Annotated in this window: 40 protein-coding genes; 26 read left to right on the forward strand and 14 right to left on the reverse strand. The window is 74.9% G+C overall.

Translation table 11 applies throughout. The features are described 5' to 3' along the window. Nucleotides 1–108: 108 nt before the first annotated feature. A complete protein-coding gene (locus tag ACK8HX_RS10485; RefSeq protein ID WP_411940637.1) occupies nucleotides 109–1,128 on the reverse strand; it encodes a glycosyltransferase in 1,020 nt (339 codons plus the stop codon). A 61-nt stretch (nucleotides 1,129–1,189) separates the two neighbouring features. After that, nucleotides 1,190–3,256: a DUF6541 family protein gene (locus ACK8HX_RS10490; RefSeq protein WP_411940638.1), complete on the reverse strand. Its 2,067-nt coding sequence runs from the start codon at nucleotides 3,254–3,256 to the stop codon at nucleotides 1,190–1,192. A gap of 99 nt (nucleotides 3,257–3,355) precedes the next feature. Here ACK8HX_RS10490 and ACK8HX_RS10495 point away from each other — a divergent pair, with 99 nt between their 5' ends. Genes ACK8HX_RS10495 through ACK8HX_RS10505 form a run of 3 tightly spaced genes read left to right on the forward strand, consistent with a single transcriptional unit; the run spans nucleotide 3,356 to nucleotide 7,523 of the window. Then, on the forward strand, nucleotides 3,356–5,953 hold the full coding sequence (locus tag ACK8HX_RS10495) for a CDP-glycerol glycerophosphotransferase family protein (protein ID WP_411940639.1): 2,598 nt from the start codon (nucleotides 3,356–3,358) through the stop codon (nucleotides 5,951–5,953). Next, on the forward strand, nucleotides 5,950–6,753 hold the full coding sequence (locus ACK8HX_RS10500) for an ABC transporter permease (RefSeq protein ID WP_411940640.1): 804 nt from the start codon (nucleotides 5,950–5,952) through the stop codon (nucleotides 6,751–6,753). The genes ACK8HX_RS10495 and ACK8HX_RS10500 overlap by 4 nt, the downstream gene beginning before the upstream one ends. Further along, nucleotides 6,753–7,523: an ABC transporter ATP-binding protein gene (locus ACK8HX_RS10505; protein ID WP_411940641.1), complete on the forward strand. Its 771-nt coding sequence runs from the start codon at nucleotides 6,753–6,755 to the stop codon at nucleotides 7,521–7,523. Before ACK8HX_RS10500 ends, ACK8HX_RS10505 begins: the two co-directional genes overlap by 1 nt. A gap of 25 nt (nucleotides 7,524–7,548) precedes the next feature. Here the strand turns inward: ACK8HX_RS10505 and ACK8HX_RS10510 are convergent, their stop codons facing one another. Then, nucleotides 7,549–7,932 carry a DUF2304 domain-containing protein gene (locus tag ACK8HX_RS10510; RefSeq protein WP_411940642.1) on the reverse strand — a complete coding sequence of 128 codons (384 nt, stop codon included), beginning with the start codon at nucleotides 7,930–7,932 and terminating at the stop codon, nucleotides 7,549–7,551. 25 nt (nucleotides 7,933–7,957) lie between these two features. Continuing rightward, nucleotides 7,958–8,644 (reverse strand): glycosyltransferase family 2 protein, encoded by a 687-nt coding sequence (locus ACK8HX_RS10515; protein ID WP_411940643.1) that lies wholly within the window; start codon nucleotides 8,642–8,644, stop codon nucleotides 7,958–7,960. Between the two features lie 155 nt (nucleotides 8,645–8,799). On the opposite strand from ACK8HX_RS10515, the gene ACK8HX_RS10520 reads away from it, so the two are divergent. Beyond that, a complete protein-coding gene (locus ACK8HX_RS10520; RefSeq protein ID WP_411940644.1) occupies nucleotides 8,800–11,121 on the forward strand; it encodes a SpoIID/LytB domain-containing protein in 2,322 nt (773 codons plus the stop codon). Nucleotides 11,122–11,391: 270 nt separating this feature from the next. Further along, the gene (locus ACK8HX_RS10525; RefSeq protein ID WP_411940645.1) at nucleotides 11,392–13,746 is read left to right on the forward strand and encodes a cell wall-binding repeat-containing protein; all 2,355 of its coding nucleotides are present in this window, start codon (nucleotides 11,392–11,394) and stop codon (nucleotides 13,744–13,746) included. Nucleotides 13,747–13,854: 108 nt separating this feature from the next. Here ACK8HX_RS10525 and ACK8HX_RS10530 read toward each other — a convergent pair whose 3' ends face one another. Together ACK8HX_RS10530 and ACK8HX_RS10535 are read right to left on the reverse strand one after the other, a co-directional pair. Further along, nucleotides 13,855–14,493, reverse strand: coding sequence for a CoA transferase subunit B (locus ACK8HX_RS10530; protein WP_411940646.1), 639 nt, complete (start codon nucleotides 14,491–14,493; stop codon nucleotides 13,855–13,857). A gap of 3 nt (nucleotides 14,494–14,496) precedes the next feature. Next, nucleotides 14,497–15,288, reverse strand: coding sequence for a CoA transferase subunit A (locus ACK8HX_RS10535; RefSeq protein ID WP_411940647.1), 792 nt, complete (start codon nucleotides 15,286–15,288; stop codon nucleotides 14,497–14,499). Nucleotides 15,289–15,650: 362 nt separating this feature from the next. On the opposite strand from ACK8HX_RS10535, the gene ACK8HX_RS10540 reads away from it, so the two are divergent. Next, nucleotides 15,651–17,504: a peptidoglycan-binding domain-containing protein gene (locus ACK8HX_RS10540; protein ID WP_411940648.1), complete on the forward strand. Its 1,854-nt coding sequence runs from the start codon at nucleotides 15,651–15,653 to the stop codon at nucleotides 17,502–17,504. A 147-nt stretch (nucleotides 17,505–17,651) separates the two neighbouring features. Here ACK8HX_RS10540 and ACK8HX_RS10545 read toward each other — a convergent pair whose 3' ends face one another. After that, the gene (locus ACK8HX_RS10545) at nucleotides 17,652–18,389 is read right to left on the reverse strand and encodes a TIGR03089 family protein (RefSeq protein ID WP_411940649.1); all 738 of its coding nucleotides are present in this window, start codon (nucleotides 18,387–18,389) and stop codon (nucleotides 17,652–17,654) included. Between the two features lie 145 nt (nucleotides 18,390–18,534). Between ACK8HX_RS10545 and ACK8HX_RS10550 the strand changes: the two genes are divergently transcribed. From ACK8HX_RS10550 to ACK8HX_RS10565, 4 genes are read left to right on the forward strand one after another with little or no spacing between them, the layout of a single operon-like run. Further along, a complete protein-coding gene (locus tag ACK8HX_RS10550) occupies nucleotides 18,535–21,333 on the forward strand; it encodes a bifunctional glycosyltransferase/CDP-glycerol:glycerophosphate glycerophosphotransferase (protein ID WP_411940650.1) in 2,799 nt (932 codons plus the stop codon). Further along, nucleotides 21,330–22,490, forward strand: a complete 1,161-nt coding sequence (locus ACK8HX_RS10555) for a glycosyltransferase (RefSeq protein WP_411940651.1) — start codon at nucleotides 21,330–21,332, stop codon at nucleotides 22,488–22,490. Before ACK8HX_RS10550 ends, ACK8HX_RS10555 begins: the two co-directional genes overlap by 4 nt. Nucleotides 22,491–22,517: 27 nt before the next feature. Then, the gene (locus tag ACK8HX_RS10560) at nucleotides 22,518–22,922 is read left to right on the forward strand and encodes an adenylyltransferase/cytidyltransferase family protein (protein WP_411940652.1); all 405 of its coding nucleotides are present in this window, start codon (nucleotides 22,518–22,520) and stop codon (nucleotides 22,920–22,922) included. Further along, nucleotides 22,919–25,006 (forward strand): hypothetical protein, encoded by a 2,088-nt coding sequence (locus tag ACK8HX_RS10565; RefSeq protein WP_411940653.1) that lies wholly within the window; start codon nucleotides 22,919–22,921, stop codon nucleotides 25,004–25,006. The genes ACK8HX_RS10560 and ACK8HX_RS10565 overlap by 4 nt, the downstream gene beginning before the upstream one ends. 29 nt (nucleotides 25,007–25,035) lie before the next feature. Here the strand turns inward: ACK8HX_RS10565 and ACK8HX_RS10570 are convergent, their stop codons facing one another. Both ACK8HX_RS10570 and ACK8HX_RS10575 read right to left on the reverse strand, forming a co-directional pair. Further along, nucleotides 25,036–25,833, reverse strand: coding sequence for an inositol monophosphatase family protein (locus ACK8HX_RS10570; RefSeq protein WP_411940654.1), 798 nt, complete (start codon nucleotides 25,831–25,833; stop codon nucleotides 25,036–25,038). A gap of 161 nt (nucleotides 25,834–25,994) precedes the next feature. After that, the gene (locus ACK8HX_RS10575) at nucleotides 25,995–26,480 is read right to left on the reverse strand and encodes a winged helix-turn-helix transcriptional regulator (RefSeq protein WP_411940655.1); all 486 of its coding nucleotides are present in this window, start codon (nucleotides 26,478–26,480) and stop codon (nucleotides 25,995–25,997) included. 55 nt (nucleotides 26,481–26,535) lie between these two features. Here ACK8HX_RS10575 and ACK8HX_RS10580 point away from each other — a divergent pair, with 55 nt between their 5' ends. The 8 genes from ACK8HX_RS10580 (at nucleotide 26,536) to ACK8HX_RS10615 (ending at nucleotide 35,416) form a co-directional block, all read left to right on the forward strand. Beyond that, nucleotides 26,536–27,057, forward strand: coding sequence for a PaaI family thioesterase (locus tag ACK8HX_RS10580; protein WP_411940656.1), 522 nt, complete (start codon nucleotides 26,536–26,538; stop codon nucleotides 27,055–27,057). A gap of 189 nt (nucleotides 27,058–27,246) precedes the next feature. After that, a complete protein-coding gene (locus tag ACK8HX_RS10585; RefSeq protein WP_411940657.1) occupies nucleotides 27,247–28,254 on the forward strand; it encodes a DNA topoisomerase IB in 1,008 nt (335 codons plus the stop codon). A 52-nt stretch (nucleotides 28,255–28,306) separates the two neighbouring features. Continuing rightward, nucleotides 28,307–29,530, forward strand: a complete 1,224-nt coding sequence (locus tag ACK8HX_RS10590; protein ID WP_411940658.1) for a glycosyltransferase family 2 protein — start codon at nucleotides 28,307–28,309, stop codon at nucleotides 29,528–29,530. After that, a complete protein-coding gene (locus tag ACK8HX_RS10595; protein ID WP_411940659.1) occupies nucleotides 29,523–31,442 on the forward strand; it encodes a glycosyltransferase in 1,920 nt (639 codons plus the stop codon). The genes ACK8HX_RS10590 and ACK8HX_RS10595 overlap by 8 nt, the downstream gene beginning before the upstream one ends. Before the next feature lie 2 nt (nucleotides 31,443–31,444). Further along, nucleotides 31,445–32,380, forward strand: a complete 936-nt coding sequence (locus ACK8HX_RS10600) for a lysylphosphatidylglycerol synthase domain-containing protein (protein WP_411940660.1) — start codon at nucleotides 31,445–31,447, stop codon at nucleotides 32,378–32,380. After that, nucleotides 32,377–33,246, forward strand: coding sequence for a class I SAM-dependent methyltransferase (locus ACK8HX_RS10605; RefSeq protein WP_411940661.1), 870 nt, complete (start codon nucleotides 32,377–32,379; stop codon nucleotides 33,244–33,246). The genes ACK8HX_RS10600 and ACK8HX_RS10605 overlap by 4 nt, the downstream gene beginning before the upstream one ends. Before the next feature lie 7 nt (nucleotides 33,247–33,253). Beyond that, on the forward strand, nucleotides 33,254–34,201 hold the full coding sequence (locus ACK8HX_RS10610; RefSeq protein ID WP_411940662.1) for a DNA-3-methyladenine glycosylase family protein: 948 nt from the start codon (nucleotides 33,254–33,256) through the stop codon (nucleotides 34,199–34,201). A 183-nt stretch (nucleotides 34,202–34,384) separates the two neighbouring features. Next, on the forward strand, nucleotides 34,385–35,416 hold the full coding sequence (locus ACK8HX_RS10615) for a hypothetical protein (protein WP_411940663.1): 1,032 nt from the start codon (nucleotides 34,385–34,387) through the stop codon (nucleotides 35,414–35,416). A 65-nt stretch (nucleotides 35,417–35,481) separates the two neighbouring features. Here ACK8HX_RS10615 and ACK8HX_RS10620 read toward each other — a convergent pair whose 3' ends face one another. After that, nucleotides 35,482–36,576 (reverse strand): coenzyme F420-0:L-glutamate ligase, encoded by a 1,095-nt coding sequence (locus ACK8HX_RS10620; protein WP_411940664.1) that lies wholly within the window; start codon nucleotides 36,574–36,576, stop codon nucleotides 35,482–35,484. Next, nucleotides 36,573–37,550 (reverse strand): 2-phospho-L-lactate transferase, encoded by a 978-nt coding sequence (gene cofD, locus ACK8HX_RS10625; protein WP_411940665.1) that lies wholly within the window; start codon nucleotides 37,548–37,550, stop codon nucleotides 36,573–36,575. The genes ACK8HX_RS10620 and cofD overlap by 4 nt, the downstream gene beginning before the upstream one ends. A gap of 246 nt (nucleotides 37,551–37,796) precedes the next feature. Here cofD and ACK8HX_RS10630 point away from each other — a divergent pair, with 246 nt between their 5' ends. From ACK8HX_RS10630 to ACK8HX_RS10640, 3 genes are read left to right on the forward strand one after another with little or no spacing between them, the layout of a single operon-like run. Next, on the forward strand, nucleotides 37,797–38,048 hold the full coding sequence (locus tag ACK8HX_RS10630) for a WhiB family transcriptional regulator (protein ID WP_411940683.1): 252 nt from the start codon (nucleotides 37,797–37,799) through the stop codon (nucleotides 38,046–38,048). Between the two features lie 34 nt (nucleotides 38,049–38,082). Then, complete coding sequence (locus tag ACK8HX_RS10635) at nucleotides 38,083–41,259, forward strand: hypothetical protein (protein WP_411940666.1); 3,177 nt, start codon at nucleotides 38,083–38,085, stop codon at nucleotides 41,257–41,259. Continuing rightward, nucleotides 41,256–42,758, forward strand: coding sequence for a DUF5719 family protein (locus tag ACK8HX_RS10640; protein ID WP_411940667.1), 1,503 nt, complete (start codon nucleotides 41,256–41,258; stop codon nucleotides 42,756–42,758). The genes ACK8HX_RS10635 and ACK8HX_RS10640 overlap by 4 nt, the downstream gene beginning before the upstream one ends. Before the next feature lie 26 nt (nucleotides 42,759–42,784). On the opposite strand, the gene ACK8HX_RS10645 is transcribed toward ACK8HX_RS10640, so the two are convergent. After that, on the reverse strand, nucleotides 42,785–43,204 hold the full coding sequence (locus ACK8HX_RS10645; RefSeq protein ID WP_411940668.1) for a metallopeptidase family protein: 420 nt from the start codon (nucleotides 43,202–43,204) through the stop codon (nucleotides 42,785–42,787). A gap of 128 nt (nucleotides 43,205–43,332) precedes the next feature. Between ACK8HX_RS10645 and ACK8HX_RS10650 the strand changes: the two genes are divergently transcribed. The 4 genes from ACK8HX_RS10650 (at nucleotide 43,333) to ACK8HX_RS10665 (ending at nucleotide 46,699) form a co-directional block, all read left to right on the forward strand. Beyond that, nucleotides 43,333–43,704, forward strand: coding sequence for a DUF3499 domain-containing protein (locus tag ACK8HX_RS10650; RefSeq protein ID WP_411940669.1), 372 nt, complete (start codon nucleotides 43,333–43,335; stop codon nucleotides 43,702–43,704). A 27-nt stretch (nucleotides 43,705–43,731) separates the two neighbouring features. Further along, the gene (locus ACK8HX_RS10655; RefSeq protein ID WP_411940670.1) at nucleotides 43,732–45,171 is read left to right on the forward strand and encodes a phosphomannomutase/phosphoglucomutase; all 1,440 of its coding nucleotides are present in this window, start codon (nucleotides 43,732–43,734) and stop codon (nucleotides 45,169–45,171) included. 113 nt (nucleotides 45,172–45,284) lie between these two features. Continuing rightward, nucleotides 45,285–45,488, forward strand: coding sequence for a Trm112 family protein (locus ACK8HX_RS10660; RefSeq protein ID WP_411940671.1), 204 nt, complete (start codon nucleotides 45,285–45,287; stop codon nucleotides 45,486–45,488). Between the two features lie 50 nt (nucleotides 45,489–45,538). Continuing rightward, entirely contained in the window at nucleotides 45,539–46,699 is a 1,161-nt protein-coding gene (locus tag ACK8HX_RS10665) for an SIS domain-containing protein (protein WP_411940672.1), read from the forward strand. A gap of 84 nt (nucleotides 46,700–46,783) precedes the next feature. Here ACK8HX_RS10665 and ACK8HX_RS10670 read toward each other — a convergent pair whose 3' ends face one another. Continuing rightward, entirely contained in the window at nucleotides 46,784–47,317 is a 534-nt protein-coding gene (locus ACK8HX_RS10670) for a YbaK/EbsC family protein (protein WP_411940673.1), read from the reverse strand. 46 nt (nucleotides 47,318–47,363) lie between these two features. Further along, nucleotides 47,364–47,675 (reverse strand): hypothetical protein, encoded by a 312-nt coding sequence (locus ACK8HX_RS10675; RefSeq protein WP_411940674.1) that lies wholly within the window; start codon nucleotides 47,673–47,675, stop codon nucleotides 47,364–47,366. Nucleotides 47,676–48,142: 467 nt separating this feature from the next. On the opposite strand from ACK8HX_RS10675, the gene ahcY reads away from it, so the two are divergent. Then, the gene (ahcY, locus tag ACK8HX_RS10680; RefSeq protein WP_411940675.1) at nucleotides 48,143–49,591 is read left to right on the forward strand and encodes an adenosylhomocysteinase; all 1,449 of its coding nucleotides are present in this window, start codon (nucleotides 48,143–48,145) and stop codon (nucleotides 49,589–49,591) included. Nucleotides 49,592–50,007 lie beyond the last annotated feature (416 nt).

A 50,007-nucleotide genomic window follows, 5' to 3' on the forward strand; every position in this document is an offset into this window, starting at 1 on the left:
GGCGGCTGCCCAGGTGAGTGTCGCGTGAACGAGGGCCCCGCCCGCCTCGCCTGCCTCCACCCGCCTACCTCCACCCCCCTGCCTCCACCCGCGAGCGCAGGTGACCGGCTACCGGCGGCGCAGGCGCGAGCTGTCGACGGTCGTCCCGGCCCCGCCGACGACGCCCTTGACGAACCCCACGCCCCACGTCGTCTGGATGACGGTGAGCACGGCGGCGTCCCGCAGCCGGTCGCGCGGGCTCTCGGCCCCCATCGACCGGGCCGCGTGGCCGAGGAAGGCCGCGTAGGCGGCGGGCGCGAGGTGGGCGAGGGCGAAGGGCAGCGGGCGGCGCCGGTCGAGCCCGGTGACCGCGACGGCCGCGCTCGCGGCGAGTCCCGCGACGAGGGCCGGTGCCGCGAGGTAGCGCCCGGCCGTGCGGCCCTGCCGGCGCACGAGCTCGCCGCGCCACACGCCTGTCGCGTACATCTGCCGGGCGAGCGGCGCCCAGCCCTCGCGCGGCCAGTAGGTGACGTCGACGTGGGGGAGGAGCCAGACGGCGTGCCCCGCGGCCAGGAGGCGCTGGTTCAGCTCGTAGTCCTCGCCACGCTTGAGCGTCTCGTCCCAGGCCCCGACCTCGAGGAGCGGTCCGCGCCGGAACGCCCCGAGGTAGGCCGTCTCGGCCGGCCCCTCGACGGTGCCCGCGTGGTGCGGCCCGCCGCCGAGGCCCAGCCCGCTGTTGTACGCGCGGGCCACGGAGCGCTGGAAGGGGGTGCGCCCGCGGGCCTTCATGACGCCGCCGACGTTGGCCGCGCCGGACCGCTCGAGCGCGGCGACGACCTCGGCCGTGTACCCGGCCGGCAGCTCGGTGTGGGAGTCGACGCGGATGACGACCTCGCCGCTCGAGGCCGCCAGGGCGACGTTGAGCCCCACCGGGATGTCGGTGTGCGGGTTCTCGACGACGCGCACGCGGGGGTCGCGGGCCGCGAGCCGGGCGGCGGCGTCGGCGGTGCCGTCGGTGGACGGGGCGACCGCGATGACGACCTCCTGCGGCCCGTCGTACTCCTGCGCGAGGATCGCGCCGACGGCGGCGGGCAGGCGAACGGCCTCGTTGAGGACGGGCACGAGGTACGACACGGAGGGCAGCGGCACGGGTCACCTGGGGGGTCGTGGACGGGGCCGGGTCAGGCTACCGGGGTCGCGCCCCCGGACGTCAGGACGCGCAGGCCACGCGCCGGTAGAGCGTGTACGGCTCGGCGGCCGCGACCTGCTCCCAGGCGGGGGAGGACCCCACGTCGTTGACGCCCGCGTAGAACTCGCGCGAGCGGCCGGCGCCCCACAGAAAGGGCAGCCCACCGGTGATGGCGTACTCGATCCGGTTCTCGGTGGCGACCCGGCACACCTCGGGGTCGGTGCCGACCTCGTCCAGCGAGAAGCCGACGAGGCGGGTCTCCGGGGTCGTGTTCGTCTTCTCCGTGGGGAAGTACATCTTCCGGCCGCTCACGACGTAGAGGTAGGACCCACCGCGCCACGGGTCGGCCGCGGTGACCGCGTCCGCCGGAATGTGGGTCGACAGCTCGCGCAGCGCCCTCAGCTCGCCGGGGCTGGCCCACGAACGCGCCTCTCCTGGACGGAAGTACGGCCGCAACCAGTCGACGTCGCGGTCCTTCCACGCCGCCGGCGGCACGACGACGAGCCCGAGGAGGACGCCCGCGGCGAGCAGGTCCAGCCAGGGCCGCCGGGTGCGCACGGCCACGGCGCGCCCGAGCCCGGCGAAGAGCGCGGTCGCGACGACGACCGCGGGCAGGACACCCACCGCGGCGATCCGGATCGCGTTGTTGTACCAGGGCCACGACAGGTGCCGCAGGGTCGCGTCGTCGATGGCGACGGTCTGGAAGTACAGCGCCGCGAACGACACCGTGGCGACGACCGCCCACAGGGCCCGCCGCCGCCAGACGCACACCGCGAGCACGCCGGCGATGACGAGGTACCCGAGGAGGGGCACGGGTTCGGCGATGCGCGGGGCGAATCCCAGCACGTCGGTCCACGCCTCCGCGTGCGTCATCTCGGCACCCGGTTCCCCGACCTCGATCATCGAGGTCGGGCTCAGGTAGAGCGAGGCCACGGTCGCGGCGGCGATGGCCGCGGTGACCGTGAGGACCGGAGCCCAGCGCCACCGCGTGCCGCGGGCCTGCGCCAGCCCGCGGCGCAGCGTCGCGAACCACAGGGCGAGCCCGGCGAGGAGGACGAGGACGATGACGGCGCTCTGGTGCCCGAGAGCGAGCCCGGGCACAGCGGCCAGGGTGGCGACCGCGAGCGTCCACGTCGCGCGGGGCGACCGCTCGCGGCCGCCGATGACGTCGGTCAGCGCGACGGCGGCGGCGAGCACACCGGCAACCATCGCCTGCCCGAAGAGGTTGGGCCACAGGACCCCGAAGCCCATGAGCATGAACGGGAACGGGATGAACACCACGCTGAGCACCGCCGCCACCGGGCCTGCCGACGCGGAGGGCGCGAGGGCCGTGCGGGCGAGCACCGCCATCCCGAGCGGCCACACGAGGCCGGCCACGACGACGACGAGCGCGGAGATCGCGACGACCGCCGAGACCCCGCTCAGCAGGCTGACCGTGGCGGCGACGGCGTGGAACCCGACGGGATAGGCGACGTTCAGCGGGCGGTCGCTGAACGTCGTGCCGTGCTGGAACGACACGTCGCGCTCGGTCGCCATCCACTGGGTCACACCGAGGTGGAAGATCGTGTCCGGGTGCTGGGGGAACAGCTCGGGCGTCGAGGCGCTCGCGGTGAGGACCCGGGCGACGACCGCCGCGGCGAGGAGGACGCCGCCACCGGTCGCCAGGGCCAGCAGCCACCCGCGCACCGGCACGGCATCGGACGGCGGCGTCGCGGGTGCGTCGCCCGCGTCGCCCCGGTCGCCCCCGTCACCAGCGCGGTCCGCGTCACCCGTGCCGCCCGGGGTCTGGGCGACGGCTCCCGCCCGTCCGACCCGGCGCAGGACGAGGCGCAGCACGAGCGCGAGCAGCCACGTCGCACCCGCGGAGGCGGCCAGCGGCACCGGACCCCACGGCACCCCGAGCGGTGCGGAGACGCTGCCACCGGCGACGACGACCGCTGTCGACACGGGCGCGGCGAGGGCCAGGGCGAGGAGGCTGCGGCAGCCGAGGAGCCAGAGGGCCACGAGCCCGGGGACGAGGAGGAGGAGCAGGGCGACGAGGGCGGGGAGAGCGGCGTCGACCCACGTCGCGGTCCCGGGGATCAGCACCGTAGGAGGCTACGGCACGATTCGGGGAGGCGGTCGACCCGCCACTACACTGCGCAAGGCGAACCGCACACCGGAACCGAACGGGAGAGCTGACGATCCATGGCTGACGCCGCACGGGTGCTGCGCGGGGCCGGTCGACTCCCGAGGAGGGCGGCGCTCGCCGCCGTCGGGCAGTGGCGACAGTCGGTGCGGCAGCTGCCGATCCGCCGCCACGTCGTCCTCTACGAGGCCTTCGGGGGGCGGGGGATGCACTGCCACCCGGAAGCGATCTTCCGGACCCTCCTCGACGCCGAGGACCTCCTCCACCTCGAGCACGTGTGGGTCCTCGACGACCTCTCTCGCCACCCCGACCTGCTGCGCGCGTGGAAGGACCACCCGCGCGTCAGCTTCGTCACCCGCGACTCCCTCGCCTACGCCCGCGAGCTGTCGACTGCAGGCTTCCTCGTCAACAACGCCACCTTCCCGGCCTACTTCGGCAAGCGCGCCGGGCAGGTCTACCTCAACACCTGGCACGGCACCCCGCTCAAGCGGATGGGCTACGACGAGCCGGGCGGCATCGCGGCCACCCGCAACGTCGTGCGCAACTTCCTCATGTGCGACTACGTGGTCTCGGGGTCGCCGGCGATGACCCGGCAGATGTACGAGTCGGCCTACCGGCTCGTCAACGTCTACCGCGGCCGGGTCCTCGAGGTCGGCAACCCGCGCACCGACCGGATGTTCGAGGAGGACGCGCGCGCCACCGCCCGCGCCGCCCTGCGCAAGGCCGGCGTGAGGGTCACCGACGAGCAGCGCCTCGTCCTCGTCGCGCCCACCTGGCGCGGTGCGAGCTTCGCCGAGCCCGACGACGTCAGCGAGGACCTGCGCCGCCAGGTCGAGGAGATCGAGGCGGCCCTGCCCGAGGGCCACCGGGTGCTGCTCAAGGTGCACCAGCAGGTCCACGCCCTCGTGGCGGCGAACCCGGCGACGGCCGGCCTCATCGTCCCCAACGACCTGCCGGCGAACCTCGTGCTGGCCGCCGCCGACGTCCTCGTCACCGACTTCAGCAGCATCTACTACGACGCGCTCCCCACCGGCCTGCCCGTCGTGTTCCTCACCCCGGACCTCGACCACTACCGCTCGACTCGCGGCCTCTACCTCGACGTCGACGAGCTGCCCGGCCCGGTCGTCACCGAGCCCGCGGAGGCGGCCCGCCTCGTCGCCGCGGTCGGCTCCGGAGACGCCGACGACCCGCTCGTCACCCACGCCGAGCGGTACGCCACGGCCCGCGCCACGTGGGCGCCGCGGGACGACGGCGGTGCCACGCGGCGCCTCATCGACGTCGTGTTCCGGCGCAAGGAGGTCATCGGCGACAGCCGCGAGACCACCCGCGACGGCCGCACGACCCTGCTGATCTACCTCGGCGGGATGAAGGCCAACGGCATCACCGCCTCGGCGCTCAACCTGCTGCGCAACATCGACCACAGCCGGTTCGACGTCACCGTCCTGCACCCTTACGCCGACACCGGTGTCGTCGCGGCGAGCGCGGCCGCCATCCCGCACGAGGTGCGCCGGCTCGCCCGCGTCGGCGGCTTCAACACCGGTGTCGTGAACCGCATCCGGCGCCAGCGCCTCCTCGACCACGGCGGTCGGATGACGCCCCGCGACATGCAGACGATGCTCCACCTGCTCTCACAGGAGTGGATGCGGTGCGTCGGCGGTGCACGCTTCGACCACCTCGTCGACTTCAGCGGCTACTCGCCGTTCTGGACCTTCCTCATGGCCGAGGCACCGACCCGCAGCCGGTCGATCTGGATGCACAACGACCTGCTCGCCGACCAGATGCGCGAGGTCGACGGCGTCCGCCCGTACGAGAAGCACCTCGGCGCGGTCTTCTCCGCGTACCGGTACTACGACCACCTCGTGTCGGTGAGCCCGGCGCTGCGCGACATCAACGCGCGCAACCTCGCGCAGTACGCCCCCGCGGAGAAGTTCGTCGCGGCGCGCAACGCCATCGACGCCGAGCGGGTCCGCGCCGGCGCCGCCCCCGACCCCGCGGCCGAGGCGGCCTGGCCGGGCGACCACCTCTTCGAGCCGCTCGACCCGGACGTGCCGAACCCCACTGCGGCCGACCTCGCCGCCCAGCACGGGGTGCCCGAGCTCGAGCACGAGATCACCCGCCGGCTCGCGCTGCGGCACGCCTGGACCGGCGAGGACGAGTTCACCTTCGTCGCCGTGGGGCGCGTGTCGCCGGAGAAGAACCACGAACGGCTCGTGCGCGCCTTCGCGCGGGTCCACGCGGAGCACCCGAACGCGCGCCTCGTCGTCATCGGTGACGGGCCGCTGCGCACGCGCAACGTCGCCCTCGCCGGCGAGCTCGGCGTCGGCGACGCCGTGCGCTTCACCGGCCTCCTCGAGAACCCGTGGGCGCTCATGGCGACGTGCGACGCCTTCGTCCTCTCCAGCGACTACGAGGGCCAGCCGATGGTCATCCTCGAGGCGCTCGTCCTCGGCCTGCCCGTCGTGTCGACCTCGTTCGGGTCGGTCCGCGACGCCCTTCCCGACGGCACCGGTGTCGTCGTCGAGCGCACCGTCGACGACCTCGCCGCCGGGATGGCGCAGGCCCTGCGGGGCGAGGTGCCGAACCCTCCGTTCGACGCGGCGGAGTACAACGCGACCGTCATGGACGAGTTCGCCAGGGCGATCGGAGCCACCTCGTGATCGAGCGGACGACAGCCGTCTGGGACAAGCGCAAGGTCCTCGCCACGCTCGTGCGCCGCGACCTGCGGGTCCGCTACGCCTCGAGCATCCTCGGCTACGTGTGGACGATCCTCGACCCGCTCCTGATGTCGCTGATCTACTTCGTCGTCTTCGTCTACATCTTCCGGCGCGACGACCTCGGGCACTCGCCGTACTTCCTCTTCCTCGTCGTCGGCCTGCTCAGCTGGCAGTGGTTCTCCTCGGTGCTCACCGACACCTCGCGCGCCCTGCTCTCCGAGGCGCGCCTCGTGCGCTCGACGCGGCTGCCGCGCGAGATCTGGGTCGTGCGGGTCGTCCTGAGCAAGGGCGTCGAGTACCTGCTCTCGCTGCCGGTGCTGCTCACCTTCCTCGTCGTCTACCTCGTGCGCGGCGAGGCCCACCTCAACGGGTGGCTCGTCATGTTCCCGCTGGCGGTGGTCCTTCAGGGGATCGGGCTGCTCGGGATGGGGCTGATCCTCGCCCCGGTCACGGTCCTCGTCACCGACATGCAGCGCGTCGTCCGCATCGTGCTGCGGATGCTCTTCTACATCACCCCCGTCATCTACAGCGCCCAGCTCGTGCCCCAGCCGTGGCAGAAGCTCACCTGGCTGAACCCGATGACGGGCGTGCTCGAGATGATGCGCGCCGGCTTCTTCCGGCACGACCGCTACCCGATCGACTGGGGCGCCATCGGCGCCTCGGTCGTCATCTCCCTCGTCCTCCTCGTCGTCGGGTTCGCGGTGTTCCGCCGGCTCGAGCGCGCGGTCCTCAAGGAGATCTGATGGGCGACACCGTCCTCGCGGACACCGTCATCTCGGTCGACGGGCTCGGCATCGAGTTCTACCGCTCGCGCCGGCGCAAGATGCAGCTGCGGGAGCTGCTCTTCCACGGCCGCTCCGGCGCGCCGGTCGAGACCTTCTGGGCGCTGCGCGACGTCTCGTTCGACATCACCGCCGGCGAGGCCGTCGGGGTCGTCGGCGGCAACGGCGGCGGCAAGAGCACCCTGCTGAAGATGATCGCCGGCGTCCTGCTCCCCGACGAGGGATCGGTCGACGTCCGCGGCGGCGTCGCCCCCATGATCGAGCTGACGGGCGGCTTCGTCGGCGAGCTGACGGCCCGCGACAACGTCTACCTCACCGGTGGCCTGCACGGCCTGTCCAAGGACGAGATCGACGACCGCTTCGACGACATCATCGAGTTCGCCGGGCCGCAGGTGAAGGCCGGCCTCGACATGCCCTACCGCCACTTCTCCTCGGGGATGCAGGTGCGGCTCGGGTTCGCGGTCATCACGACCCTCGACGAGCCGATCGTCCTCGTCGACGAGGTGCTCGCGGTGGGGGACAAGGCGTTCCGCGAGAAGTGCTACCAGCGGATGGAGCAGCTCCTGGCCGCGGGGCGCACGCTCTTCCTCGTCAGCCACAGCGAGCCGGACCTGCGCCGGTTCTGCACGCGGGGCCTGTACCTGCGCCAGGGCGAGCTGCGCACCGACGGCACCATCGCCGAGGCGCTCGCCCAGTACGACGAGGACACGAGCGCCGGCAACGGCCGCTGACGCGGGGCGGGCCCAGCCCGCGGCGTCAGGTCCGCGGTCCGGCCACGTCCGCGGCGCCGGTCCCGGCCCCCGGGGGCGGGGCGCCGGCCTCGTCGAGGGCGATCCGGCGCGCGAGGCGGGTGTAGCGGGTCTCCATGTCGCGGAAGCGGAGGTACGTCGTCACCGTGCTCGACAGGAACGCCACGACGAGGGCGTAGAGGACCAGGTCGGCGCCGCGCCCGACGCCCAGGGAGTTCGCGAGCGCGGTCCACGTCCTCGGGAAGAGGATGGTCACGACGGCGAACGCGGCGAAGAGCAGCAGCCCGATCCGGCGCACCGCCTGGCTGCGCTCCCCGCGCGAGCGGAACAGCCGGGCGGCGACCGCGACGACCGCCGCGATGAGGACGATCTGGACGAGGACGATCTTCACGGTCGGCCCCTCCTCGTGGGTCGGGTCATCGGAGGATGAGGTCGGCGAGGATGTTGACGGCGTTCCACAGCGACTGGCCCTTGGCCTTCGAGTAGTCGGTGTAGAGGATGTGGACCGGGCTCTCTCCGTACCGCACGCCGAGCCGGCCGATCTGGTGGACGAGCTCGCTCGCGTGCGCCATCCGGTTCTGGGTGATCTCGATGCGGGAGACGACGTCGCGCGACAACACCCGCAGCCCGTTGTGGGCGTCGGTGAGCCGGGTGCCGGTCGTGAGGTTCGTGTAGCCGACGGCGGCCCGCAGGACGAGCTTCTTCAGCACGCCGGCCTCGGTGCGGTCGTCGAGGAAGCGGGAGCCGAAGACGACGTCCAGGCCCTCCTCCTGCGCCTTGCGCACCATCTCGACGACGTCGGCCACCTGGTGCTGGCCGTCGGCGTCGAAGGTGACGACCCAGCGCATCGACGGCACGGAGAGGGCGTACTCGAACCCGGTCTGGAGGGCGGCGCCCTGTCCGAGGTTGACCGGGTGGCGCACGACGGTGGCCCCCGCCGCGGCCGCGGCCTCGCCGCTGCCGTCGGACGAGCCGTCGTCGACGCAGACGACGTGGGGGAAGGTCTGTCGCACCGTGCGGACGACGTCGCCGATGACCGTCGCCTCGTTGTAGAGGGGGACCACGAGCCAGACGCCGTCGGTCGCGTGCAGTGCCTCACTCATCGCGGTACAGCCTAGGGCCCCCGGGTGGACGGGCCCCGCGCCACCCACCGGGCGGTACCAACGGCGCCGCGTCGCGTGGCGTCGTCGCAGGTCGGGGGCCGAGATCGTGATGCGTTGCCCTGTGACCTGAGTGACGGGTGTGTCAGACTCGAATGGTGCCTCGTCCTCGGTCCGTCCCCCGTTCCGCTGCCCTCGTCGGCGTCACCGTCGTCGGCCTCCTCACGGCCGCGACCGTGCCCGCGGTCGCGGCGGGGGGTGTCGCGAGCGCCCCGTCCGTGGCGCCCTCCGCGGCCCCGGGCCCGGGGCCCGACCTGTCCGAGTGGGGAGTGGGACAGGACCGGCCGACCCCCGGCGGCGAGCGCGACACGGGTGCGGACGAGGCCGCGCGCACGGCGGACGCCGCCTCGTCCTCCGCCTCTGCCGCCGCCCCCTCCTCGTGGGTGGTGCGCGGCGCCGGCTGGGGCCACAGCCTCGGGATGAGCCAGTACGGCGCGATGGAGATGGCCAAGGACGGCCGCACGGCGAAGCAGATCCTCGCGCACTACTACACGGGCACGACCTACGACGCCGTCCCCGACTCCGTCTGGGTCAACGTCAACCTGCTGCAGGGCACGACCTCGACGACCGTGACGTCCGCGGCGCACCCCGCCGGGGCGACCGGCGGGGGCCGGTTCACCGTGACGGTCGGCGGGGCCGCGATGCAGGCCGGCGGACCGGCCTCGGTGACCTTCTCGATGGCCGGCGGGCAGGTACGCGCCACGTGCGCCTCGTGCACCCCGACGACGACCCTCGACGGCGCCTCCGCCGTCGTCGAGTGGGACGACCGCTCACCGAGCGCCACCGGGCCGACCCTGCTCACCGTCGGCGGCAAGAAGTACCGCGACGGCGTCCTCGTCGTGACGCCTCGCTCGACGACGAGCCTCAACGTCGTCAACCAGGTCCGCGTCCACGACGAGTACCTCGACTACCTCGCCGAGAGCCCGTGGTCGTGGCCGGTCGAGGCGCTCAAGGCCCAGGCGGCAGCGGCGCGCGGCTACGTCCTCGTCAAGCAGGCCGCGGGCCTGCGGAGCTCGTGCAACTGCCACGTCCTCAACACGAGCGCCGACCAGGTCTTCGGCGGCTACAGCACGGTGCTCTCGAACGGCAACGAGCCGTACTGGCCGAGCTGGCGCTCGGCCGTCCGGGCCACCGGCAGCGCCACCACCGGGTACGTCGCGCGCTCCGGCGGCGCGATCATCTCGGCGTACTACTCCTCCTCCCACGGCGGCCGGTCCGAGAACAACGAGGACGTGTGGGGCGGCACCCCGCTGTCATACATCCGCGGCGTCGACGACCCGTGGAGCCTGCGGCCCAGCAACCCCAACCGCTCCTGGCGCTCGACGCCGTCGCAGGCGTCGCTGGCGTCGGCGTTCGGCCTCGCCGACGTCGTCCGCCTCGACCTGCGCGACCGCACGGTCAACGGTGGGGTCCACACCGCGACCGCCACCTCGTCCTCCGGAGCCACTGCGACGATCACCGGCGAGCAGCTGCGGACCCGCCTCGGCATCAAGTCGATCGCCGTGCGCCACCTCACCGGCCGGCTGTCCGGCAGCGACCGGTACGCCACGGGCGCGGCGGTCGCCCAGCGGGTCGCACCCTCGGCGACCTCGGTCGTCCTCGCGGCGGGCGACTCCAGCCTCGTCGACGCCGCCGTGTCCGGTCCGCTCGCCGGCACGCTCGTCGCCCCGCTGCTGCTCACCGCCCGCACCTACCTGCCGGCCGCCACGGTGGCCGAGCTGAACCGGCGCGGCTCGACCGTCAGGACGGCCTATGTCGTCGGTGGCCCGGGCGTCGTGTCCGAGGCCGTCGTGTCGGCCCTCAAGGGCCGCGGGCTCACCGTCGTCCGCGTGGCCGGGTCCGACCGGTACGGCACGTCGGAAGCCGTGGCTGCCCAGATCGCCTCGCGCAGAACCGTGTCCGGCATCGTCGTCGTCGGCGGCGACGGGCTCGCCGACGCGCTGGGCGCCTCGGGCGCCGCGAACGCGACGAAGGAGCCGATCCTCCTCACCCCCGCCGCCGGTCTCGCCGAGGCGACCCGCCGGGCGCTGACGACGACGAAGGCGACGCACGCCCGGGTCGTCGGCGGCGAGTCGGTCGTCGGGCCCGCGGTGGTCTCCGAGCTGACGTCACGGGGGCTCCAGGTCGTGCGCCTCGCCGGGGACGACCGCTACGGGTCCTCCGCGGCCGTCGCCGAGTTCTACCGCACCCGGGTGCCCTCGACCGCCGAGGTCGTCCTCACGGCCGGGGCCGACGAGGCCCTCGTCGACTCCCTCGTCGCCGGCAGCCTCGGCAAGCTCCTCGTCCTCACCTCCCGCGGCTCGCTGCCCGAGGCGACGGCGCGCACCCTCCAGCGCACCGCCGACCTCGACCTCGTCACCGCCGTCGGCGGGACGAGCGCCGTGCCCGCGGGCCTGCTCACCGCAGCCGCCCGCAGCTGACCCGCCCCAGCCCCCTCATCTCGACCTACCGCCTGGTCGGTGTCGCGATCACAGCACTGACCAGGCGGTAGGTCGGACCGAGGGCGAGGTCGGAGCGGCCTCGGGATGCGGATCGCACGGCCGAAGGACGCCTCGAGCCACGAGATGCGCGGCCCACAGGGCGTGGCGCCGGGAGAATCCTGTGACCTGTGGGGTTCGGGAGGCGCGTGGGACCGGCCTGTGTGACAGTGGAGGTCCCTGCACCCCCTGCACCTTCGGTTGGTCCTCGCCATGCCTGTCTCCCTGCCCCGCCCCACCTCGCGCCGCCTCGGGTCCCTCGTCGTGGCCGCCGCCCTCGCCCTCGGGCTCCCGGTCGCGACGGTCGGCCCGACGAGCGCGGCGCCGGCGCCCCGCCCCGTGGAGAGCGCCGTCACGAGCGCCTCGCTGCGGACGACCGACCCCGGACCGGGGGCCCGCGCCGCCGGACCGCGCGCCGAGTCGGACCCGGTCGCCACGGGCGGCCTGCGGGTCGTCGGCGTCAGCTGGCCCGCCGGCGCCCTGACCCCCGCCGACCGCGTCGAGCTGCGCGAGCGCACCGCCCTCGGCTGGGGACCGTGGACCGCCATGGACGTCGAGGACGAGCACACCCCGGACCCCGGCACCCCCGAGGCCGCGACGGCCCGCGGCGGGACCGACCCGTGGGTGTCCACGGCCGAGGCCGTCCAGGTCCGGGTGGCCGGAGCCAGTGCAGCCGCGCGGCCCGACCGGGCCCGGCTCGACGTCATCGACCCCGGCCGCTCCGACGCCGACTCCGGTGGCCCGGCCGTCGCCGGTGGGGCCTCCGCCGGCGCGGTGAAGCCGACGATCCTCCCGCGCTCGCAGTGGGGCGCCGACGAGTCGCTGCGCAAGGGCGCACCCTCGTACGGGACGATCAGGGCCGCCGTCGTCCACCACACGGCCGGCACGAACTCGTACAGCCAGGCCCAGGTGCCCGGCATCATCCGCGGGATCTACACCTTCCACGTCAACGGCCGCGGCTGGAACGACGTCGGCTACAACTTCCTCATCGACCGCTTCGGCCGGATCTGGGAGGGGCGCGCCGGCGGGATCGACCAGCCGGTCGCCGGCGCCCACGCGGGCGGGTTCAACAGCCAGACGTTCGGCGCCTCCGCCCTCGGTGACTTCGGATCCGTCGCTCCGCCGGCGGCCGTCGTCACGGCGCAGACCAGGCTCATCGCCTGGAAGCTGGGCCTCGCGCACGTCGACCCCACCGCGACGACGATGATCGAGGGCAAGGGCGTCCTCCCGACGGTCATCGGGCACCGCGACCTCAACCAGACGAGCTGCCCCGGGGCGCGGTACTACGCGCTGATCCCCGGCATGCGCCAGCCCGCCCGCAACCTCCAGGGCACGATGCTCTTCGAGCCGACGCTGTCCTCGTCCTCGCTGCTCTACGGCTCGGGCGCGACCACGCTGCGCGCCCGCGCGACGGCGAACGTCTCGTGGCGGATGACGGTGTCGAGCGTGTGCCGCACCGAGACCCAGTGGTCGACGAGCGGGTCGGCGTCGACGTCGAGCCCGGTGAACGCCACGTGGGGAGGCCGCCTCTCCGACGGCCGCTGGGCCCCGCCGGGCGAGTACCGGGTCACCCTCACCGCGTCGAGCGGCTCCGGCACGGCGGCCACGGTGCCACCGGTCGTGCGCGTCGTCCGGGTCGAGGGCGCCCCGGGTGCGCCCGACGGCTTCTGCCCACCGCGCCTCGCCGGCGACGACCGCTACGCGACCGCCGTGGCCGTGGCCCGGGAGGAGTCGCCCGCCGCGCAGACCGTCGTCGTCGCGAGCGGCACCGACGCCGGGATGGCCGACGCGCTCGTCGCCGCCCCGCTCGCACGGGCCCGCGGCGGCGTGCTGCTCCTGTCCTCGGCCACCGGGCTCTCGCCGGCCACGCGCGCGGAGGTCGCCCGTCGGCAGGCCACGACGGCCATCCTCGTCGGCGGCGCCGGCGCGGTGCCGGAGGCCGTCCGCGACCAGCTGACCGCGCTCGGCGTCGCGTCGGTGACCCGGGTGGGCGGCGCCGACCGCTACTCGACCTCGGTCGAGGTGGCCCGCGCGATGGGGCCGCGACACCCCTCGGTGCTCGTCGCCGGGGCGGCGCAGGCCTCCCTCGTCGACGGGCTCGTCCTCGCCGGGCCCGCCGCGGCCCTGGGGCGCCCGGTCGTCCTCGTGCGCCCCGACCGCGTGCCCGACGTGACGCGCCGCCTCCTCGCCGACTCGGGGACGACCTCCACGGTCGTCGGCGGCGGGACCGCGGCCGTCTCCGACGAGGTCCTGCGCCGGCTGCCCTCGCCGCGGCGGGTCGCCGGCCCCAACCGCTACGAGACGGCCACGGCCGTCGGCACGTGGGCGCGCTCGGTGATGCCGGTGCGCGACGTCGTCCTCGCGAGCGGGGAGGACGGCTCGCTCGTCGACATGCTCGCCGCCGGCCAGCTCGGCCGCGTGACGATGGTGTCGCGGCGCACCGCGCTTCCCGCGCCGGTCGAGTCGTGGATCGCGAGTGCCCCCGACCTCGACGGGCTCGTCGTCGTCGGCGGGCCGGCCGCGGTCGACCTCACCGTCGGCGGGGCGGCCCAGCGCGTCATCGGCTGAGCTCCGGCGCGACCTACCGCCTGGTCAGCGCTGTGATCACAGCACTGACCAGGCGGTAGGTCGCGACTCCCGCTACGGCGGACGCGCTGGCGGGTGCGACCCCAGGCGTCAGGTGAGGGCGACCGTGAAGGGGGCGCCGGTGGCCTCGCGGACCTGCTCCTCGGTGACGTCCGGGGCGAGCTCGCGCAGGACGAGACCGTCGTCCGTGACGTCGAGGACGGCGAGGTCGGTGATGATCCGCTGGACGACCGCCTTGCCGGTGAGCGGCAGGGTGCACTCGTCGACGATCTTGTGCGAGCCGTCCTTGGCGACGTGCTCCATGAGGACGATGACGTGCTTGGCGCCGTGGACGAGGTCCATGGCCCCGCCCATCCCCTTGACCATCTTCCCGGGGATCATCCAGTTGGCGATGTCGCCCGAGGCCGAGACCTGCATGGCGCCGAGGATGGCGGCGTCGACCTTGCCGCCGCGGATCATCCCGAAGGACGTCGCGGAGTCGAAGTACGAGGCGCCGCGACGGACCGTGACGGTCTCCTTGCCGGCGTTGATGAGGTCGGGGTCGACGGCGTCCTCGGTGGGGTAGGCGCCGACGCCGAGGATGCCGTTCTCGGACTGCAGGACGATCTCGACGTCGTCGGGGACGTAGTTCGGCACGAGCGTCGGCAGGCCGATGCCGAGGTTGACGTAGGCGCCGTCCTCCAGCTCGGCGGCGGCGCGGGCGGCCATCTGCTCACGGGTGAGGGGCATGGGTCAGGCCTCCGTGGTCTCGGGGGTCGCGGTGACGGTGCGGCGCTCGATGCGCTTGTCGGCGGCCTGCTCGGGGGTGAGCGGCAGCACGCGCTGGACGTAGATGCCGGGCAGGTGGACCTCGTCGGGGTCCAGCTCGCCGGGCTCGACGAGCTCCTCGACCTCGGCGACGGTGACGCGGCCGGCCATCGCGGCGAGGGGGTTGAAGTTGCGCGAGGACTTGTTGAACACGAGGTTGCCGTGGCGGTCGCCCTTCCAGGCGCGCACGAGGCCGAAGTCGGCGACGATCGCGTGCTCGAGGACGTACTCGCGTTCGGTTCCGTCGGCGCCGGTGAAGACGCGCACCTCCTTGGCGGGGGAGGCCACCGCCACGGTGCCGTCGCTGCCGTACCTCCACGGCAGGCCGCCGTCGGCGACCTGGGAGCCGACGCCGGTGGGGGTGAAGAACGCGGGGATGCCGGCCCCGCCGGCGCGCAGCCGCTCGGCGAGGGTGCCCTGCGGCGTCAGCTCGACCTCGAGCTCACCCTCGAGGTACTGGCGCGCGAACTCCTTGTTCTCCCCGACGTACGAGGAGACCATGCGGCGGATCTGGTGGGCCCCGAGGAGGATGCCCAGGCCCCAGTCGTCGACCCCGCAGTTGTTGCTGACGACCTCGAGGTCCTTCGTGCCGGCGCGGTGCAGCTCGGCGATGAGGACCGACGGGATGCCGCAGAGCCCGAACCCGCCGACGGCGAGGGTGGCCCCGTCGGAGATCCCGGCGACGGCGGCTGCTGGGGTGGTGACGACCTTGTCCATGGTCGGCACCCTATCGACGCGGTCAGGGGTGCCCGCCATGGGGCGGGAGCACAGCGCGAGCGTCTGCCGGGTGGCGGGGGGTCACCCACACGGACGGGATCTCCTGGCCGAACGGCCCCCGCACGACATCGAAGGATCTTCGTCATACGCGGCGGTATCGTGAAGGAATTGCGTGACGTGTGAGACTCCTGAGAAATACATCCGTGTAATTCGCCGAACCGTGTAGCAGCACGGCCTGCGGCATGGGACAACTGTCTCGCTGCGTGGTTCTCCTGTGACGGATGTGACGTCCGGGACGGGGGGAGCGCCAGTGCGTCTCGAACCCCTGCCGAGCCGCCCCCTGCCTGGAGGAGCACCCCGCCGTGTCCCTGTCCCACCCGGAGTCCCGTCGCGAGCGCCGCATCCCCGTGCGCACCCTCGGGGCCGTCTCCGCCTCCGTCATCGCGTTCCCGCTGGCCACGGCGCCCGCGGGTGGGTCGGTCTTCCCGACGCCGAAGCCGGCCAAGCCCCTCCCCACGGCCCTCGACGTCGCCCCGGGCTACCAGAAGGGCACCCAGTGCCTGACGGAGAACCAGCCCGGCGCGGTCGCCTTCGCGAAGCTGCTCAACGCGACCTACGGCAGCCGCAGCTACGGCATCCTGCGCCACTGCGCCGCCGAGCACGGCGAGGGCCGGGCCCTGGACTGGATGATCAACGCGAACAACCCCGAGCAGCTCGCGCTCGCCAACGCCATCACCCGCTGGCTCGCGGCCCCGGACAGCCAGGGGCGCCCGGGCGCGATGGCGAAGCGGTTCGGCATCAACTACATCATCTGGAACCGCCAGCAGTGGCGCGCCTACGACCCCGCCCGCGGCTGGGCGCCCTACTACGGCGTCTCCCCGCACACCGACCACATCCACATCTCGTTCAACTGGGACGGCGCGTACAAGCGCACGTCGTGGTGGACCGGTGTGGCCGTCACCTCCCCGCTGAGCGGCCCCACGTCGACGCCGCTCCCGTCGGCCCCGGTCCTCACCTCGAGCGGCTACCCGGTCCTCGCCGAGGGCTCGAGCGGCCCCGACGTCGCCCTGGCGCAGAAGGTCATCGGGGTGGAGGCCGACGGGAAGTTCGGGCCGTTGACGGCCTCCGCCCTCGGCACCTGGCAGTCGAGGAACGGCGTGCCCGTGACGAAGAAGCTCGACGAGGCGACCTGGGCGAAGATGGTCTCGCTCGGCCTGGTCCCCCCGCGCAGCCCGCTCGTCAAGTACGTCAACACCGTCCTCAAGCGCGGTTCGTCGGGCGAGGCCGTCAAGGCCCTGCAGAGCGCCATCGGCAAGCTGAGCGTCGACGGCTCGTTCGGCCCGGCCACCGAGACCCGCGTGCGCGAGTACCAGTCCTCGAAGCGGATCAGCGTCAACGGCGTCGTCGACAAGCCGGTGTGGAACGCCCTCATGGGTGTTGCCGTCGCCGCGCCCGCCCCGGCGCCCGCCCCGGCGCCCTCCACCCCGGCCACCCCGCCCCCGTCGGGCAGCACGACGGCCCACCCGCTCGCCAAGTACAGGCACCTCACCCTCAAGCTGTGGTCGAAGGGCGAGGCCGTCAAGGCGATGCAGAAGGCGATCGGCAGGCTCACGGTCGACGGCTCGTTCGGGCGCGCCACCGAGGCGCGCGTCAAGGAGTACCAGAAGGCCAAGGGCCTGACCGTCAACGGCATCGTCGACGCCAAGGTCTGGGCCGCCCTCATGGCCCCGGCCAAGCCGGCGACCTCCACGCCGACGACCGGCACGACGAGCGCAGCCCTGGCCACCGCCTTCACCCCGCACAAGAGGACCGTCCTCAAGGCCGGCTCGAGCGGCGCCGCGGTGCGCGTGCTCCAGCAGGGCCTGGGCGGGCTCGTCGTCGACGGGAAGTTCGGCTCGCGCACGACGGCGGCGGTCAAGGCGTTCCAGACCTCCCGCAGGCTCCCGGCGACCGGCGTCGTCGACACGCGGACCTGGAACGCGCTCGAGCTCAAGGTCCACCCCCTCCTCCCGCACTGGGGCACCGTCCTCAAGAAGGGGTCGAAGGGTGCGGCCGTCACCGCGCTGCAGAAGGCGCTGCGCATCACCGCCGACGGGTCCTTCGGGACGAAGACGGAGTCCGCGGTCAAGGCCCTCCAGAAGGCCGCCAGGCTGACCCAGACGGGTGTCGTCGGCACGGTGACCTGGAAGGCCGTCGAGGCCCGCATGCCGCGCTGACGGAGGACGCGGCTGGTCCGGGGACGGGCCCGGCTCCCTCGCGGGGGCCGGGCCCGTCTGCGTCCCCCGCCGCCGCCCGTCCCGTACGGAGATCGTCCGATACGTCGATCTCGGGACGCCGGTCGCGTCCCGGGCGTGGCGGGCCGCTCAGGCGTGGCGGGTGACGCCCTCGCTCTCGAGCCGTGCCCGCAGGACGTCGGCGGCGGGCTCCCCACGGGTGAGGACGACCGAGCCGTCGGCCGCCCACGCCGCGAGGGCGAGCCGCAGGAACGCGGCCGTGTCACCGGTCGCCGTGTGGACCCGGCCGGCCTCGGGGACGGGCACCAGCGCGGCGTAGGGCGTCGTGCCGCCGTCGCGCAGCGCGGGGTCGTGGCCGGCGGGCTCCTCCCACGCGGCGAGGACGTCGCCGTGCGTCGCGACCTCCTTCGCCTCGTCGACGACACCGGGTGGCACCGGGACCGCCGCGGTGCGCGCGAGCGCGGCGAGGGTGACGAGGACGCCCTCCTCGGCCTCCTCCGCCGCCGCCGGGTCGTCGGTGACGACGACGTCGGCAGGCGCCTGGCCGACCTCCGACCGGGCGGCGGAGGTCCGGTGCGCCGGCACCTCGACGCACGCGCCGACCGACCACGCGGCGAGGGCCCAGTACAGGGTGCGCCAGTGCGGGGGCAGGTCGAGGCGGACGACGGTGCCGCGCCCGGCGTCGAGCTCGTCCTGGAGGAGGTTGGCCGCCTTGGCGACCCAGTTGGCGAGGACGCGGGCCGACAGCTCGACCCGCTCACCGCGGGTGGGGCCGTCGGTGTCGTCGTAGACGGTGATGCGGGGGCGGCCGGGGTCGGACCCGACGAGCCGGGCGAGGACGGCGGGGACCGTGGTGGGGCTGGTCACCGCGCCAACCTACCGGGCGCAGGCCCGTGCCCCGGCCTCGTCCCGTCCGCCCTCGACGGTCGTCCGCCCACCCGGCGTGGACCGGGCCACCCGGCGCCTCGGTACCCTCGGTGCGGGGAAGACGACGACGGAGGAGGGCCCCAGGGTGAGCACGGCCGACCCGGCGCCGGCGCCGGCACTGACCGTCGTCGTCATCGTCCACGACGACGCCGCGCGCCTGCCGAACGCCGTGCGGTCGGTCCTGCGGCAGACGCTGCGCTCCCTCGAGGTCGTCATCGTCGACGACGCGAGCACCGACGGGACCGCCGAGGTCGCGGCCGCGCTCGTCGCCGAGGACCCCCGCGTCCGGGCCACGACGTTGCCCGTCAACAGCGGGGGCTGCGGGCGGCCGCGCAACGTCGGGATCGAGCTTTCCACCGCCCCCACGGTGATGTTCCTCGACAGCGACGACCGGCTCGAGCGGCACGCGTGCAAGAACCTCCTGGAGGCGCTCGAGGACACCGGCTCCGACTTCGCCGTGGGCGCGGTGCGACGCGAGTACGTCAGCACCGGCGGCTCCTCGTGGTGGTTCCGCGGGCTCTTCGACGAGCGGCGCGTCGTCCACGGCCTCGCCGACGAGCCGGGGTTCGTCGAGGACGTCCTCAGCGTCAACAAGCTCTACCGGCGCGAGTTCCTCGACCGCACCGGGCTGCGGTTCCCCGAGGACGTCCACTTCGAGGACCAGCTGTTCAGCATCCAGGCGTACACCGAGGCCCGGTCGTGGGCCGTCATCCCCGAGATGGTCTACGTCTGGAACGTCTACCAGAGCGCCGGGCGCCGCTCGATCACCCAGCGCCGGGGCGAGATCGCCAGCCTGCGCCACCGACTCGAGGTGCACCGCCGGATCGACGCCTACATCGCGGCTCGCGGCGACGCGGACCTCCAGCGGCTCAAGGACCAGAAGTTCCTCCGCAACGACCTGCGGCTCTACCTGCGCGACGTCCTCCTCGACGACGGCGTCATCGAGCGGGTCCTCGAGGAGGCGGGCCCGTACCTGCGCTCCATCCCGGCGGACCGCTACGAGGACCTCACGATGTCGCTGCGCGTCGTCTACGGGATGGCGCTGCGCGGTGACGTCGTCGGCCTGCGCCAGGCGGTCCAGTGGAACCACCACCACGTGCTCGCCCTCGAGGTCGGTCGCCACGGCGACCGCGCGCGCGTCGCGGCACGCGGCAGCGACACCGCCCCGGACCCGCGCTGGGCCGAGGACGCGCTCGAGAACACCCTCCTCGAGGTCGACCCGTGGGTCCTCGACGCCCCGCTGCCCTCGGTCAACCTCCTCCACGAGCTCACCGGCGTCCAGCAGCGCGGCATGCGCCTCGTCCTGCGGGGGCGCACCGTCGACCCCATGGGCAAGCTCGACGACGGCGACCACGCCCTCTCCCTGCGGCTGGTCCGCCAGGCGCCGCGCCCGACCGTCACGACCGACCTGCCGCTCACCGTCGTCGGCGCCGACGGTCATGAGCGGCGCTGGGAGGTCGAGGTCGGGCTGCCCGCGCTCGCGGCGGCCCAGGACGCGGTCTGGGTCGCCTACCTCCTCACCCGGGTGCGCGCCCGGACCGTGCGCCAGCCACTCCTGTGGGCCCTCCCGCCGCACGCCGTCGAGGCCGGGCTGCCGGTCTGGATGCGCGCCCTCGGGCGAGCGTTCGAGGTCGCCCCCACGGAGACCGGCCGCCCCCAGCTGAGGGTGCTGATGAGCCGCGGCCTGCGCGAGAAGGCCGGCCGCCGGGTCGAGACACGGGTCCTGCCCGCGCTGCGGCGCCGGACGAGGTCGCTGCGTCCCGGGTCGTCGAGCCGGTGGGGCCGGCGCGCGTACGCCCAGCTGCGGAGGCTGCCGATCCGCGACGACCTCGTCGTCTTCGAGGCGCACCTCGGCACGGTCTACGCCGACAGCCCCAAGTACGTCTACGAGGAGATGCGGCGCAGCCGGCCGGGGATGCGTGCCGTCTGGGTGCTGCCCGAGGGCCACGAGCCGCCGCACCCGGACGTCGAGCTCGTCACGCGCGGCTCCACCGCCTACCTGAGGGCGCTCGCCACCGCCCGGTACTGGGTCGACAACCAGACCTTCCCCGGGTACGTGCGCAAGCGGCCGGGCCAGCGGTACCTCCAGACCTGGCACGGCATCCCCCTGAAGAAGATGGGCCGCGACGTCCCCGGGGGGAAGCCCGTGCCGCTGCACCCCGACCGCGGCGTCGGCGCCTGGGACCTGCTCTGCGTGCCGAACCCGTACTTCGAGAAGGTGTTCGTCCCCGCGTTCGGCACCACCGCCGAGCTCGTGCGCTACGGCACCCCCCGCAACGACCCGCTCGTCGACGGCTCCCTCACCCGCGAGGACGCCCGCGCCGCGCTCGACGTCCCCCCGCACGCACGGGTCGTCGCCTACGTGCCGACCTTCCGCGAGAGCAGCCCGGGCGCCACGCGGCACGTCGAGCTGCCGGTCGACGTCGAGGAGCTCGTGGGCGGCCTCCCGCAGGACGTCGTCCTCCTCGTGCGGGCCCACTACCTCAACACCGTCGCGGTGCCCGGGCACCTGCGCTACCGCGTCCTCGACACCACCCCCGTCGAGGACGTCAACCTCGTCTACGCGGCGGCCGACGTCCTCGTCACCGACTACTCCTCGGTGATGTTCGACTACGCCCACCTGGACCGGCCGATGGTCTTCCACGTCCCCGACCTCGACGAGTACCTCGCGGCGCGCGGCACCTACGTCGACCTGCCGGAGATCGCCCCCGGGCCGCTGACCGGGACGACGGCCGAGCTGGCCGCCGCCCTGCGGTCGGCTCTCGACGGCGAGGACGTGTTCGCCGACCGCCGGGCCGGCTTCCGGGAGCGGTGGTGCGGCCTCGAGGACGGCCGCGCGTCGGCGCGGGCCCTGGAGGCCCTTCTCGGAGAGGGGGAGCGGTGACGAGCCGGACGCGCGTCCTCGTGATGAGCAACCACGTCGACGGCATCGGTGGGGCCGAGAGCGTCACGCGCGGCCTCGCCGTCGGTCTTGCCGAGCGGGGACACGAGGTGTCGCTGCGCGGGGTCAGCCCGGTCGCCGACGACGACCGCGTCGACCTCGGGCCCCTCGCCGCCCTCGGGGTCTCCACGGGCTTCCTCACCGACGACCCGGACCCGGGCGGGCGCGCCGGCCGTCGCACCCGGGCCGCGTGGCGCCGGGACGCCCTCGACTCGCTGCGCCGCACCCTCGCCGACCACGAGGACGGCGTGCTCGTCTGCGCGCAGGTCTGGACGATGGAGCTCGTCGCCGAGCTGGGCCTCGACGCCGTCATGCGGCGCGGGACGCGCATCATCGGGCAGTACCACGCGTCCTTCGAGGCGGCCCGCGCCGGGCGCGACTACGGGCGCCTGTCACGGACCTACCGCAACCTCGACAAGTTCCTCCTCCTCACCCGGGCGGACGCCGAGGAGTTCCGACGGCTGAACTTCAACAACACCGGGTGGATGCCGAACGCCCTCCCGGCCGACCTCGACCGCGACCTCGACGGCGACGTCGCCTCCTCCGCCGGAGAGGGCGGGCGCGAGCGGCTCGTGTCGGTCATCGCCCGCTACGACGAGAACAAGCAGCTCGACCACGTGCTGCGCGCCTGGGCGCAGGTGGCTCCCGCCCGGCCCGGCTGGCGCCTCGAGCTCTACGGGGAGGGACCCCTGCGCGGCTCCCTCGAGGCGCTCGTCGGTGAGCTCGGTCTCGAGGGGTCGGCGCGCCTCATGGGCGTCACCCACGACGTCCCCGCCGTCCTGCGCCGCTCGGCCGTCAGCGTCCTGAGCTCGCGCACCGAGGGCCTGCCGCTCGTGCTCGCCGAGTCCCTCGCGTGCGGGGCCCCGGCCATCAGCTACGACTCCGCCCCCGGGGTCCGCGAGATCGTCACCGACGGCGTCGACGGTGTCGTCGTGCGCCGCGGCCACGTCGACGAGCTCGCGGGCGCCCTGGCCGGCCTCCTCGACGACGAGCCGCGCCGCCGCGCGATGGGCGAGGCCGGCCGGCGGTCGGCGCGGCGCTTCGCGCGGGCGACGGTCCTCGACCAGTGGGAGGACCTCCTCGCCCGGGTTCTGCGCTGAGCCCCGCGCTGGCTAGGCTCCCGTGCCATGAGCGAGCGCACCGTCATCACCTTCGGCACGTTCGACGTCTTCCACGTCGGGCACGTCCGCGTGCTCGAGCGGGCGGCAGCGCTCGGTGACCGCCTCGTCGTGGGGGTGTCGGCCGACGAGCTGAACATCTCGAAGAAGGGCCGCCCGCCGGTCTACAGCGAGGACGAGCGGATGGAGATCGTCAAGGCGATGCGCGTCGTCGACGCCGTCTTCCTCGAGGAGTCCCTCGAGCAGAAGAAGGACTACATCCTCGAGCACGGCGCCGACGTCCTCGTCATGGGCGACGACTGGACCGGCAGGTTCGACTGGGTCGGCGACGTCTGCGAGGTCGTCTACCTCCCGCGCACCCCGTCGGTGTCGACGACCGGCCTCATCGAGCACATCGCCGGCCTCGGGTCGTGACGGCCGCCGGCGGGGGCCGGGCCGGTGAGGTCCTGACCCGCGTCGGGCTCGGCGCCGGGCTCTGGCTCGTCCTCGTCTGCGCCGCCGGGTGGCCGCTCGCCGCGCTCGGCTGGTGGGCCCCGTGGGTGGCCTGGCCGCTGGGGGTCCTCCTGGCCGTGGCCGCCGGGTTCGCCGTGCGGTCGGTGCCGGGGGTGCGGGTGCCGGTGGCTGCCGCCGGCACGCTCGTCGCGCTCGCGCTCGGGTTCGCCGTCTACGCGGGAGCCACCCACTCCGAGCACGTCCTCGTGCGGCGCGACGCCGCGAGCAACCTCCAGGCGGCCGTGAGCCTCGCGACGACCCACGACCGGGTGGTCCCGGTCGACGTGTCCGTCATCGGGGGTCCGGGTCCGCTCGAGCGCGGCGACGTCTCGGTCGGCAGCGGTGCGTTCTACCAGGTGGGCCCGCCGGCCTCGCCGTCCGTGCAGCCGCAGTTCCTCCTCGCGCCCGCGGTCGTCTACGGCTACGGGTGGTGGGCCGGCGAGTCGGCCGTGGCCCAGGTGCTCCCGGCGGTCGCCATGGGGCTCGTCCTCGTCCTCCTCGGCCTGCTCGTGGCGTCGGCGACGGGGCCGTGGTGGGGCGTGGCGGCCGCCGGGCTGACCGGGCTGCTCTTCCCCGTGCTCAACGTGGCCCGCGGGACGTACTCGGAGCAGCTCGCCCTCGTGACCCTCGTCGGCGGGCTGCTCGCCCTCGTGCTCGCGCTGGCGCGTGACGGCTCCTCCGATGACGCACCGTCGACGCGGCGGCTGGCGCTGCTCTCGGGGGTCCTGCTGGGCGGCACCGGGTTCGCGCGGGTCGACGCGCTGCGCGAGGTGCTGCTCCTCGTGCCGTTCCTCGCCGTCGGGGCTGCCCTGGCCGGGCGCTGGGTGCGTCCGCTGCTCGCTGGCGTCGCGGCCTCGACCCTCGTCGCGTCCGCCGCGGCGGTGACGCTGTCGTACCGGTACCTCGGCGACATCGCCGCGAGCCTCGTCCCCCTCGTGGCGATGGCCGTGGCCGCCGCGGTGGTGTCCTCCGGCGGGCTGTGGCTCTGGCGCCGCACCGAGCGCCGCCCGGGGCACCGCGAGGGTGATCCGAGGACGGGGGCGCTCGCGCGGGTGCCCGACCTGGCGGCGGGCCTCGTGGTCGTCGTCGGCCTCGTCCTCGTCAGCCGGCCGCTGTGGATGACCGTGCGCCAGGACCCGAACGACCCCGGGGCGCGCTACGTCGCGGGGATGCAGCAACGGCAGGGCCTGCCGGTCGACGGCGGGCGCACCTACGCCGAGCACACCGTCGACTGGCTCTCCTGGTACGTCGGGTGGCCGGCGCTGGCCGTCGCCCTCCTCGCCCTCGCCCTCGCCCTCCGGTCCGGCCTGCGGCGGGTGGGGGAGGGGCGGCTGGAGCCGTGGCTGCCCGTGCTCGTCGTCGCGGCCGGCTCGACGGTTCTCACCCTGGTGCGCCCCGGCATCACCCCTGACCACCCGTGGGCCGACCGCCGCCTCCTCGTCGCCCTGCCGTTCGTCGTCGCCCTCGTCGTCGTCGCGGGGTGGTGGGTCGGCCGCCGGTTCCCTGGCTCCGGGCGCGCCTGGGGGTCGGGCCTCGTGGCAGGCCTGCTCGTCGTCGGCGTGGCGGTTCCGGCGGTCGTCGCCACCTGGCCGTTCCGGGGAGTGGGTGTCGAACGTGGTTCCCTCGCAGCGGTGTCCGACGTGTGTGCCCGGCTCGGGCCGGATGACGTCGTGCTGGGCATCGACAGCCGGGCGTCCTCCGAGTGGCCCCAGGTCGTGAGGGGCATGTGCGGCGTGCCGACCTTCCTCGCCACGACCCCGGTCCGTCGCGACCCCGCCCGGCTCCGGTCGGTGGTCGACGAGCTTGCGGCCGGCACGGCGTCCTCAGGCCACCGGCTGGTGCTGCTGGCGGCCGACGGCCCCGAGGCGCTCGAGGTCCTCGGGCTGGAGCCGACCCCGGTCGTCGACATCCGCTTCGCCGAGGAGGAGCACGCCCTCGACCGCCGGCCGGACCGGACCGACCGCGGCGGCATCCGCGTCTTCATCGCGTCCGCTCCGACCTCCTGACCCCGTCACGGGTGGGACGAACCCGGGGGTCAGCGGCGGGTGAACGCGTCGCGGGCGCGCCGCTGCACGGCCGCCCAGGTGTGCTGGTCGGCCGCGGCGATGACGCCAGGTCGCAGGGAGCGCGGGGTGTAGGGGGTGCCGTCGGGATGGCCGACCGCGCCACCGGCCTCGGTGACGAGGAGCGTCCCCGGGGCGTGGTCCCACGGGTTCGAGCGGCTGTAGACGATGTAGTCGGCCGCGCCCTCGACGAGCTTGGGGTAGTCGACGCCGCAGCAGACCCAGGACAGCCGCATCGGTGGGAGGTCGCCGAGGCCCTGGTCGCGCATCGCCCAGATCGACGTCACCCCCTGCGGCGCCCGGTCGCCGGGAACCGGTGTCGTGCAGACCTTCTCACCGTCGCGGTACGTGCCGGCGCCGCGCTCGGCCACCCAGGCGACCTCGTGCTCGGGCTGCCAGATCCACGCGCGGACGCTCTCGCCCGCGACCGTCTCGGCGACCATGACCGCGTGGTCCGGTGAGCCGTTGACGAAGTTCTTCGTGCCGTCGACGGGGTCGACGGTGAAGGCGTGGTCGGCGGCCAGGTAGCGGTCCATGAGCGACGGGTCGGCGCTGTGGGCCTCCTCGCCGAGGACGACCGCCTCGGGGTAGGCGTCGAGGAGCCGGGCGGTGATGACGACCTCGGCCTCGCGGTCGGCGACGGTGACGAGGTCGCCGGGGTTCTTCTCCATGACCTCGCCGGCGGCCAGCGACCGGAAGCGAGGGGTGATGACCTCGGCGGCGACCTCGCGCAGGAGGTCCAGGACGGCGTCGGTCGACAGGCCCGGCATGGGCACCACGCTCCCACACCCCCTCCCGGCCGCCGCCCCCGGGTGGCGGCGGCTGCGCGGCCCGGCGGCGCAGGCCCCCGCCGCCGCCCTCCCATCAGAGTCGTGTGCTCAGGTGGCTGCCGGGGCGACCACCTGGGCACACGACACGGGGATGGGGTGGGTCAGGCGGGCTCGGCGAAGGGCCGCACGCCGGGGCCCGGGCGGCCCTGGACCTCGCGCGACCCCGCCAGCTCGTGCCCGGCAGCGCACCGGAGCCCGACCTCGACGGCGGCGCCGCAGTCGCGGTGCTCGAACTCGATCGGTGGTCCCTCGGGCCCGGCGAGGTACCGGTCGCCCCAGGCCGCGACCGCCACGAGGACCGGGTAGAGGTCGAACCCCTTCTCGGTCAGCCGGTACTCGTGCCGCTCGCGCTGCCCGGCCTCGCGGTAGGGCACGCGCCGCAGGATGCCCTGCTCGACGAGGACCGCGAGCCGGTTGGTCAGCACCTGGCGCGGGATGCAGGTGTGCCGCCGCATGTCGTCGAAGCGGCGGATGCCGTTGAAGACCTCACGCAGGACGACGAAGGTCCAGCGCTCGCCGAGGACGTCCATCGCGCGCCCGATCGTGCAGTTGTCGGTGGAGAACGCGAGGGCAGGGGGGGCGGCCATGCGGCCATGCTAGGTCTTGTTGACAGACCCAGCAAGGATGACGCATGCTCGGTCCATGACGCAGACCCAGCCCGACCGCACCGAGTTCCGCACCGAGACGCGCACCCACTCGTGGATCACGCCCGGCCAGGGCGACCTCGGCCGCCTCCTCGCCCTCGACGGCCTCGGCCAGCTCGAGGCGATGGTCTCCGGCGAGCTGCCGCACCCGCCGATCCTCGACACCCTCGGCTTCACCGCGATGCGCCCAGAACGCGGGCGGGTCGTCGTCGAGATGCCGGCGGCCGAGTTCCACTACAACCCGCTCGGGGGCGTCCACGGCGGCGTGATCTCGACCCTGCTCGACACCGCCACCGGCTGCGCCGTCCACTCCACGCTCGAGCGCGGCGAGGGCTACACCTCCCTCGACCTGTCGGTGAAGTTCCTCCGCCCCGTCACCGTCGAGTCGGGCCTGCTCACCTGCGAGGGCGTCGTCATCCAGCGCGGCCGCCGCACGGCGCTCGCCGAGGCGCGGCTCACCGACGAGTCCGGACGGCTCGTCGCGCACGCGACGAGCAGCTGCATGATCTTCGCCCCCTGACCCGCCGCCGGACCGCCTCGTGTGCCCAGGTGGTCGTGGGGGCAGCCACCTGGGCACACGCGCCCGGACGGTCGGCTGGCGTGTGCTCAGGTGGTCGCGCGGGCGGCCACCCGGGCACACGCGCCCGGACGTGTCGAACGCGGCTGACCTGCAGGGTTGCCGGCCCTCGGGCACGGGTATGGTCCGGACATGGCGAGGTTGCGGCGGGTGTCCCCGCGGTCGACGGGATGGACGCGGCGCCGGGCGGGAAAGGGCTTCTCCTACCGCGACGCCGGCGGCGACCCCCTCCCGAAGGAGTCGGTCGAGCGGATCAAGGCCCTCGCCATCCCGCCCGCCTGGGAGGACGTGTGGATCTGCCCGTTCGAGAACGGGCACATCCAGGCCGTCGGCACCGACGCGGCGGGACGGCGCCAGTACCTCTACCACCCGGACTGGCGCACCAGGCAGGACGAGCTGAAGTTCGACCGGGTCAAGGTCGCCGGCGCCCGCCTCGCCAAGGCGCGCGAGCGGATCATCGACGACCTCGTCGGCGAGGGGATGCCGATGGTGCGCGCCGCCGCCACCGCGACCCGCCTGCTCGACCTCGGCTACTTCCGCATCGGCAGCGACGCCTACGCCGACGCCAACGGCTCCTTCGGGCTGACCACCCTCGAGCGCCGCCACGTGCGCCGCCAGGGCGGAGACCTCGTGTTCTCCTTCGTCGGGAAGTCGGGGATCGAGCACTCCATCGTCATCAGCGACCCCCAGGTCATCGACTCCCTGAACTACATGCGCAGGAGGCGGGGCGGCTCGAAACGCCTTCTCGCGTACCGCGACGAGGCCCGCTGGGCCGACCTCGACGCCTCGGCCGTCAACGCCTACATCACCCAGATGGTGGCCGAGGACCTCACCGCGAAGGACTTCCGCACGTGGCACGCCACGGTGCTCGCGGCCGTCGCCCTGGCCGAGAGCCCCGAGAAGGGCGACACCGCGGCCTCCCGGCGGCGCGCGGTCAAGGCGGCCGTCGAGGAGGTCGCCGCCTACCTCGGCAACACCCCGACGATCGCGCGCAAGAGCTACGTCGACCCCCGCGTCATCGAGCAGTACGACGACGGGGTCACGATCGCGCCGACGCTCCGCAAGCGGTACCGCGACGACGCCAAGCGGCAGGCCGCCATCGAGAAGGCGGTCGCCCGCCTCATCGACCGCGCGACCTGACGGCCGCCCGGCGGGCGGGGAGGGGCCCGCGCCGCGGGTAGGCTCGCGGGCGATGAACGAGCAGCCCTCCGACGTGCCGGCGCAGCCCGGTGACGACCACTCCGCCCTCCACGCCGCGCCGACCGAGCACATCACCGTCGCGCAGGCGCCGGTCCACGCGCCGCGCGACACCGAGAAGATCGACGTCCGCCCCGGCGAGATGGCCGGTCGCAGCGACGACCCCGCGGCGACGAACGTCCTCCCGCGCCTCCAGGTGGGCGAGGCCGCCCCGGCGGCCACGGCCACGGCCACGACAGGGGACGACGCCGCGCCCGTGCGCACCCCGGCACCGGCCCGCACCGGCCACCCGGCGTACCCCATCGAGGACGGGCCCGGCGGGCGCACCCCCGAGCCGTACGTGACGATCGTCCTGCCCTGCTACAACGAGGGCGCCCACGTCCTGCAGGAGATCGACCGCATCACGGCGACGATGCAGGCCAGCGAGCTCACCTACGAGCTGCTCTGCATCGACGACGCGAGCACCGACGACACCCTCGACGTCCTGCGCCACGCCCAGCAGCGCTACCCGAACCTGCGGATCCTGCCGTTCCGCCGCAACGGCGGGTCGGGCACGGCCCGCCGGATCGGCACCCAGCAGGCCCGCGGCGAGATCGTCGTGTGGACCGACGCCGACATGACGTACGAGAACGAGAAGATCCCCGACCTCGTCCGCATCCTGCGCGACGACGCCAGCTACGACCAGGTCGTCGGGGCCCGGACCACCGAGGAGGGCACCCACAAGTGGGCGCGCGTCCCGGCGAAGTGGCTGATCCGCAAGATCGCCGAGTGGCTGACCAAGACCCGCATCCCCGACCTCAACAGCGGGCTGCGGGCCTTCCGGCGCGAGGTGTCGCTGCCCTACCTGCGCCTGCTCCCGGCCGGGTTCTCGTGCGTCACGACGATCACCATCGCGTTCCTGTCGAACCAGCACGACATCAAGTACGTCGACACCTCGTACGCGAAGCGGGCCGGCGTCAGCAAGTTCCACTTCGTCAACGACGCCTACCGCTACATCCTCCAGGTGCTGCGGATGGTCATGTACTTCGACCCGCTCAAGGTCCTCATGCCGCCGGCGCTGTGGATGGTCGTCATCGGGTTCGTCAAGGCGGTCGTCGACATGGTGCGCCACCCGTTCTACTTCCCGGCGAGCACGGTCCTCCTCGTCGTCAGCGGGATCATGATCGGCTCGCTCGCCCTGCTGTCCGACCTCGTCGTGCGCTCCCGCGACGGTGTCTGACGCCGCGACGGGGGGCGCGCAGGCGGGCGCCCACCCGGCCCAGCTGTCGGTCGCGATCGTCGGCCCGACCCACCCGTTCAAGGGCGGTGTCGCCGCGCACACCACGGCGCTGGCCCACGAGCTCGCGGAGGCCGGCCACGACGTCACCCTCGTGTCGTGGAGCCACCTCTACCCCTCGCTGCTCTACCCGGGCGAGCAGGCCGTGCCCGGCGGCAGCCCCGACGTCGAGCCGTTCCCGCGCACCCTGCGCGTGCTGTCGTGGGCGCGCCCCGACACGTGGGTCCGCACGGGGCGGCGGCTGCGCGACGTCGACGTCATCGTCGTCGTCCACGTCATCCCCGCGGTCGTCCCCGCCCACCTCGCGCTGCTCCGCGCGGCCGGGGTCGGGAGGACGTCGTCGAGCGGCCGCGGGCCCCGCACGGTCGTCATCTGCCACAACGTCCTCCCGCACGAGGCGCACCCCGCCGACCGTCCCCTCATGCGGTCCTTCCTCGAGCGGGTCGACGCCGTCGTCGTCCACTCCGACGAGCAGGCCCGGATGGCGGCCGCGCTGGGCGCCGCGCGGGTCAAGGAGCTCGACCTCCCGCCGCACCTGCCCGGTGGCGACCCCGAGCCCCGGCCCGAGCGGGCGGCCGGGGACACCGACGTGCGGCTCCTCGCCCTGGGGATCGTCCGCGAGTACAAGGGGGTCGACCTCCTCGTCGACGCGATGCGCGAGGTCCCCGGCGTCCGGCTCACCGTGGCGGGCGAGCTGTGGGGCGAGGCCGGCCGCCGCGTCCGCGAGCTCGCCGCCGACCCGCGCCTCGAGGGCCGCGTCGAGGTGCACCCGGGGTACGTGCCGGCCGACCGCATCCCCGCGCTCATGGCGCGGCACGACGTCTTTACCCTCACCTACCGTTCCGCCACGGCGTCCCAGAACGCCCTGATGGCGCGCCACCACGGCCTGCCCGTCCTCGCCTCGGCCGTCGGGACCTTCCCGTCCCAGGTGCGCGACGGCGTCGACGGCGTCCTCGTCCCGCCGTCCGACCGCGACGCGCTCGTCGGGGCCCTGCGCCGCCTCACCGAGCCGGGGGAGGCCGACCGGTTGCGTGCGGCCGTGCGTGCGCCGGACCTCTCCGGTCCGTGGGCCCACTACGTCGGCGGCATCGAGGCGCTCGCGGCACCCCCCGCGGAGGACGGCGACGAGCCGCCGCCGCTGCCCCTGTCGCCCGTCGGGCGCGCCAAGGCGCTCGTCGCCGGCATCCGGGCCCGACGCGGCCCGGTCGTCGAGATCGGTCCCACCGACCTGCCCGAGAGGGTGCGCGCCACCGACCTCCTCGCTCTCGACGCCGACGCCGTCGACGCCGTCGAGATCGCCCGCGCGCTCGGCCTGCCGCGCCCCGGCGAGCCCGTGGCCGCGTGGTCCGCGCTCGGTGCGCTCGCGGCCATCATCCGGATCCGCGACGACGGCCACCGGTCGAGCGTCATCGTCGACGAGTCCGGCACCGGGTCACCGCTCGGGCGGTGGGCGCGGGCCGTCGGCTTCGCGCCCGTCGAGCTCGAGCTGACCGGGCCGCGCGCCGCCGTCGAGGTCCTCGACGTCGACACGGCCAGCCTCGACGTCATCACCCGGCTGCACCCCGGTGGGTGCACGGCCACCGACGTCGACCACGCCGTCGGCCAGGCGTCGTGGGCGCTGCGCTCGGGCGGCCTGCTCGTCCTCACGGTGCCGATCGGCGACGACGACCCCGACTTCGCCGTTCGCCCGGCCGGGGTTCGCGGCATCCTCGCCCGTGCCGACGACCTCGGGCTCACCCTCGTCGGCGACGTCGACGGCGACGTCCTCGACCGGATGCGGCACGCGCGGCTCGTCGCCGCCGGTGGGGACGCCCCGGCCTACGCGGTCCTGCGCCTGACCTTCCGGCGGCGGTGACGATGGACCGCGGTCGCGTCCTGAACGTCGTGCGGGTCGGGCTGCTCGTCCTCATCCTCGGCGGAGTGGGAATCGCGGTGTGGCGCAACTGGGGCGAGGTCTCCAGGGAGCTCGGCCGGATCAGCCCCGCGGCGTTCGTGGCGGGTCTCGTGCTCACCGTCTCGGCGCCGCTCGCGACGCTCATGGGATGGCGCGTCCTCCTCGCCGACCTCGGCACCCGCCTGCCGCCCGCACCGGCCGCGAGCGTGTTCCTCGTGGGGCAGCTCGGCAAGTACGTGCCCGGATCGGTGTGGACCGTCCTCGCCCAGGCCGAGATGGGTGCGCGGCTGAAGGTGCCGCGGCGGCGGATGGCGGTCGTCGGCCTGCTGTCGATCGGGCTGGCCGTGCTGACGGGGTCGCTCATGGGGATCCCCGCGCTGCCCCGGCTGCTCGACCGGTCCGCCGACGCGTTCTCCTGGTGGTGGGTCGTCCTCGCCGTGGTGCTCGGGGCGGTGCTGCTGTGGCCCCGGCTGCTCAACGCGGTCATCGCGCGAGGGCTGCGGCTCATGCGCCGCGAGCCGCTCGAGCACGAGCTCTCCGGCCGCGCGGTGGCGCTGACCTCGCTGTGGTTCGTCCTCGCGTGGCTGTGCGCCGGGGGAGGTGTGCTCGTGCTGGCGCGCGAGGTGGCGCCCGGTGCGCCGCTCGGGCCGGTGCTCGTCGCGACGCTGTGCGGGTTCCCCCTGGCGTCGGCCGCCGGGATGTTCTCGGTGCTCGTGCCTGCGGGGGTCGGCGTGCGCGACGGCCTGCTCGCCGTCCTCCTCGTCACGCTCATGCCGCTGTCGGCGGCGACGGCGGTCGTCGTCGTGGCCCGGTTCCTCGCGGTGCTCGCCGACCTCCTCGTCGCGGGCTCCGCGTGGGCGTGGGGACGTCGGCACCACCTCCTAGGATCGGACGCGTGAGCGAGGACCAGGGCCGGCCGGGCCGCGACGACGACGGACGCGACGACGTCGCGCGCGGCGAGGCCGCGCGGGAGGAGCAGCTCGCCTACTCCGAGTCGATGGCGAAGATGCTCGACGAGGACGCCCGTCGGCAGAAGGCGGCCAAGATCGTCGCGGTCGTCCGGCACGCGCTGGGGGTCTCCTCGCTCGACGGGCTGCGGGCCGTCGACGTCGGCTGCTCCGCCGGCTTCATCGCCGACGAGCTCGCGCTGGCAGGCGCCACGACGAGCGGGGTCGACATCGACGAGCCCGGGCTCGAGAAGGCGCGCGCCCGCTTCGGTGACCGGGTCGACTTCCGGGTCGCCCGGGGCGAGGACCTGCCCTTCGAGGACGGCTCGGTCGACGTCGCCGTCCTCAACCACATCTACGAGCACGTCGTCGACCCCGTGGCCGTCGTCGCCGACATCCACCGCGTGCTGCGGCCGGGCGGGCTGCTCTACCTCGGCATCGGGCACCGGTTCCAGGTCATCGAGCCGCACCACCGGCTGCCGTTCCTGTCGTGGCTGCCGAGGTCGGCGGCCGACCGGTACATGCGGCTCACCGGCAAGGGCGAGCACTACTACGAGCGCTACTACACCCCGGCCGGGCTGCGGCGGCTCTTCGCGGCCTTCGACGTGTGGGACTACACCCTGCCCGTCCTCGCCGACCCGGCCACGTTCGCCGCCGGCGACAACGTGCCGGCGTGGTCGGCGCGGGTGCCCGAGCGGGTGCTGGCGGCGCTGCGCCCCGCCGTGCCGACCTACGTGTGGGCGGCCTTCAAGGGCGAGTCGCGTCCGGCCGGGCCGCCGCTGCGGGTCGCGCCGCGCCATCTGCCTCCCATCGGGTGAGCGCTCGATGACGTCGGCCGCCCCGGGTGGTGACGGCGCCGTGCGCGTCGTCACGGCCTCGCGACCGGTGCCCCTGGGAGCCGTCGTCGGGATCTTCCGGCGCGGCGGGGGCGACCCCACGAGCCGGCGCGACGACGGCGGCTGGTGGTTCGCCTGGCGGACCCCCGACGGCCCGGTGACCCTGAGGCTGGCCGTCCGGGCGCCGGTGGCCGCCGAGGTCACCGCGCAGGCGTGGGGCCCCGGTTCGGCGTGGGCGCTCGAGCAGGTGCCCGCGCTGCTGGGGGAGCACGACGACCCGGCGGGGTTCGAGGCGCGCCATCCCCTCGTCGCGGAGGAGTGGCGGCGGTTCCCCGGGTGGCGGGTCCCGCGGTCGGGGCTGGTGCTCGAGGCGCTCGTGCCGACGATCATCGAGCAGAAGGTCACCGGCAAGGAGGCCTTCGCCGGGTACCGGATGCTCGTGCGCCGGTTCGGTTCTCCCGCACCGGGACCGGGGGAGGCGCTGCGCCTCGTCGTGCCGCCGACGCCGGCCGAGTGGGGCGCCATCCCGTCGTGGGAGTGGCTGCGGGCCGGCGTCGACCCGGGGCGGTCGCGCACGGTCCTGGCCGCGGTCGGGCGGGCCGGGCGGATCGAGGAGTGCGTCGGGCTGTCGGCGGCCGACGCCCGGGCCCGGCTCACCGCCCTGCCCGGTGTGGGCCGGTGGTCGTGGGCCGAGGTGGCGCAGCGTGCGCTCGGGCTGCCCGACGAGGTCAGCTTCGGCGACTACCACGTCGCCAAGGACATGACGTGGGCGCTCACGGGGACCCCGCAGGACGACGACGCCCTCGCCGAGCTCCTCGAGCCGTGGGCCGGGCACCGCTACCGCGTGCAGCGCCTGCTCGAGCTCGGCGGCCACCACCGCCCCCGCCGCGGCTCGCGGATGACGCTCCCCACCCACCTTCCCGTCCGCCGCCCCTGACCCCGCCGTTCCTGATTCCGCCGCCCGGGCGGCTCGTGGGGAGGGACGCCCGTGCCACCCGCCTGACCGGGCTCCCCACGAGTGGGACGGCACGGGTGGTGCTCCCCGCCGACAGCGGGCCTCCTGTGGATGGCGCCCCAGCCGGCCGTGTGCATCGCGCCACGATGGTGCCGGGGGTGGGACATGGCAGGCACCGAGGCGCCGGACTGGGCCGCGCTGCGACGGGTGGCCGATCGGCAGGAGTCGCTCGTCACCCGGTCGCAGTGCCGGGCCGCGCACCTCTCCGACGAGCTCGTCGAGTGGCGGCTGGCGTCGCGGCGGTGGGTGCGTCTGCACCCGGGCGTCTACCTGACGGCGCCCGGGCGCGAGGGGTGGCTCGTCGATGCCACGGCTGCCTTCCTCCGGGTCCGGGCGACGGGTGGTCTCGACGACGGTCCCGTGGTCGCGGACGCCGCGCTCGTCGGCGGGACGGCGGCGCACCTCTGGGGCCTCACGCCCCGTGCGCCCGCGGTGGTCGAGGTCGGCGTTCCGCAGCGGCGCCGCGTCTCGCCGCCGGCCGGGGTGTCCGTGCGCCGGATGCGCCGCTTCCTCCCGTGCCTCGACGAGGTCTCCTACCCATGGCGGACCACCGTCGCGGCCACCGTCCTCGACGCCGGCGCGGGGAAGGACGGCGAGGCGCAGCTGGCCCTGGCGGCCACGGCGGTGCGGCAGGGCCTCGTCTCGGTCGCCCGGCTCAGGGGCGAGCTGGACGCCCGTCGGGGGCACCCTCACGGCGTGCTGCTGCGTGAGGTGTCGGGTGACCTCGCGGCGGGGGCCCACAGCCCGGCGGAGGTCCGCTACGTCCGGGACGTCGAGAGGGCGCACGGGCTCCCGACCGGGTCGCGTCAGGATCCCGGTGGCTCGGGCGGCTCCCGGGTCCACGACACCGTCTACGAGGGGTTCGGTGTGGTCGTCGAGGTCGACGGGCGACTCGGCCACGAGCCGTGGGGTCGCCGGGTCCGTGACGGCCGCCGGGACCGGCTGGCGGCCGGTGGGGGACTCTTCACGACCCGGGTGTTCTGGCCGGATGTCGCGGTGACGGCGTGCCGCACAGCGACGGAGATGGCGTCGGTCCTCAGGGCGCGGGGGTGGACGGGGGAGCCCCATCGCTGTCGGCGCCCGGACTGCGTCGTCACCCCGGCGTCGTGGGGAAGCCGGCCCGGGCTGGGGGCCTGACGACCCTCCCCACGAGCCGGAGCCGCACGGGTTCACCTCCCCCGCGGGTGACCTCGACCGTGGGCTCAGCCCGCGATGAGGGTGATCGTGGTCGTCGTCGCGCCGCGTGCGGACTCCGTCGCCGTCAGCGACTCGGAGGCGGCGGCGACCCGGCAGCGGGTCACGAGGCGCCCGAGCTCGTACGGGTCGTCCGCCGACAGGGTCACCTCGGCGGACCCGGCGGTCTCGTCGACACCGACGTCGGCCGAACCGGACGCGACGTCGAGGAGGGCGAGGGCGACCACCCGGCCCACCCGGACGCCCAAGGGCTCGTCCCCGGTGGACGGGATGCCGACGTCCTCGGCCTCCACGGACCCGGGGGAGACCCCGAGTGCTGCCCGGACGGCCTCGACGTGGCCGAGGGCGAACCAGTCCCCGCGCCCGGTCCGCACGAGCGAGCGGGCGCCTTCGGCCACCGGTGCGAACCACGACGCCTCGACCCCGCGGACCACGGCAGCCGGGACACCCGACGCCTTGCCCTTGACGAGGTCGGCGGCACCCGCCAGCTCGTCGGCGACGGCCCGCGCCGTGACCGCGAGCGGTCGCCCGTCGTGGTCGACCCCACCGCGCAGGTCGTCCAGGACCGCCAGCCCGGCCGACCCCAGCGCGAGGTCGGTCAGCCCCGCCCGCCACGGCCGCCCGGCCGTGTCGCTGAGGACGAGGCCGAACGCCGCGTCATCGGGCAGCCCGAGCAGCGCCAGCACCGCCGACCGCAGCCGCGCGGCCTCGCCGTCGGGGTCGGTGGGGAGGAGGAGGACGGCGCCGGTCGGCCCGGTGTTCGACGCATCCACGCCGGCCGCGGCCATGACCGGCCCGGCGGCCGACTCCACGACCCGGGAAACCCCGCCACCGTCCGCCGACCGCTCGGCGACGACCCGCACGGTCGCCTCGGCGACGGCCGCCGAGCGCTCCCCGGCGAAGGTCAGCCCCAGCGACTTCGACACGACCTTGCTCGACACGACGAGGCAGTCGCCCGCCCGGAGGCCGACGTCCCCGGACGCCGCGGCGTCGACGAGCAGCGCGGCGAGGTCGTCGCCGGCGGCCACCTCGGGCATCCCGGTCAGGGGAGCGACCCACAGGGCCCCGCCGCCCTCGGCGACCCCCCGGGGACCTCCGCTCACGCCGGCACCGACGACGCGATCCGCAGGGCGTGCTCGGCGATCCGGGCGGTGGCCGGGACGTCCGACATCAGCAGCGGCCCGTCGAACACCTCGACCCGTCCGCGCCGCAGCGTCGTCGCGGCATCCGCGGGGTCCACGAGCCAGCCGTCGAGGAAGTCCTCGTAGAGCCCGGCCACGGCCCCGGCCGTCGCAGGCACCCCGATCGCCTCGAGGCACGCGTCGGCGTGACCGCGCACCGGGCGCCCGGAGATGAGCGGCGAGACCCCGACGACGGGCGCCGACGTCCCGCGCAGCGCGTCGCGGACCCCGGGCACCCCGAGGATGATCCCGATCGAGACGACGGGGTTGCTGGGCGGCAGGAGGACGACGTCGGCCCGCCGGACGGCCTCGAGGACGCCCGGCGCGGCGGCGGCGCGGTCGAGCCCGGCGACGACGAACCGCCGGGCGGGCAGGGACGCCTGGTGGCGCACCCACCACTCCTGGAAGTGGATGGCCCGCTCGCCCCCCTCGCCGTCGTCGACGACGACGTGGGTCTCCACCGGGGTGTCCGTCATCGGCAGCAGCTCGAGGCGCTGCTCCGGCAGCCCCCAGCGGGCGGCGAGCCGCGTCGTCACCTCCGACAGGGTCGCGCCCTGGCCGAGCCACTGCGAGCGCGCGACGTGGGTGGCGATGTCGAGGTCCCCGAGCGCGAACCACTGCGGCTGCACCCCGTAGGCGGCGAGCTCGCCCTGGACCCGGTGGCTCTCGTCGGCGCGGCCCCATCCCTGGCCGTCGTGGACGCCGCCGCCCAACGTGTAGAGCAGGGTGTCGACGTCGGGACAGACCCGCAGGCCGAACAGGGTGATGTCGTCGCCTGTGTTCGCGACGACGGTGACCGTCGTGTCCTCGAGGCCGGGCGTGGTGTCGAGGTGGTGGCGCAGGCCCCGGACGAAGCGGGCCCCGCCGACGCCTCCGGCGAGGGCCGTGATGTGCATGGGCGCAGTCTCTCAGCCCGCCGCCCGGCCCACGAGGGGGGCCTCGACGGCACGGCCCCGACGCGCCCGGCGCCACCCGACACGCCGTCCGTTCGGACGAAGTTCCGCCGATATCACCAACCGGCTTGACGCGAGGTGCATGACACGCGTGTAATTCCATGCATGTACTCCGGAGTCAGCCCGGCCGGAGGACTTGGGTCGAGGGTCGAGGAGGGAACGATGCACGAGCTCTTTGTGATCGACGGGATGCTCGACGACGGGGTCGCCGAGGAGGAGGGTGCGCTCGGCTGGCAGGAGCGCTCGCTGTGTGCACAGACCGATCCGGAGGCGTTCTTCCCCGAGAAGGGCGGCTCCACCCGCGAGGCGAAGAAGGTGTGCGTCGGCTGCGAGGTCCGCGCCGAGTGCCTCGAGTACGCCCTCGCCAACGACGAGCGCTTCGGCATCTGGGGTGGTCTCTCCGAGCGGGAGCGCCGCAAGCTGAAGAAGCGCGCGGTGTGACGCGGGGCCCCGCCCCGTCCCACCGACCGGCCGCATGACCCTGGCTCCCGCGCGTCCCGCGAACAGCCCGACCGACCCACCGGCCGGGTCCGAGCCGACGGTCACCGCGGTCGTCATCACCCGCCGCGACCCCGAGGGGCTCGCCCGGCTCCTCGCCGCGGTCCTCTCCCAGTCGCTGCGACCCGACGAGGTCCTCGTCCTCGACCGCACCGGCGGTCGAACCCTCCCGCCCGCCCCGGACGGGGAACCAGGGGCCCCTGAGCTCGATGTGGCGGCCGTCGTCGCCGCAGCCCGCGCCGGACACCACGTGCCGGTCACCGTCGTCGAGACCAACCCTCGGACGGCGTTGCGCACCAGCGCTTTCCGCGCGCTCGCGGCCAACGCCCGCGAGGACGGCCCCACGACCCTCGCGTGGTTCCTCCCCGTCGGCGCGACCCCCGAGCCGGCCGCCCTCGTCACGCTCGTCGACACGTGGCGGAGGTCCTCCTCCACCGGCGTCGTCGGGCCCAAGCACCTCGACGCCGGCGACCCCACGCTCCTGCGCGCCCTCGCCATCCACGCGACCCGCGGCGGCCGGGTGCTGCCCCGCCCGGTCCCCGGCCGTCCCGACCAGGGCCAGCACGACCGCGACACCGACGCCCTCGCCGTCCCGTTCGCCGGCTCCCTCGTCGAGCGGGCCCTGCTGACGAGGCTGCGCGGCTGGGAGACCTCGTTCGGCGACCTCGGCGCCGACCTCGACCTCGGCTGGCGCGCCCAGGCGCTGGGCCGGCGGGTCGTCGTCGCCCCCACGGCGCGCGTCCGCAGCGAGCCCGGCGTCGCCACCGCCACCGCCTCGACCGCGGCCCGGCGCAGCGGTGCCCGCCGCGTCGCCCTCACCCGGGCCGCGTGGTGGACCGCTCCCGCCCTCGCCGCCTGGATCGCCCTGACCTCGGTCGTCGCCGCCACCGGCCTGCTCCTCCTCAAGCGCCCGCGGGCCGCGTGGGCCGAGCTGTCGTCGGTGACCTCCCTCGACCCCTTCCGTGGCGGCGTCAGCCGCTGGCGCACCCGCCACGCCCGCGAGGTCTCCCGCCGCGACCTCCGCTCCCTCTTCGAGCCGCGCCGCGCCGTCCTCACGAGCTGGGGCGACGCCGTCCACGACGCGCTCGTCCCGCCGCGCCCGCCGATCGGCGACCAGGCCCACGACCTCAACCCGCGCTCGTGGGTCGTCAACGTCGTCCGGCACCCGGGGGTCGTCGCCACCGCCCTCGTCGCGGTCGTCGCCGCCGTCGCGGCCCGCACCCTCGGGACCGGCGTCGTCACCGGGCTCGGGGCCGGCCTCGCCGGTGGCGAGCTCGTCGGCGCCCGGGCCGACGCCGGCACCCTGTGGTCGGCCTGGACCGACGGCTGGACCGGCACCGGGCTCGGCGGCCCGGACCCCGTCGGCCCGCACGCACCCCTCCTCGCCGTGCCGGCGTGGGTCGTCGACCACCTCCCGCTCCTGCCGAGCCCGGCCTCCCCGGCCGCCTTCGTCGTCGGCCTCGTCGTCCTCCTCGGGATGCCGGCCGCCGCGCTCTCGGCGTACCTCTCGTTCCGGGTCGTCGCCACCTCCCCGTGGGTCCGCGCGCTCGGCGCCCTCGCGTGGGCGACGACCGGCGTCGCCACGGCGGCGGTCGCCCAGGGTCGCCTCGGCGCGGTCGTCGCGCTCGTCCTCCTGCCGGCCGTCGGGGCGGGGTTGTGGCTCCTGGGCGCTCGGCGGTCCACCGCGACGAGCGCGTTCGCCACCGCCCTCGCCGCGGTGGTGCTCGGCGCCTTCGCGCCGGTCCTGCTCGGCCTCGTCGTCGCCCTCGCCCTCGTCACCGGCCTCCTCCGGCGCGGGGCCCGGGTGCACGCCCTCGTCACGGCCCTCGTACCGGTCGCGGTGCTCGGGCCGTGGCTGCTCCGCTCGGCGGAGGCCTCGCTGCCGGCGCTCGTCTCCGGGGTCGGCCTCGCCCAGTGGGGTGGCACGACCCCCGAGCCGTGGCAGCTCGCGCTGCTCCACACCGGTGGGCCGGGGGCTCCCGCCGTCTGGGCCGCCGCCCCGCTCCTCGCCGTGGCGCTGCTCGCGCTCGGCCGGGGACGTGCCTGGGGGTCGGCGACCACCACCCTCGCGCTGCTCGCACCGGTCCTCCTCGCCGTCGCGCTGCTCGCCCCGTCGGTCCGGCTCGGCACCGTCCCTTCCGGCCTCGAGGGCGCCGGCGACCCCATCACGCTGTGGGCGGGCACCGCCCTGCTCCCGCTGGCCCTCGTCGTCGTCCTGCTCCTCGTCCGCGGCCTCGACGGCGTGCGACTGCGTGGTCGGGGCACCCGTCGCGCCGAACGGGCCGGGGCGGTCGCCCGCTCGCTCGGGGTCGGCATCGCCGTCCTCGCCGTCGTGACCGGTGCCGGTGCCGCCGCGTGGGCGGGCCTCGGTGACACGCTCGCGCCCTGGCGCGACCCGCGCCCGGCCGTCTCCGTCGAGCAGGCCGAGGGTGCGTTCGCCACGCGCGCCCTGTTCGTGACGCCCGGCGACCGCGGCGCCGGGTACCGCTTCGTCGGGCGCGAGGGCTCCGCCCTCGTCCGGCCGCTGCCGTCGGTCGCCGAGGCGGACGGCTCGGTCGCCGAGCGGGTGAGCGCCGTCCTCGGCGACGCCTCGGCCGGTCCCGAGCTGTTCGCCGACACCGCCACCGACCTCCTCGCGGTCCGCACCGGCGTCGTCCCCGAGGTCGCCACGCGCCTCGACGCCACCGCCGGCCTGCAGCGCATCACCCAGCGCCAGGGGTGGGAGATGTGGCGGGTCAGCCCCGCCGCGATCGAGGGCGGCGACGCGCTCGTCGCGCCGCCGCGGCTGCGACTCGAGACCTCCGCAGGTGCCCGGCTCGTCCCCACCACCGGTGCCCACGGCGGCACGACGGCGACGCTCGACGTGCCCGCGGGCAGCCGGCTGGTCGTCGCCGAGCCCACGGGCTGGGCCGCACACGCCACCGTCGCCGTCGACGGAGCCGTCCTGCGCGCCGTCGACGGGACGCCCACCCCCACCTACGAGCTGCCCGCCGGCGAGGGCGTCCTCACCGTCACCGTCCTCGACCCCGCCCGCTGGTGGCACGCGGGTCAGGTCGCGGCCGTGCTCGTCCTCGTCTTCCTCGCCGTGCCCTTCGGTCGGCGCGAGTCGCGGGTGTCGCGGGTGTCGCGGGTGTCGTCGGTGGTGACCCGATGACGCGCCTCGCGACGGCCCGCGCCCGCACCGTCTCCGCCGTCCGGGCGGTCAGCTGGGCCGGTGTCGCCCGCGTGGTGGTCGTCGGGGGAGCGGCCGCGGGGCTCGTGTACGTCGCGGCCGGCCAGGCCCCGGGTCTCGACCTCGCCGCCGCGGTGGGCGAGGACGAGGCGCCCGTCGCCTCGACCGCCCTGACGACGCGCGTCGCGCAGGTCTGCCCCGGCCCCGAGCTCACCGGCATCCCCGGCGTGCCCGACGTCTCGGTTCCCGCGTCGGTCACCGCCGCGTCCGGCCCGGCCGATCTGCTGCCGGCCGACCCGCCCCCGAAGGGGTCGCTCACGGTCGAGGCCGGCACGTCCGACGTGCTCACGGTCGACGGCCGCCCCGAGGCCGCCACGGAGGCCGTCCCGCAGGACTCGCCGCTGCGCGTCACCGGGGAGGGCGCCCTCGCCCCCGCGGTCGCGGCCGCGCAGGAGTGGCGCCTCGACGGCAAGGACCTCCGCGGTCTCGTCAGCGCGCCGTGCGGTGCCGGCTCCACCGACCAGTGGCTCCTCGCGGGCGGGGCAGGGGCCGGGCGCCAGGAGCGGCTCGTCCTCACGAACCCGGGGGCGAACCCCGTGACCGCGGCGGTCGCGGTCCACGGCCGGGGCGGCCCCCTCGGTGACCCCATCGTCGAGACGGTGGCACCCGGCGCCCGCGTGTCCGTCCTCCTCGACGGGCGCTACGGCGACGAGGACCTCCCTGCCGTTCACGTGACCACCGACGGGGCCGGCGTCCACGCCGTCCTCACCGACACCTGGCTGCAGGGCTCGACCGCGCTCGGTGCCGAGTCGACGGGCGCCGCGGTGGCCCCGGCGGTCCGCCAGGTCGTGCCCGGCGTCGTCCTCGGCATCGGTCCCGGCGCGCTGCGCGTCGTGGCGCCGGGTGACCAGTCGGCCGTCGTCCGGGTCGACGTCATCGGGCCCTCGGGCTTCGTCGCGCTCCCGCAGGGCAGCGTCCTCAGCGTGCCCGCCGGCGCGGTCGCCGAGCTCGCGCTCACCGGCATCCCGGCCGGGACCTACACGGTGGTCGCGCGCTCCGACGTCCCGGTCACCGCGGCCGCGCTCTCGCGCGTGGGCGACGGCAGCGGACCCGGGGACATCGCCTGGGCCCCCGCGGCGCCGCCGCTGCAGGCCGTCGGGGGGCTCGCCCTCCCACCCACGGCCGGCGTCGGACGGCAGCTGCACCTCGTGTCCACGGGGGGCAGCACGACCCTCGAGGTCACGACCGTCGCGGGGGACACCCCGACGACCCGCACGGTCTCCCTCCTCGCCGACCGCGTCGCGACCGTCCCCCTCGAGGGCGCGTCGTCGGTGTGGGTGCGCCGGACCTCCGGCACCGGCGAGCTGCGCGGCGGCGTCGTCGCGTCGTGGGGCTCCGGGGCGCCGCGGATGCTGTCGGCGACGACCCTGCGCGAGAGCGCCGTCTCCTCACCGGTGAGCCGCGCCTTCCCGTTGCCCTGACCCGAGCCGTGCCGGTCGAGCGGCGCTCAGGCGTCCGGGTCGAACCCCGGGTCGATCTCGTGCGGTGGCACCCCGAGCAGCGCCGCCACCTGTTCGGTGACGACCTCGCGGACGATGTCGGAGAGGTCCTGGTCGTCCTGGGCGCGCAGCTCGACGGGGCGGCGGTAGACGACGACCCGACCTGCGCGGGTCGCCGTGCCGCGCAGCAGCCGACCGAGCGGGGCCGCCTGCTCCTCCCACGGGGCGGGGTCGACCGGGGGGACCTCCTCGACGGCGAACTCGAGGTCGGCGTAGCGGGTGCCGAGGTGGGGGCGGACCCGGTCGGCGGCGTCGAGGACGAGGTCGTCGAAGCGCTCGCGGCGGGTGTCCATCGCCGGCACGGCCGGCCAGGCGAGGGGCCCTCGCAAGCCGCGGCCGTGGCGCTCGCGGCGTCGACCTCGTGTCACGCCCGCAGCCTACGACCCGTCCGCGGCGGGGCCCGGCGCGACCCGCACGAGCCCCGCGCGAGGCCGGTCGGGGCCGGTCCCGGCGTGCCTGCGCGGGGGTGTCGCCGGGGGCGCCTAGAGTCACTGGGGTGAACCTGTCCCGGAAGTGCTCCAAGACGGCGTGCCGGCAGCCCGCGGTGGCCACCTTGACGTACGTCTACTCCGACCGGGCAGCCGTCCTCGGCCCCCTCGCCACCTACGCCGAGCCGCACACCTACGACCTGTGCGCCGAGCACGCCACCCGCCTGACAGCCCCCCGCGGGTGGGACGTCGTCCGCCTCACGACCGACTATCCCGAGCCGCAGCCGTCCACCGACGACCTGCTCGCGCTCGCCGACGCCGTCCGGGAGGCCGGCCGCCCGCGCCAGCAGGCCGCGCCCGCCGAGGCCGGCCCCGCGGTCGTCGCCGGCGAGGTCCGGCGCGGGCACCTGCGCGTCCTGCGGGGCAGCGCCGAGGGCTGAGGGCCGCCTCCCGTAGGCTCCTGCGCCGTGACCAGCACGTCCCTCTCCGCCCTCGTCAAGGCCTACGACGTCCGGGGGACGGTCCCCGACCAGCTGAACCCCCGGGTGGCCCGCGCCCTCGGGGCCGCGTTCGCCGAGGTCGTCGTCCTCCCCGAGGGGGCCACGGGCTGCGTCCTCGCCCACGACATGCGCGCCTCCGGCCCCGAGCTCGTCGCCGCCTTCGCCGAGGGCGTCCGCAGCCGCGGCGCCGACGTCACCCTCGCCGGCCTCGCGAGCACCGACGGGCTGTACTACGCGAGCGGCGCCCTCGACCTCCCGGGCGCGATGTTCACGGCGAGCCACAACCCGGCGGAGTACAACGGCATCAAGCTGTGCCGTGCCGGCGCCCGACCCGTGGGCCAGGACAGCGGTCTCGCCGACGTCCGGACCCTCGCCGAGCGCATCCTCGACGGCGAGGTCACCGACCCCACGGGCACCACCCCCGGCGCGCTCCGCGAGCGCGACGTCCTCGCCGACTACGCGGCCTTCCTCCGCGACCTCGTCGACCTCTCCGGAGGGCGTCCGCTCACGGTGGTCGTCGACGCCGGCAACGGGATGGGCGGGCTCACGGTCCCGGCGGTCCTCGGCTCCGAGGCCGGCCTGGCGCCCTTGCCGCTCGAGGTCGTCCCGCTCTACTTCGAGCTCGACGGCACCTTCCCGAACCACGAGGCGAACCCGCTCGACCCGAAGAACCTCGTCGACCTCCAGGCCGCGGTCCCGGCGCACGGGGCCGACCTCGGCCTCGCCTTCGACGGCGACGCCGACCGGTGCTTCGTCGTCGACGAGCGCGGCAACCCGGTGAGCCCCAGCGCCATCACCGCGCTCATCGCCCGCCGCGAGGTCGCCCGGGCGGTGGCCGGGGGCGAGCAGGTCGAGGACGTCGCGATCGTGCACAACGTCATCACCTCGGCGCAGGTCCCCGAGGTCATCGCCGACACGGGTGCCCGCGCCGTGCGCACCCGCGTGGGGCACTCGTTCATCAAGGCCGAGATGGCGCGCCACGGGGCGGTGTTCGGCGGCGAGCACAGCGCCCACTACTACTTCCGCGACTTCTGGTTCGCCGACACCGGGATGCTCGCGGCGCTGCACGTCCTCGCCGCCCTCGGCGAGCAGGACGCGCCGCTCAGCTCCCTCATGGCCGACCTCCAGCGCTACGCCGCGTCGGGCGAGGTCAACTCGACGGTCGAGGACGCCGCCACGGCCACCGAGCGCGTCCGCGCCTGGGCGTCCGGCCGGCACGTGGCGACCGACGAGCTCGACGGGCTCACCCTCACCCACGCCGGCGACGGCACCGGCGCCGACCCGATGTGGTGGCTCAACCTGCGGGCCTCGAACACCGAGCCACTGCTCCGGCTCAACGTCGAGGCCGAGGACGTCGCCACGATGGAGCGGGTCCGCGACGAGGTCCTCGCCCTCGTCCGCTCCTGACGAGGAGCGGCGGAGCCGCCGGCACCCTGCCGCGGACCCGCCTGCTGCGCGGCGCCGCCCGCCGTGGGAGGATCGAGGACGGCCCACCACCTCCGAGAGGACCCCGACCCGCCATGACCGAGCAGGCCTCCACCTCGCCGATCGAGCCCTGGCTGCGCGAGATCCTCCGCTGCCCCGCGTGCCGCAGCGAGCTGCGCGACGCCGACGGCGAGCAGGGCCCCGAGCTCGTCTGCACCAGTGCCACCTGCGGCCTCGCCTACCGCATCGAGGACGGCGTGCCCGTCCTCCTCGTCGACGAGGCCCGCCGTCCGGCCTGACCCGCGTCCGCGAGCCAGCGACACCCACCAACCCCACGAGGACGCCACCGATGCCCTGGGTCGACGAGAACCGGCTCGATGACGAGGGCGCCCTCCAGGCCCTCGACACCCGCGACTCCCTCCGCTCGCTCGCGTCGGCGGGCGCCCAGGTCCGCCGCGCCCTCGTCTCCGCGCAGGAGGCGGGGATCGAGCGCGTCTCCGGCGGCGAGCGCCCCCGCTCGGTGCTCGTCGCGGCCCTCGGCGGCTCCAGCCTGGTGTGCGACGTCCTCGACCTCCTCGCCGAGCCCGGGTCGCCCGTCCCGGTCCTGACCCGCCGCGACGCCCCGCTGCCCGGCTGGGTCGGCCCGCTCGACCTCGTCATCGCCGTCAGCCAGTCCGGCCGCGCGGCCGGTCCCCTCGCCCTGGCCGCGGAGGCCGCCCGGCGCGGCGCCTCGCTCCTCACGGTCGGGTCCGCCGACAGCCCGCTCGCCGACGTCAGCGCACGTGCCCGCGGCGTCCACGTCGACGTCGCCCTCTCCACGCCGAGCTCGCGCACGGCCCTGTGGAGCCTCCTCACGCCGGTCCTCCTCGCGGCCGACGCCATGGGCCTGGCCCGGGTGCCGCGCACGACGCTGGAGCGGGTCGCCGACGTCCTCGACGAGGTCGCCGAGGAGTGCCGCCCGTCGAGCGAGTCGTTCGTCAACCCGGCCAAGGCCCTCGCCGTCGGCCTCGGTGAGACGGTGCCGGTCGTCCTCGGCGACGGCCCCCTCACCGGGGTCGCCGCCTGCCGGGCCGCCTCGATGATGGCGCGCACCGCCCGCGTCCCCGCCACCCACGGCGCGCTCCCGGACGCCGCCTCGCAGGTCGTGGCGACCCTGGACGGGCCCTTCGGCTCCGGAGCCCCCGGGGGCTCGGGCAGCGGCGCCCGCGGCGACGACATCTTCGCCGACCCCTACCTCGACGGGCCGGCGGCACCGCGCCTGGGCCTGCTCGTCCTGCGCGACCCCGACCTCGACCCGCAGCTGCGCGGCCTCGCCGACGCCGTCGTCGCGTCGGCCCGCGAGTCGGGCGCCGTCGTCCTCGAGCAGGAGGCACGCACCGGCGAACCCATCGAGCGGCTCGCCTCCCTCGTCGGGCTCACCGACTTCGCCGCCACCTACCTCGCCCTCGGGCTCGGCCTCGACCCGTCGGTCTCCCGGCACGTCACCGAGCTGCGCGACCGCACCGGCTGACCCCCGCGAACGCACCAGAACCCGCCGCGCGTGCGGACACGGCTCGCGACGGCGGCCTCGGCCGCTCAGCGGGAAGCGCCGTCGTCAGGTCGGGTTCGCGAGGGCGAGGCGCTCGGCGTTGGGGAGCGCGAGGAGGGCGCCCGCCTCCAGGACGAGCTTGCTGCGACGGACCCCGCTGCCGATGCAGACCTCGCCGGCCTCGGCCACGGCGTCGTCGACGAGCACGGCCCAGTCGCCGGGGAGCCCCACGGGGGTGATGCCGCCGAACTCCATCCCCGTGAGGCGCACGGCGTCGTCGTGAGGAGCGAACGAGATCTTGCGGGCGCCGAGGTGGCGGCGCACGACGCCGTTGATGTCGGCGCGGTGCGTCGCGAGGACCATGACGGCGGCGTAGGTCGTCACACCCGCACGCTTCGCCGCGACGACGACGCAGTTCGCGCTCTTCGCGACGTCGACGTCGTAGGCCTCGCACAGCGCGGCCGTGTCGGCGAGCGTCGGGTCGATCTCGGCGACGAGGAGCCCTGGCACGGTCGCGGCGACGGCGGCCACCGGGGGAGCCAGCAGCTCGGGGTGCGCGGGGGCGGGGGCCCAGGTGAGTGTTCCGCGGGCGGTCGGCATGGGCCTCACGCTAACCGCCGCGGTGCCCGCACCGGTCCACCGCGGCTCAGCGGGCCCAGGCCGAGCCTCCGTGGCGCGGGTCCTCACGGTCCTCCGGGTCCACGACGGCCGCGCGGGCGTCCTCGGTCGCCTCCTCGGGGGAGCCGTGCCACGGCTCGCCGTCTCCCGGTGCGGGGATCGGCTCGACCTTGTCGCCCATCGCCGCCGCTCGCTCGACGGCGTCCGCGGACATCCCCTCGATGTCGGCCGCCTGCGCCTGCCACATCCGCCGGGGCTTCTCGGCACGGGCCTCGTCGGCGGCTCGCTGCTCGGCGCGGGCTCGCTCCATGGCCTCGTCGGACGGCTCTCTGGTGTCCATGCGACGGCTCCTACCCGCACCAGCGCCGTCCATGCGAAGGGACCGGGCCGCCGCACCCCCTGCGGGTACGACGGCCCGGCCGCCCGAGGGGCGGGGGCCGGGTCCGGGGTCGGTGACAGCGGACCGGGACCCCGACGTCCCCTCCGACGCCATCTCCTGGTCCGTCGTCACCGACGGTGGCGGACCCTGCACCCGCCGCGTGCGTCGTCGTCTCGGCCGCACGATCCACCCACTGACGTGCGCGGATACCTGGTATTCGACCGGATGACGGCGCGTCACGGGGGTTTCGTGACCAGGCGTTCGACCCTTCGACAGGGGGTACCCCGTGGCGTCCGCGGATGGGGGAGCGGTGGCCGTGCTGCGCTAGACTGGGTCGCTGCCGGCGCGGGTGATATCCCTCCACACACGTGCGGCCCAGAAGGGCGACGCCGGGTCAACCACACCATCTGACTCCAAGGAGCTCACGCATGTCCGTTGACCACCAGGTCCGCGACCTCGGCCTCGCAGAGGTCGGCCGTCACCAGATCCGCCTCGCCGAGCACGAGATGCCCGGCCTGATGTCGCTGCGCGCCGAGTACGGCGAGGCGCAGCCGCTCAAGGGCGCCCGCATCGCCGGCTCGCTGCACATGACCGTCCAGACCGCCGTCCTCATCGAGACCCTCGTCGCGCTCGGCGCCGAGGTCCGCTGGGCGTCGTGCAACATCTACTCGACCCAGGACGAGGCCGCCGCCGCGGTCGTCGTCGGCCGGGGCACCCCGCAGGACCCGCAGGGCGTCCCCGTCTTCGCCTGGAAGGGCGAGACCCTCGAGGAGTACTGGGACTGCACCGAGCAGATCCTCACCTGGCCGAACGGCGAGTTCGCCAACATGATCCTCGACGACGGCGGCGACGCCACGATGCTCGTCCACAAGGGCAAGGAGTGGGAGGCCGCCGGTCAGGTGCCCCCCACGACCGAGGAGGACAGCGAGGAGTTCGGCGTCTTCAAGGCGCTCGTGCGCCGCACCCTCGAGCAGGACCCGCAGAAGTGGACCAAGGTCGCCGCCGAGATCAAGGGTGTCACCGAGGAGACCACCACCGGCGTCCACCGCCTCTACCAGCTGGCCGAGGCCGGCGAGCTGCTCTTCCCGGCGATCAACGTCAACGACTCGGTCACCAAGAGCAAGTTCGACAACAAGTACGGCTGCCGCCACTCGCTCATCGACGGCCTCAACCGCGCGACCGACGTCCTCATCGGTGGCAAGGTCGCCGTCGTCGCGGGCTACGGCGACGTCGGCAAGGGCTGCGCCGAGTCCCTGCGCGGCCAGGGTGCGCGCGTCATCGTCACCGAGATCGACCCGATCTGCGCCCTCCAGGCCGCGATGGACGGCTACCAGGTCGCGAAGCTCGACAGCGTCGTCGACCAGGCCGACATCATCGTCACCTCCACCGGCTGCTTCAACGTCGTCACCGCCGAGCACATGCAGCAGATGAAGAACAAGGCGATCCTCGCCAACATCGGCCACTTCGACAACGAGATCGACATGGCCGGCCTGGCGAAGGTCAAGGGCGTCACCAAGACCGAGATCAAGCCGCAGGTGCACGAGTGGACGTTCGAGGACGGCGACTCGATCATCGTCCTGTCCGAGGGGCGCCTGATGAACCTCGGCAACGCCACCGGCCACCCGAGCTTCGTCATGTCGAACTCGTTCTCCAACCAGACGATCGCCCAGATCGAGCTGTTCGGGAAGACCGACGAGTACATCGACGAGGAGGGCAGGCCGACCGTTCGGACGCTGCCGAAGCACCTCGACGAGAAGGTCGCCGAGCTCCACCTCGAGGCCCTCGGGGTCGAGCTGACCGAGCTCACCAAGGAGCAGGCCGAGTACCTCGGCGTCGACGTCGCCGGCCCGTACAAGCCGGAGCACTACCGCTACTGATATGTAGGGCTGCTCTGTCAAGGGGGCATGGTGAGGCGCCGCCGGGCTGGTTGCTCGGCGGCGCCTCGTCGTTCTCGCCGGGGCCGAGGGCGCGTGTCTGTCGACGGCGCGGTCAGTCTGATATGCGCGGGTTCGGTTCCGCAGGGCGGTGTTTCGGCTGGAGCCGTCGCGCGGTCTGAGTTCGAGCGTGGCCTCGGGGGCTGCTCACAGTAGCCATAGCGGGTGGGCTCCTCGCGCTGCGTTCGGCGGGGCGGGAACGAGTTCGGGGTTAGTCGTCCATGACGGCCAGGGACCAGCACCAGCCGGCGAGCTCGCGGGCGATGGCGGTGCAGGTGATGGTGAACCGCCCCGGGTTCAGTGGAGAGTCAGGTGTCCTTCCTCGGCGATCGCCGGGGAGGGGTGTTGGGCAGCGTAGT

Source organism: Oryzobacter faecalis, from assembly GCF_046764005.1.
Taxonomy (GTDB): domain Bacteria; phylum Actinomycetota; class Actinomycetes; order Actinomycetales; family Dermatophilaceae; genus Oryzobacter; species Oryzobacter faecalis.

Excerpts from the sequence above, each read along its gene's own strand:
- ACK8HX_RS10615 (WP_411940663.1), top strand. The coding sequence starts at position 34,385 with ATGGCAGGCACCGAGGCGCCGGACTGGGCCGCGCTGCGACGGGTGGCC.
- ACK8HX_RS10530 (WP_411940646.1), bottom strand. The coding sequence starts at position 14,493 with ATGCCCCTCACCCGTGAGCAGATGGCCGCCCGCGCCGCCGCCGAGCTG.
- ACK8HX_RS10665 (WP_411940672.1), top strand. The coding sequence starts at position 45,539 with ATGCCCTGGGTCGACGAGAACCGGCTCGATGACGAGGGCGCCCTCCAG.
- ACK8HX_RS10495 (WP_411940639.1), top strand. The coding sequence starts at position 3,356 with ATGGCTGACGCCGCACGGGTGCTGCGCGGGGCCGGTCGACTCCCGAGG.
- ACK8HX_RS10675 (WP_411940674.1), bottom strand. The coding sequence starts at position 47,675 with ATGGACACCAGAGAGCCGTCCGACGAGGCCATGGAGCGAGCCCGCGCC.
- ACK8HX_RS10660 (WP_411940671.1), top strand. The coding sequence starts at position 45,285 with ATGACCGAGCAGGCCTCCACCTCGCCGATCGAGCCCTGGCTGCGCGAG.
- ACK8HX_RS10505 (WP_411940641.1), top strand. The coding sequence starts at position 6,753 with ATGGGCGACACCGTCCTCGCGGACACCGTCATCTCGGTCGACGGGCTC.
- ACK8HX_RS10635 (WP_411940666.1), top strand. The coding sequence starts at position 38,083 with ATGACCCTGGCTCCCGCGCGTCCCGCGAACAGCCCGACCGACCCACCG.
- ACK8HX_RS10640 (WP_411940667.1), top strand. The coding sequence starts at position 41,256 with ATGACGCGCCTCGCGACGGCCCGCGCCCGCACCGTCTCCGCCGTCCGG.
- ACK8HX_RS10580 (WP_411940656.1), top strand. The coding sequence starts at position 26,536 with ATGACGCAGACCCAGCCCGACCGCACCGAGTTCCGCACCGAGACGCGC.
- ACK8HX_RS10535 (WP_411940647.1), bottom strand. The coding sequence starts at position 15,288 with ATGGACAAGGTCGTCACCACCCCAGCAGCCGCCGTCGCCGGGATCTCC.
- ACK8HX_RS10575 (WP_411940655.1), bottom strand. The coding sequence starts at position 26,480 with ATGGCCGCCCCCCCTGCCCTCGCGTTCTCCACCGACAACTGCACGATC.
- ACK8HX_RS10515 (WP_411940643.1), bottom strand. The coding sequence starts at position 8,644 with ATGAGTGAGGCACTGCACGCGACCGACGGCGTCTGGCTCGTGGTCCCC.
- ACK8HX_RS10590 (WP_411940658.1), top strand. The coding sequence starts at position 28,307 with ATGAACGAGCAGCCCTCCGACGTGCCGGCGCAGCCCGGTGACGACCAC.
- ACK8HX_RS10610 (WP_411940662.1), top strand. The coding sequence starts at position 33,254 with ATGACGTCGGCCGCCCCGGGTGGTGACGGCGCCGTGCGCGTCGTCACG.
- ahcY (WP_411940675.1), top strand. The coding sequence starts at position 48,143 with ATGTCCGTTGACCACCAGGTCCGCGACCTCGGCCTCGCAGAGGTCGGC.
- ACK8HX_RS10670 (WP_411940673.1), bottom strand. The coding sequence starts at position 47,317 with ATGCCGACCGCCCGCGGAACACTCACCTGGGCCCCCGCCCCCGCGCAC.
- ACK8HX_RS10600 (WP_411940660.1), top strand. The coding sequence starts at position 31,445 with ATGGACCGCGGTCGCGTCCTGAACGTCGTGCGGGTCGGGCTGCTCGTC.
- ACK8HX_RS10585 (WP_411940657.1), top strand. The coding sequence starts at position 27,247 with ATGGCGAGGTTGCGGCGGGTGTCCCCGCGGTCGACGGGATGGACGCGG.
- ACK8HX_RS10630 (WP_411940683.1), top strand. The coding sequence starts at position 37,797 with ATGCTCGACGACGGGGTCGCCGAGGAGGAGGGTGCGCTCGGCTGGCAG.
- ACK8HX_RS10525 (WP_411940645.1), top strand. The coding sequence starts at position 11,392 with ATGCCTGTCTCCCTGCCCCGCCCCACCTCGCGCCGCCTCGGGTCCCTC.
- cofD (WP_411940665.1), bottom strand. The coding sequence starts at position 37,550 with ATGCACATCACGGCCCTCGCCGGAGGCGTCGGCGGGGCCCGCTTCGTC.
- ACK8HX_RS10570 (WP_411940654.1), bottom strand. The coding sequence starts at position 25,833 with ATGCCGGGCCTGTCGACCGACGCCGTCCTGGACCTCCTGCGCGAGGTC.
- ACK8HX_RS10560 (WP_411940652.1), top strand. The coding sequence starts at position 22,518 with ATGAGCGAGCGCACCGTCATCACCTTCGGCACGTTCGACGTCTTCCAC.